The following is a 55,362-nucleotide window of genomic DNA, read 5'->3' as shown; positions in this document are numbered from 1 at the left end:
CAGCGGGGCGGTCAGGTTCAGCGTGCCGGCATGCACCATATCACCGGGACCGGCGGTGCCGGGCAGGCTCTCGCCGGTGATCAGGCTGGTATCCAGATCGGACTGCCCGTCGGTGATCCGCCCGTCCACCGGCACGCGGCTGCCCGCCGCCACCAGCACGATCATGCCGGGGGCGACGCGCTCGACCGGCAGAAGCTTCGTGCCGCCATCCGCCTGCTGTACCGTGACGGCGGTGGCGTTCAGCGCCAGCAGATGTTCCGCCGTGCCGCGCACCTTGCCGCGCGCGCGGGCATCCAGATAGCGGCCGATCAGCAGGAAGAACAGCAGGGTGATGGCACTGTCGAAATAGGCGTGCGGCCCGCCGCGCATGGTTTCCAGCAGGCTGACCCCCGCCGTCAGCACGACGCCGATGGAGATCGGCACATCCATGTTGGTACGCCGGGCGGCAAGTGCTGAGAGGGCGGAACGGAAGAAGGGCTGGCCGGAATAGGCGATGGCGGGCAGGGCGATCAGCGCCGAGACCCAGTGCATCAGGTCGCGCGTTGCCGGCCCCATATCCTGGAAATGGCCGGCCCAGATGGCGACCGACAACAGCATCACATTGCCGGCGGCGAATCCGGCAACCGCCAGCGAGCGCAGCAGCGTGCGTTCGGTCTGCGACTGCGTGTCGGCCAGCCGGGCGGGGTCGAAGGGGGCAACGCGGTAGCCCAGCGCGGTAATCGCCGCGACCAGCGCATTCGCGTCGGCCTCCGCTGCCCGCCATTCCAGGCGCAGCCGGCGCGTCGTCATGTTGAGGCGCGCCGCGACCACGCCGGCATGCCGGGCCAGCACGCTTTCGATCAGCCAGACGCAGGCCGCGCAATGCAGCCCGTCCACCATCAGGTAAAGCCGGTCGATGCCGTCATCGCCGTGCTGGACGAGGGCGGCGTAATCGCGCGCCGGCGCATCTTCCTCCGGCTGCGGTGGGGCGAGGGCGGGGTCGATGCTGCGCCGGGCGTAATAGGTGTCGAGCCCCAGCCCCCGGATGGTGTGATAGGCCGCCTCGCAGCCGTTACAGCAGAATTGCGCCGCAGCCGGAAATCCGTCAGGGATCGGCTGTTCGCAATGCAGGCAGGACTCGGTCATGGCGGACCCGGTGTCGCCTATTCGGCGATCCAGAGCCGTTCCATCTGGATATGGGTGTCGTCACCGTTACGGATCACCAGCCGGGCATTCCAGTTGCCGGCTGCGGGCAGCGTCTCGCGCGCCGCATAGAAGCCGTCGCCGCGTGCCACCAGCGGCACCAGCCGGTCGAGCCCGGCATCGGTCGGGCGGCGCAGTTCCACCACCACGCCCGCACCATTGATCGGGTTGCCCCTGCCGTCCTGCAGGGTGACTTTCAGCTCGCCGCGCGTAGCTTCCAGCGCCGTCCAGCCGAGCGATACCTGCCAGCCACGCGCCTGCTGGGCGGTCTGCCTGTCGATGACGTCGTTATAGGCCAGCCCCTTGCGGTAATGATCGCGGGTTTCAAGCCCCGTCCAGGTCGAGAGCGCGATGCCGATCATGATGGCGTTGACGGCGAACACCACGGCGAAGAAGCCGACGAACAGCCAGGGATACCAGCGTCCGCGCCGGTGCTCTCCAGTGGTGCTCATGCCGTCGGGCAGGCGGTCGGTCATGCTCATTTCGGCCCCAGGAATACAGTGTCGATAGAATAGGACTCACCGGTCGCCGCGTCACGCAGAAGGAAGCTGACCGGCGTGCTCGCCCCCTGCAGCGCCTCGCGCGGCATGCGGACATGGATGCGGTAGCTGCCGACGCTGTCCGGCTTCACGGTCAGGGTGGCAGCCTGGCCGGCCTCCTCCTCATGGCCGACGAGCGACAATTCCGCCTGCGGCAGGGCGGGGATCGTCATCTCGAAGCTGCGGTCGGCGCGTTCCTTGTTCAGGATCTTCAGCGTGTAGCTGTTCTGGATGCGGCCATTGCCAAGCTGCACGAACAGCGGCACGCGGTCGCGCTGCACCGACAGGTCGGCATCGCTGCGGCTCATCAGGCTGGCCAGCATGACGCCGCCGACGATGGCCAGCACGGCGAGATAGATCAGCGTGCGCGGGCGGAAGATGTGCAGCCCGCCGGTGGGCTGGCCCGCCGCGCGGGCGGTCTGGTTCATCTGCGTGTCGAAGGTGATCAGCTCGCCGGGGCGGCCGATCTTCACCATCACCTCGTTGCAGGCGTCGATGCACAGGCCACAGCCGATGCAGTCAAGCTGCTGGCCGTCGCGGATGTCGATTCCGGTCGGGCAGACCTGGACACACTGGTTGCAGTCGATGCAGTCGCCGCGCCCCTCCCAGCTTTCCGTCTTGCGCTTCGGCCCGCGCTGCTCACCGCGCCAGGCCTGATAGGTGACGGTGGTCGAATGCTCGTCCAGCATCGCCGCCTGGAAACGCGGCCAGGGGCACATATAGACGCAGACCTGCTCGCGCACGATGCCGGCCAGCAGATAGGTGGTGGCGGTGAACAGGCCGACGAAGAACAGGATGGTAGGCGAGATGTCGAAGCGCAGGATGTCGCCCATCAGGGTCGGCGCGTCGTTGAAATAGAAAATCCAGGCGCCGCCGGTGGCGACCGCAATCGCCAGCCAGATCAGATGTTTGGTGACTTTTCTTGTGACTTTGTTGAGGGTCAGCGGGCCATTGTCCAGCCGGATGCGCTGGGCGCGGTCGCCCTCCACGAAGCGCTCGACCATCAGGAACAAATCGGTCCACACCGTCTGCGGGCAGGTGAAGCCGCACCAGACCCGGCCCAGCAGCGAGGTGGCGAGGAACAGCCCGACAGCGGCAAGGATCAGCACGCCGGTCAGGTAATAGACTTCCTGCGGCCAGATCTCGAGGAAGAAGAAATACAGCCGGCGACCGGGCATATCGACCAGGATCGCCTGATCCGGCGCGCCGGGCCCGCGGTCCCAGCGCAGCCAGGGGGCCAGGTAATACAGACCCAGAAGCAGCGCCATTACCGCCCACTTCATCCGGCGGAAGCGGCCGACGATCCATTTCGGATAGGCTTTCGGCCGGTTGGCGAACAGCGCCTTGCGCGGCTTTTCCTGTTCCGGCGGATGCGGCAGTTCATGCGTGTCGGCGCTGATATGATGCGTATTCATCAGGCCATGCTCCAGGCGAGGTAGCCGAGCATGCCGGCATTGACCAGCATCAGCAGCGGCAGAACCGGGGTGAGGGGGGCTTGCCAGCGCCGCCAGGCGAGGCCGCCGGCCAGCGCGACGCCGATCAGCGCCGGAACGGTGCCAAGCCCGAAGGTGAGGAGCGCCAGCCCGCCGGCCAGCGGATCGGCCGTGCCGGCGGCGGCGGCAAAGGCGCCATACAGCAAGCCGCAAGGAATGAAGCCAAGCACCAGACCCAGCAGATAGCCGCGCAGCGCGCCGCCGCCCCGCAGCAGGGGCGCGGCGGTACGGCTGACCAAGCCGGACCAGGGAACCGCCACTGCGGGAACCGGCAGCCGCCGGAGGAGGCCGAGCCGCTCCAGCGCCACCGTGAGGAAGAGCAAGGCCGCCAGCGCCAGCAGCAGGGAAGGCAGCCAGCCGAACCAGGAAAGCTGCGCCAGGCTGCCGGTCAGCGCCGCGACGCCAGCGCCCAGCGCGGCATAGGTGGTCAGCCGCCCCAGATGATAGGGCAGCAGCAAGGCACCGGAGATACGGGTGAATTCGCTCATCCGAGCGGCCGGGACCGACTGCGCGCGATCCGCCGCCTGCTGCAGCACGAACGGGCCGCACATGCCGACGCAATGCGCCGCACTGCCCACCAGCCCGGCCAGGAACATGCCGCCGAACAGGCCGCCCTGCGTCGAGACCACACCCGAAACCGCGCTGGCGCAATGGGCATAACCTGCGGCGAGCAGTTCGAGAAGGAGCGGATCGGAGTCCAGAAACATGATATTCTAATATAGCGTGTGCAGGGGATGGGGATACAGCGGCATCATGCGTTGTTGCGCTGCAAAAACTCATTGATCCAGATCAAGGCAGCCGCCGGCCTCCTGACCGATAGTGCGGGAAATCCTGGAGGGGGGACTTTCATGAGCGAAGCGGTTTCTTCTGGAAGTGGCGCGTTGCGGATCACCATCCGGCCAATGGCGCCGGATCGTCCGTGGGCGTGGCTGTCGGCCGGCTGGCGCGATTTCCAGGCGGTGCCGGGCGTGGCCCTGGCCTATGGCGCGCTGTTCGTCGTCGGCAGCTTCCTGCTGACCCTGGGGCTGTGGCTGCTGGGGCTGTTCTATCTGGTGCTGCCGCTGGCCGCCGGCTTCATGCTGGTGGGGCCGGTGCTGGCGGTCGGCCTGTATGAGGTCAGCCGCAAGCTGTCCTACGGCATCCGGCCGACGCTGGGCGACGCGATGACGGCCTGGAAGGCCAATCCGGGGCAGATCATGGGCGTCGGCGTGGTGCTGATGCTGTTGCTGCTGGCCTGGATCAGGCTGGCCTTCCTGATCTTCGCGCTGTTCTTCGGGACCCAGCCGCCGAGCTGGGAGCTGCTGATCTCCAGCACGCTGCTGTCGGCGGAGGGGCTGCCCTTCCTGATCGTCGGCACGCTGGTTGGTGGCGTGCTGGCGGCGCTGACCCTGGCGATCAGCGTGGTGTCGATCCCGCTGCTGCTGGACCGCGACGTGAACGCGGTCACGGCGGTGCTGGCTAGCTTGAAGGCTGTCGCGCGCAACCCGCTGGTGATGATCGGCTGGGGGGCGCTTGTCACCCTGTTCATCGGCGCCGGCATCGCGGTCGCCTATGTCGGGCTTCTTGTCACCTTCCCGCTGATCGGCTTCGCGAGCTGGCATGCCTATCGCGACCTGATCGAGATCGAGGAAGCGTGACCATTTTTTTCAATCGCCAATTCAAACGCACGAATCGCGGGGGTGCATTGCGATGAAGGATCCACTGATGTGGCCGCTGGGCGCGGTCGTCGCCGTGCTGGGGGTGCTGGGGCTGTTCCTGGCCGCCGGCACGCGCGATAGCGCCCTTTATATCTTCGGGCTGGGGCTGCTGGGCTTTGCCTGCCTGTTCGTCTTCGACCTGATGCGGCGCAGCTTCGACGCAGCAAAGAAGCAGCCTGCCGACAAGATTGGGGAAACCGTGCCATGAGCGCTGTCGCCATGAAACCGGCTGATATCAGCCCGGCATATGACGAGGAAGTCGTCCGGCTGTTCGTGATCGCCACCGTGTTCTGGGGCGTCGTTGCCTTCCTGGCGGGCACCTACATTGCCTTCCAGCTGGCCTTTCCGGCCCTCAATCTGGGGATCGAGTTCACCACCTTCGGGCGGCTGCGCCCGCTGCACACCTCGGCGGCGATCTTCGCCTTCGGCGGCAACGCGCTGCTGGGTACTTCCTTCTATGTGGTGCAGCGGACCTGCCGCACCGCCCTGTTCGGCGGGCCGTCGCTGGCGCGCTTCGTGTTCTGGGGCTACCAGTTCTTCATCGTCATGGCGGCGCTGGGCTACGTCATGGGCGTGACCCAGGGCCGGGAATATGCCGAGCCGGAATGGTACGTCGATCTGTGGCTGACGCTGGTCTGGGTCGTCTATCTGGTGATCTTCATGGGCACCGTGCTGACCCGCAAGGAGACGCACATCTATGTGGCCAACTGGTTCTACATGGCCTTCATCATCACCATCGCGGTGCTGCACATCTTCAACAACCTGGCGATGCCGGTCTCGTTCTTCGGGCTGAAGAGCTATTCGGCGGCCTCGGGCGTGCAGGATGCGCTGCTGCAATGGTGGTACGGCCATAACGCGGTCGGCTTCTTCCTGACCGCCGGCTTCCTCGGCATGATGTACTATTTCGTGCCCAAGCGGGCGGAGCGGCCGGTCTATTCCTACCGGCTGTCGATCATCCATTTCTGGGCGCTGATCTTCCTCTACATCTGGGCTGGCCCGCATCACCTGCACTATACGGCGCTGCCGGACTGGGCGCAGACGCTGGGCATGACCTTCTCGATCATGCTGTGGGTGCCGTCTTGGGGCGGCATGGTGAACGGCATCATGACCCTGTCGGGGGCGTGGGACAAATTGCGAACCGACCCGGTGATGCGATTCCTGGTCACCGCCGTCGCCTTCTACGGCATGTCCACCTTCGAGGGGCCGGTGATGTCGATCAAGGCGGTGAACGCGCTGTCGCACTATACCGACTGGACGGTTGGCCATGTGCATTCCGGCGCGCTGGGCTGGGTCGCCTTCATCAGCTTCGGGGCGGTCTATTACCTGGTGCCCAAGTTGTGGAAGCGTGAGGAGCTGTATTCGCTGCGCCTCGTCGGCTGGCATTTCTGGATCGCGACGCTGGGCATCGTGCTCTACATCACCGCGATGTGGGTTTCGGGCATCATGCAGGGTCTGATGTGGCGCGCCTACGATCATCTGGGCTTCCTGCAGTACTCCTTCGTCGAGACCGTGGCGGCCATGCATCCCTTCTATGTGATCCGGGCGCTGGGCGGGGTGCTGTTCCTGCTGGGCGCGCTGATCATGGTCTACAACCTGGTGCGCACGGTGCGCGGCGATACCCGCGCCGAGCTGCCGATTGCCGCCACGCCGCGCAGCGGCGCGCTGCGCCCGGCCGAGTAAGCGAGGATCAGACCAATGGCGAAAACCGCATTGTTCAGCCATGAGCGGCTTGAGAAGAACGGCCTGCTGATGCTGGTCCTCGTGCTGCTGACCATCTCGATCGGCGGCATCGTGGAGATCGTGCCGCTCTACACGATCGAGACCACCATCGAGCGGGTGAAGGGCGTGCGCCCCTATACCCCGCTGGAGCAGGTCGGCCGCAACATCTACATCCGCGAAGGCTGCTATGCCTGCCACAGCCAGCAGATCCGTCCGTTCCGCGACGAGGTCGAGCGCTATGGCCATTACAGCCTGGCGGCGGAGAGCATGTACGACCATCCGTTCCAGTGGGGTTCCAAGCGCACCGGCCCGGATCTGGCGCGTGTCGGCGGCAAATATTCCAACGAATGGCATGTGGTGCACATGATCGATCCGCGCGCCGTGGTGCCGGAATCGGTGATGCCGGCCTATCCGTTCCTGGCGGATAAGCTGATCCGCACCGACGATATCGCCGGCCATCTGGTCGCACTTCGCCGGGTCGGCGTGCCCTATACCGACGAGATGATTGCCGAGGCAAAGGCCGACCTTCTGGCCCAGGCCGACCCGGACGGCGACCATGCTGCCTTGCAGGCGCGCTACCCCAAGGCGGTGGTCGGGGATTTCGACGGCGATCCGAAGCGGCTGACCGAGATGGATGCGCTGGTCGCCTACATGCAGATGCTGGGCACGCTGGTCGATTTCAGCGCCCACGATCTCGACGATCTGCGGCAGTAGGGCGCGATGGAAATCCTTCAGGAAATTGCGGGGTTCCTGCGCGGCTATTGGGGCCTGTGGCTGATGATGCTGTTCGTCGGCCTGGTGCTCTGGACGCTGCGCCCCGGAGGCCGCAGGAAATATGACGAGGCAAGCCAGATCCCGTTGCGTGACGAGAACGGCAACGGCAGCGGGAAGGAGTGAGGCGATGGCGACCAACCGTATCAAGGACCCGGTGACCGATACCGAAACCACAGGCCATGAGTGGGACGGCATCCGCGAGCTGGATAACCCGGCCCCGAAATGGCTGATGTACACCTTCTACGCCACGATCATCTGGGCAATCGGCTACTGGGTGCTCTACCCGGCCTGGCCGAACCTGATGGGCGGCGGCTACACCAAGGGCGTGCTGGGCTATGTGCAGCGCGAGGAGATCAAGGAGCAGATCGCCGCGAAGCGTGCCGACCAGGCGGTCATGCATGACCGTATCGCCAGCGCCTCGCTGCAGGAAATCCGTGGCGATGCCGACCTGCTGTCCTTCGCGCTGGCCGGCGGCCGCGTCGCCTTCGCGGATAATTGCGCGGGCTGCCACGGTGCCGGCGGCTCCGGCAATACCGGCTTCCCGGTGCTGGTCGATGACGAATGGCTGTGGGGCGGCTCGCTGGAGGATATCCAGTACACCATCCTGCACGGCATCCGGAACAGCAGTGCCGATGCGCGCTATTCGGAGATGCCGCGCTTCGGCCGCGACGGCATCCTGAACCGCGAGGAGATCAACGACGTTGCGGAATATGTCCTGTCGCTGAGCGGCCACGGCACCGACAAGGCGGCAGCAGGGCGGGGCGAGGAGATTTTCGTCGCGCAATGCGCTGCCTGCCATGGCGAGAAGGGCGAGGGCATGCGGGAACTGGGCGCGCCGAACCTCGCCGACGATATCTGGCTCTATGGTGGCAGCAAGGCCAAGGTGGTCGAATCGATCACCAATGCCCGCTTCGGTGTCATGCCGGGCTGGGCCGGGCGGCTGGACGAATCGACGATCAAGCAGCTGACCGTTTATGTCCATGCGCTGGGCGGCGGCGAATAGCACAAGGTCGTAGAGGGGGAGAAAAGGCCGGTTCCGGGAAACGGAGCCGGCCTTTTCGTTGTTGGGTTCGCCGGTTCAGTCGGCGGTCCTGGCCGGACAGGTGTTCACGCCGATCAGCGTATAGGCCGGGCACCAGCGCAGCAGGGCGGTCGTCAGCGGCACCAGGCCGAGAAGGCCCCACCAGCGTTCGTTGCCGTCCAGCAGCACCAGCAGCGACAGGATCGCCAGACCGGCGACGATACGGAGAGTGCGGTCGATACCGCCAACATTCTGCGTCATGTTGAACCCCCTTGGCTTTGAATAGCCGGCCGGCCGATCCGGCGGCTGCCTCACATTGTTAATATATATTTGAATATTAACATATAAAAGACCGCAAAGAGGACTTGGACCAAAACGCGTCCGAATGCCGCGCCCTTATGTCTTCTTCGGATCGTCCTTGCCGGCGAGGGTGCCCTCGGCGAGGCCTTCCTCGCGCTCGCGCAGATAATCGTCGGTGGTGCGGGTCAGCGGCCGTGCCTTGCCGGCGAACGGGTTGTTCCCGTTCTCAAACTGCACGATGACGCGGCAATCCTCGCACATCTTGATGCGCTCCAGCGCTGCAGGGTCCTGGAACATCGGGTGGTCCTGCAGCTTGGCGACGATGCGCTCGACCGAGCCCTTGGTGCCGAACGGCTTGCCGCAGCGTACGCACTCGAACGGCTCCTCCTGCTTGATCGGCAGGACGGCGCGCGCCTCGGCGGTGAAGTTAATGCGGGGCTCCAGTGCGATCACCTTTTCCGGGCAGGTCGCCTTGCACAGGCCGCACTGCACGCAGGCATCCTCCTGGAAGCCCAGGAAGGGCCGGTCGGGATCGTCGGTCAAAGCACCGGTCGGGCAGACGCTGACGCAGGACAGGCACAGCGTGCAGCCCTCGGTATCGATCTTCAGGGCGCCGAAGGGCGCGCCGGCGGGCAGCTGGATCATATCGACCGGGGCCGGGGCGGCATCATGCAGATGCCCCAGCGCCAGCGACAGCATGGCGCGCTTGCCGCCCATCGGCAGGAAGTCGCCGGCTTGCGCGGGATCCAGCCCCGGCAACGCATAAAGCTGCGCTTCCAGCGCATCGGGATCATCCTCGACCAGCACCGCGACGCGGCCGCTGTCATAGCCAAGGCCGGCCATGATGGTCTCGGCGAGGCCGGCCTGCTGCGCGAGGCCAGCAAGCTCGCCCTGCTTCTTCGTGGAGACCAGCACCGCGACATGGCTGGCGCCATAGGCCAGCGCGCCGGTCAGCAGGTCGAGACCGGTCTGCATCGCCTCATTCACCGCGAAGGGGATGACATTTGCCGGCAGGCCGCGCCCGAACCGCGCCATCAGCGAGATCAGGTCGGCGCCGTGCCGCTCGTCATGCACCAGGATCACCGGCTTGCGCCCGCCGGCCTCACGGTAGGTGGAGAGCAGGGTGCGCAGCCGCGCCAGCAGCGAGGTGCTGGGCGGCATGGCATAGCTGGCCGCGCCGGTCGGGCAGACGCTGTGACAGGCGCCGCAGCCGCCGCACAGATAGGGATCGATGGCGACCACATCGCCGGCGGAGCTGATGGCCGAGGCCGGACAGGCATCCAGGCAGCGGGTGCAGCCGGTCTTGTGGTTGCGGCCATGCGCGCACAGATCGGCCTGGAAATTCACATAGCGCGGCTTGGTAAATTCGCCGACCAGATCGGTCATCTCGAACAGCGCCTTCTGCACCGCCGCCGGATTGCCGGGGTCGGGGCGGAAATAGCCGTCGCGCCGCTCATGCGACGGGAACAGCGGCGATCCGCCGGTCAGGTCCAGGATCAGGTCGCAGCGCGACGAAGCGCCGTTCTTGCCGGCCTCGAAGGCCAGCGCCGCGCGGGAGGAGGGGATCAGCGGCGCGTAATCGTCCACCACGATCTCGAAGGCGCCGAGATGGCCGGCGGCGCGGGCGATGCTGCCCTTGAAGATCGGGATGTCCATCAGCCGCGGCGGGATGATGTCGCCCGGCTTCGACAGCAGCACCGTGACGTCCAGCCGTCCGGCAAGCTGGCGTGCAGCTTCGATAGCCTGCTCGTCACGGCCATAGATCAGGCACACGCCTTCCGACTTCAGGGTGACGCTGGTGGCATGCTCGATTTCCACCATCGCCTCGGCCAGCAGGGCGGCCATCTTGGGCGTGGTGTTCCGGGCCTGCTCGGCCCAGCCGGCCTGCTCGCGGATATTCACGAAGGAAATGGAGGCGTCGCTGCCATCCTCCTCCATCACCTCGGCGAACAGCGGCGCTTCCTGGGTGCAGGCGACGATGAAGGGATTTCCTTGCGCGGCGGTACGGCGGAAGCTGTCGATCCCGGCGCGGCACAGCTCCTCGTGAACATCGCCGACGGCCTGGCCGCAGGCCGCGTTCAGGGCCTTGCCGTCGAGCGGCATGGTACCCCGGCAGGTGCAGGCGAGAATGCGGCGCTGGGCGTCCGTCATGGGTGTTCCTCGGTCATCGGTCGTTTGCTGTCATTCTTGGTTTTTACAGGCGGATACATCATTCCGCCTTGTTGCGCTATATACTGGTGGTAAGACCAATCGCGGGCAATAGCCACGCGCGCCGTACGCTCGGGAGGAGCGATGAGCAAGGATATCTCGATGCCGATGGGCATCGTCATCGAACGCCACAAATCGGCAAGCCCCTGGCAGGACTGGCGGTTCCAGCCGGTCGCCGTCATTCCCGGTGCGCCGGATGTTGAGGGCTGGACCGAGATGGTTCGGGGCGAGGGCTGGGTGCGCTACCACGCTGCGACGCTGCCGGTCTGGCTGCACCGGACGCAGACACCGGCCTATCTGCACAATCTGTCGATGGAGCAGCCGGTCGTCTATATCGTGCTGCGCCGCGATCCCGATGCGCCGGAGGATTTCGCCTTCCAGCCGCTGCTGGTCACCGTCTCGCCCTACGAGGCGGAGGAGTATCTGATCAGTGGTGACGAGATCGTCGAACCGGTGGCGATGCCGGACGTCGTGATGGGCTGGATGCAGGATTTCATCGACGGCAACCATGTGGAGCAGCCCTTCGTGAAGCGCCAGCGCGACAAGCACAAGGAGAAGCGGCCCGACTCGCCGCTGCCGCTGGATGCCTATGGCAAGCCGATACGGGAAGGGGGGCGTCATGGCTGAGCGCCCGTTCCTGTCGCGCTGGTCGCGGCTGAAGCAGAAGGCCCGCACCCAGGCACCGGGCCAGACGTCGGTGCGGCGTGGTGGTGCTGCGCCGGTAATACAGGACGATCGTGCGGAGGAAACCCGGCAGGCAGCCTTGCCGCCGGAAGCGCCGGCACGGGAACAGTCGGTTCAGCCGGCCCGCCGCGATCAGCAGCCGCAGGAGGCACCGTTCGATGCCGATTCCCTGCCCGATATCGACAGCCTGACGGTCGAGTCGGACTTCACGCAGTTCCTGCGCAAGGAAGTGCCGAAGACCCTGCAGCGCAGGGCGCTGCGCAAGCTCTGGACCTCCGATCCGGTCTTCGCCTGCCTGGACGGGCTGAACGACTATGAGGAGGATTTCACCGACGCCGCAACCGTGATCGAGGGCATGAAAAGCTCCTACCAGGTCGGGCGCGGTTTTCTGACCGACGAGGAACTGGCGGAGAATCACTCCGTCTATACCGCCTCGCGGCAGGCACGGATCGATGCCGAAGAGGCCGAAGCCGCAGAGCGCGATGCAGCGTCTGCCGAGGATGGGAGCGCGGCGGAATCCAATGCGCCTGACACTGATACAGCGCCGGAGCAGGGTGAGCCGGAGAAGGCATCCGAACAGGCTAAGGCCGCCTCGGTGGATGAGGAGGCAGTGCCGGAAGGTGAAGCTGCCGAACAGGAATCCGAAGATAAGAGTGATAATCGTTCTTAATTTAACGTCACCCTTATTATTCAATTAAGATCGATTGTCATTTGCAATCTTCTGTTCCGATATTCCTCAGAACTTGCCACCACCGCTCGCCGGCCTGCCGTTTCTGCTAGACCTTGGAATTTGATTGGCATAGGCTATTGGTAAGACCAATAAGGCACACCCGGCTCGCCACAGATAAACGGGCGGGAAAACAATGGGGTGCCACTTGGATTTGGTGTTGAGGGAGCGAAACGACGCAGATGCCTGACGCGGCTGCGCATATTCAGCATATGATGGCGGAAGAAGACCTTCTGCGGGCCAACTGGTACGGCTTCCTGGCGCGCTTTCTGGCGGCGCCGGCCGATCAGGCCGTGCTGTCCCTTGCCGCCGGTTTCGACAGCCAGGATGACGGCACCGACATGGGCCGCGCGCTTGGCGTCCTGTCGCGCCTCGCGCAGCAGACCACGCCCTCCCAGGCGGAAGAAGAATATTTCAATCTTTTCATTGGTGTGGGACGGGGCGAGCTGATGCCCTACGGCTCCTACTATCTGACTGGGTTCCTGAACGAAAAGCCGCTGGCCCATCTGCGCGGCGACATGGCGCGCCTGGGGATTGCGCGCGCCGAGGACGTGAAGGAGCCGGAGGATCACATCGCCGCGCTGTGCGAGATGATGGCCGGCCTGATAGCCGGCAGTTTCGGCGCGCCGGCACCGCTTGCGGTCCAGAACGAGTTTTTCCAGCGGCATCTGTCCCCCTGGGCTGGCCGCTTCTTCGGCGATCTGGAGCGTGCGCGCCATGCGCGGCTGTATCAGCCGGTCGGGACGATCGGCCGGCTGCTGATCGATATCGAACGCGACGCCTTCGGGATGGAAGCGTGACGGAATCGTAAGCGACTGGCGCAAGCCGGACAGAGTTTTGAACGGGTTGTACGTTTTTTGAGGGTTGAGGAGGACGCATCATGAAGCAGCAAGACAAGCCGGTTTCGGCGCATCGCCGCGACTTCCTGCGCGTCGCCAGTGTCGGTGCCGTGGCAGGTGCTGCCATGGCCGTCGCGGGCGGCAGCGAGGCCGAAGCCGCCGAGGTCAGCGAGACGGTCGGCGACCACAAGGGCTATCGCGAAACCCAGCATGTGAAGACCTTCTACAAGCTGGCCCGCTATTAAGCGCTGGCAGCCAGTAGGGAGCGGGAGAAGACAATGCTCAAGAAAAAATCGGATGCAGTAGCGGCCCGTCCGCGCCTCAGCCAGGCGCTGGCCAGCCTCACCGGCGGCGCCATTGACCGCCGTACCTTCCTGAAGCGCTCCGGCCTCGCGGCTGGCGGCGTGGCGATGGCTGGTGCCTTTACCGGCGGCATGGTGCGCAAGGCACCGGCGGCCAGCCCGGCCTTCGGCGGTGAGATCAAGACCGCCAAGACGGTCTGCACCCACTGCTCGGTGGGCTGCACGGTGATCGCCGAGGTGCAGAACGGCGTGTGGACCGGGCAGGAGCCTGGCTTCGACAGCCCGTTCAACATGGGGTCGCACTGCGCCAAGGGCGCGTCGATCCGCGAGCTGACCCATGGCGAGCGCCGGCTGAAATATCCGGTGAAGCTGGTTGACGGCAAGTGGACCCGCGTGAGCTGGGAGCAGGCGATCGGTGAGATCGGCGACAAGATGCTCCAGATCAGCGAGCAGTCCGGCCCCGATTCGGTCTATTGGCTGGGCTCCGCCAAGCACAGCAACGAGCAGGCCTACCTGATGCGCAAGTTCGCCGCCTTCTGGGGCACGAACAACATCGACCATCAGGCCCGCATCTGCCACTCCACCACGGTCGCCGGTGTCGCGAACACCTGGGGCTATGGTGCGATGACCAACAGCTACAACGACATGATGAACAGCCGCCTGATGTTCTTCATCGGCGGCAACCCGGCGGAAGCCCATCCGGTGTCGTTGCAGCACATCCTGAAGTCGAAGGAGCAGAACGGCGCGCCGCTGATCGTGTGCGACCCGCGCTTCACCCGCACGGCCGCGCATGCCGACGAATTCGTGCGCTTCCGTCCGGGCACCGACGTCGCCCTGATCTGGGGCATCCTCTGGCACATCTTCGAGAATGGCTGGGAGGACAAGGAATACATCGCCAAGCGCGTCTATGGCATGGACAAGGTCCGGCCGGAGGTCGCGAAGTGGACGCCTGAGGAAGTCGAGCGCGTCACCGGCGTTCCCGGCTCGCAGCTGAAGCGCGTCGCGCGCCTGATGGCGACCAACAAGCCCGGCACGCTGGTCTGGTGCATGGGTGGCACGCAGCACACCAACGGCAACAACAACACCCGCGCCTACTGCATCCTGCAGCTGGCGCTGGGCAATGTCGGCGTGGCCGGTGGCGGCACCAACATCTTCCGCGGCCATGACAACGTCCAGGGCGCCACGGATTTCGGCGTGCTGATGGACTCGCTGCCCGGCTATTATGGCCTGGCGACCGGTTCCTGGCAGCACTGGGCCCGCGTCTGGGACGTGGACTACGACTATCTGCTGAAGAAGTTCAAGTCGAAGGAGCTGATGGAGCGGTCCGGCATTCCGGTGTCGCGCTGGTTCGACGGCGTGCTGGAAGACAAGGGCAACATGGACCAGCCGGACAATGTCCGCGCCATGGTGTTCTGGGGCCATGCGCCGAACTCGCAGACCCGCCTGCCGGACATGAAGAAGGCGATGGAGAAGCTGGACCTTCTCGTCGTCATCGATCCGGTGCCGACGGTCTCCGCCGTGCTGCATGACCGCAAGGATGGCTGCTATCTGCTGCCGGCCGCGACGCAGATGGAGACCTATGGCTCCGTCACCGCGTCGAACCGCTCGCTGCAGTGGCGCGAGAAGGTGGTCGATCCGATCTTCGAGGCGAAGACCGATCACGAGATCATGTATCTGTTCGCCAAGAAGTTCGGCTTCGACAAGGAGATGTTCAAGCACATCAAGGTGGACGGCAACGAGCCGAACATCGAGGACATCACCCGCGAATGGAACAAGGGTATGTGGACCATCGGCTATACCGGCCAGTCGCCGGAACGGCTGAAGATGCACATGGAAAACCAGCATACCTTCGACAAGGTCAGCCTGCGCGCCAAGGGCGGCCCGGCCGATGGCGATTTCTACGGCCTGCCCTGGCCGTGCTGGGGCACGCCGGAGATGAAGCATCCGGGCTCGGCCAACCTCTATGATATCTCGCTGCCGGTCGCCGAGGGCGGCATGGGCTTCCGCGCCCGCTATGGCGTGGAACGCAATGGCGAGACGCTGCTGGCCGAAGGCTCCTGGCCGGTCGGCTCGGAGATCGAGGACGGCTATCCCGAGTTCACCATGGCGATGCTGCAGAAGCTTGGCTGGGACAAGGATCTGACCGCTGACGAGATGGCGGCGATCCAGAAGGTCGGCGGCGACAAGATCGGCGGCGTGAACTGGAAGACCGACCTGTCGGGCGGCATCCAGCGCGTTGCCATCAAGCATGGCTGCGCCCCCTACGGCAACGCCAAGGCGCGCTGCGAGGTGTGGAACTTCCCGGACCCGATTCCGCTGCACCGCGAGCCGCTCTACTCGCCGCGCCGCGACCTTGTGGCCGACTACCCGACCTACAAGGACCGCAAGATGCATCGCCTGCCGACGCTCTTCGAGTCGATCCAGAAGAACGACTTCTCGAAGGAGTTCCCGATCATCCTCACCTCCGGCCGTCTGGTCGAATATGAGGGTGGCGGTGACGAGAGCCGGTCGAACCCGTGGCTGGCCGAGCTGCAGCAGGACATGTTCGTCGAGATCAATCCGGTCGATGCCAACAATCTCGGCATCAAGGACGGCCAGATGGTCTGGGTGCACGGTCCGGAAGGCGGCAAGGTGCATGTGATGGCAATGCTGACCGAACGCGTCGGCAAGGGCGTGGCCTTCATGCCCTTCCATTTCGGCGGCAAATTCCAGGGCAAGGATCAGCGGGCGAAATACCCGCAGGGTGCCGATCCGTATGTGCTGGGTGAATCGACCAACACCGCACAGACCTATGGCTATGACTCGGTGACGCAGATGCAGGAAACCAAGACCACGCTCTGCCGCATCGAGCGCGCATAAGAAGGGGAGACGTAAGATATGGCCCGCATGAAATTCCTGTGCGACGCCGAGCGCTGCATCGAATGCAACGCCTGCGTCACCGCCTGCAAGAACGAGCACGAGGTGCCCTGGGGCATCAACCGGCGCCGCGTCGTCACCATCAATGACGGCAAGCCCGGCGAGAAGTCGATCTCTGTGGCCTGCATGCACTGCTCTGACGCGCCGTGCAAGGCGGTCTGCCCGGTCGATTGCTTCGTGACCACGGCCGAGGGCATCGTCCTGCACAACAAGGACACCTGCATCGGCTGCGGCTACTGCTTCTATGCCTGCCCGTTTGGCGCGCCGCAGTATCCGCAGGCCGGCAATTTCGGCACCCGCGGCAAGATGGACAAGTGCACCTTCTGCGCCGGCGGTCCGGAAGAGGCCGCGAATTCCGAGGCGGAGTTCCACAAGTACGGCCGCAACCGTATCGCCGAAGGCAAGCTGCCGCTCTGCGCCGAGATGTGCTCGACCAAGGCGCTGCTGGCCGGTGACGGCGACGTGGTGTCCGACATCTACCGCGAGCGCGTCGTCGCCCGCGGCTTCGGGTCGGGCGCCTGGGGCTGGGGCACCGCCTACGAAGCGAAGGCCGGCGGCTGATACGCCGCTGGCTGTACCGGATGACGGGGCCGTCCGCCTTAGGCTGGCGGTCCCGATATCCCGATCCGGTGGAAGAAGCAGAAGAAGAAGCAAGAGACAGGATGGGGGTCGATCCATGCTCAAGGCACTGATCGGAGCCGGCGAGAACCGGCGCGGCGAGATGAAAAGGGTGTCCGGCCTGATGGCCGTGTCCCTGCTGCTTGTGGCGGGTTTCCTGCTGCAGGGGTGCCGTGAGGAGGAGCAGGGCCGCATCCTGCTGTTCGACAAGGGCAACTATATCGGCAAGGTCGTCGATGGCGAGAAGCTGGACCCCTCGACCGTCGAACAGCTGAACAAGCGTGCCGAAAAGCAGTGGATGTAAGGTCAGGGGAGCGCAAGACATGAACGTCCGGAATTTCATCCCGCGTCTCTTCGCCATCCTGTCGCTGGCCGTGCTGCTGCTGGGCGGCATGCCGGCTGCGGAACGGCTGACGGGCATCGCTGCCGGTGCCCATGCCCAGCAGGCTCCCGCCGATGCCGGCAAGTCCGACGTCTGGCGCGCCATCCGCCAGGGCGAGCAGGGCTATGTCTCGATCCCCGACAAGAAGGCCGGTGTGCTGATCCAGTCGGAAGGCGAGAACTGGCGCGCCTTCCGCAATGGCCCGCTCTCCACCTGGGGCGTGTGGGGCATGGTTGGCATGCTGGGCCTGCTGGCACTGTTCTTCGTGGTGCGCGGGCGCATCCGCATCGAGCATGGCAAGAGCGGCCGGCTGATCGAGCGTTTCAACGGTCTGGAGCGCTTCTCGCACTGGCTGACCGCCGTCAGCTTCATCGCGCTGGGCCTGACCGGCCTGAACATCCTCTATGGCCGCTATGTGCTGCTGCCGGTAATCGGGCCGGAGGCATTCTCCGCCATCAGCCTCGCCGGCAAGTACATCCATAACTACATTTCCTTTGCCTTCATGCTGGGCATCGTTCTGATCCTCGTGCTGTGGATCAAGGACAACATCCCGAGCAAGCTGGACCTCACCTGGTTTGCCCAGGGCGGCGGTATCTTCTCCAAGCACAAGCACCCGCCCGCAAAGAAGTTCAATGCCGGCCAGAAGATCATCTTCTGGGCCGTGGTGCTGGGCGGTATTTCGGTCAGCCTGTCCGGCCTGGCGCTCATGTTCCCGTTCGAGTTCGCCTTCTTCGGCAAGACCTTCGCGGCGCTGAACGTCTTCGGCTTCGGCCTGCCGGAGAACCTGACGATGATGCAGGAGATGCAGCTGTCGCAGCTGTGGCACGCCGTCGTCGCGCTGGTGCTGCTGGTCCTCATCATCGCGCACATCTACATTGGCACGGTCGGCATGGAAGGCGCCTTCGATGCGATGGGCAGCGGTATGGTGGACGAGAATTGGGCAAAGGAGCATCATTCGCTGTGGGTCGATGAGGTGAAGGAAGAAGAGCGCAAGGCCCGTGGGGCCGCGCGTGGCGCACCCGCCCCCGGCGACGATTGACCAGACGACGATTGACCGAAGCTGCCTCTCCGCAGCCCTCCGGAACCGATGGAGTAGTCCCCGTGCCGCGTCTTATCCGCCGAAACTCCCTTGCCGCCGCAGCGGGCCTGGCCCTGTTTTGCCTCGGCGCGATGGCTGCTCCGGCTTCGGCGCAGCTCAGCACGGATGAGGCCGGCAAGAAGCTGGCGGAGATGTACAATGTCCGCGTGCTGGATGTCCGGCTGGCGGAACATGACGGCAAGCCCGTCTATGCCGCCAAGGTGATGCGCACGGGCGAGGGGGCAGGCAATGCCGCCTTTATGGTGACGACGCTGCTGGTTGATCCGATGACCGGTAACCTCATCTCGGCTTTTGAGCATCGCACGACCGGCTATGAGACCTCCGCCACGGATTCCTACGAGGCGCGCCTCGATTCCTCCGGCAGCGAGATGCGCCGCATGACCAACCGGCCCGCCCCGCGCAACTGAGCGGGGAGCCGGGCAGCATGGTCTTTCGCCCTGTCCTCTCGGTCCTGTCTGTCCTGATCCTGGGCCTGTCTGTGCTGGCAGGCGATGCCCGGGCTCAGCTTGCTGGCCATGGCGGCCCGGTCCGGGGCGTTGCCGTCGCCCCCGACGGGCAGCGGGCGGTAACCACCAGCTTCGACTATTCGGTCATCCTCTGGTCGCTCGACCGCGGCGAAGCGAACTCGATCCTGCACGGCCATGAGGCGGCGGTGAACGCCGTGGTCGTCCTGCCGGACGGGCAGCGGGCGGCGACCGCCGGGGATGATGGCAAGCTGATCTTCTGGCGCTTCGGCGTCACGCAGCCGGCCCGGGTGGTGGAAGCCCATGCCGGCCGCATCGTGGCGCTGACCCTCAGCCCGGACGGCAAGGTGATCGCCTCGGCCGGCTGGGACGGCTCTGCGGCGCTGTGGAGCACGGCGGATGGCAGCCTGATCCGCCGGTTCGAGGGGCACCAGAGCAATGTGAACGACGCCGTCTTCTCGCCCGACGGCAAGATGCTCGCCACTGCGGCCTATGACGGGATCATCCGGCTGTGGAACCTGGCCGATGGCCGCCTGCTGCGGGAGATGACGGGCCACGAATTCAGCGTGAATGCGCTGGCCTATCTGCCGGACGGCGCGCTCCTCAGCGGCGGGTCCGACGAGACGGTGCGGCGCTGGAACACCGCAACGGGCGAGGAGACCAGCCGCCGCATCGCCCATAAGGGTCCAATACTCGATATCGCGGTGGCGCCGGATGGCAAGGGCTTCGCCAGCGGCGGCATTGACGGCATGGTGCGGCTGTGGAAGGCCGGCGAGGAAAAGCCGGTCCATGCACTGGCCGGACGCGGCGGGCCGGTCTGGGCGCTGGCCTACACGCCGGACGGCAAGCGCGTGCTGGCGGCGGGCAATGATTCGGTGGTCCGGCTGTGGGATGCGGCCACCGGCCAACCTTTGGGCGACTCGGGGGGCGAACCGGTGGAGACGGCGGCAGCCACCGCCGCCGCACCGCAGGATAAGGGGGCGGCCATTTTCCGGCGCTGCGGGCCATGCCATACGGTGACGGCCGATGGCGGCAACCGCGCCGGGCCGACGCTGCACGGTATCTTCGGCCGTAAGGCCGGCACGGTCGAGGGCTATCCCTATTCGCCGGCACTGCTCGACAGCGACATCGTCTGGACCGCCGAGACCATTGGCGACCTGTTCACGAAAGGCCCGGATGTGGTGACGCCCGGCAGCAAGATGCCGCTGCAGAAGCTGGTGCGTCAGGAGGATCGCGACGCCCTGATCGCCTATCTGCGCCAGGTCACCACGCCATGAGGTGCGATCGGGTGAACAATGCTAAACTGGGTCCAACTAGGCCCGCTACATGAAGGGGGGAGTATCATGAAGGCGTTTCTGGCGAGTGTCATCGCGCTGCTGGTCATCACCATCGGCGCTGGCGTGCTGCTGACCAGCATCAACCCGAATGTCGGCAAGGTCTATCAGTCCTCGCACGGGTCGGTGCGGCTCTAGAACCATGGCCAGGGCCATCGCCTTCGATGCCTATGGCACGCTGTTCGATGTCCATTCGGTGCGCGCGCTCTGCGAGGAGATGTTTCCTGGCAAGGGCGCGGCACTGTCACAGCTCTGGCGGCTGAAACAGCTGGAATATACCTGGCTGCGCAGCCTGATGGGCCGCTATGAGGATTTCTGGGCGGTCACGCGCGATGCGCTGGTCTATGCCCTGAAAAACCAGGGGATCACTCCTGTCGAGGCCGATCTCGACCGGCTGATGGGGGAATATCTGCGGCTCTCCCCGCATGCCGAGGCGGCCGAGGCGCTGAAGCGCCTGAAGGAGATGGGCATCCGCCTCTCCATCGCCTCCAACGGCAGTCCGGCCATGCTGGACGCGGTGGTGCGCAATGCCGGCTTCGACACGTTGCTGGAGGCCGTGATCAGCGTCGATCCGGTGCGGGTCTTCAAGCCGCATGACGCGGCCTACAAGATCGTCACCGATACGCTGGGCCTGCCGGCGAACGAGATCCTGTTCGTCTCCTCCAACGGCTTCGATGTGGCCGGCGCCAGCCATTACGGCTTCGAGAGCGTGTGGATCCAGCGCAGCACCGGCCAGATGGAGGAGCTGGGTGTGCAGCCGCGCCATGCCATCCGCTTCCTCACAGATATCCCGGCGCTGCTCGCCTGATCTTTTAGTATCGCAGAACGAATGGGCAGTCGTGCCGGGACGTTCTGCACAGTGTCCTGCCGTCTTGTCTGAGATGCTTCTCCCAGTTTGAAATCCGGGAGAATAATCATGAGTAAAGCAGAGATGGAGCGGTTTCTGAGCGACCTGGCGAACGATGCTGATCTTGCCGATGCGGTGCGGTCGGCAGTCCGCCAGCCCGCCGATCTGGCAGCGTTCGCCACGCAGCACGGCTATGCGGTCGAGGGGGCGGATATTGAGCAGGTTGTAAACGCCGCGTCAGCAGAAGGGGGCGCACTGTCCGACGAGCAGCTGGAAGCGGTTGCAGGCGGAACCGCAGGGCGCACTGCTTTCGAGATTATCCAACGTTACTTGCTTGACGGCGATATGAGTGGTCGCCCTGCGTAAGCAGTCATCAGCCGCTGAACCACAGCCACAGGCCGGCACCGGCCAGTGACAGCAGCGTCATCGGGATGCCGCAGCGCGCATGTTCGGCGAAGCCCAGCCGCACGCCGGCGCTCTTCGCGCGTTCCACGGTGATGATGTTGGCCAGGCTGCCGACGATCAGCAGATTGCCGGCCAGCGTGGACAGGATGGCAAGGCCATAGAGCGTCTCCGCCGTCAGGTCCGGCCAGACCGAAAGCAGCAGGATCACCGCCGGCACATTGCCGATGGTGTTGCTGCCGAGGATGGCGACTGGCGCCAGTACGGCCAGCCGGTCGGGGTAGAAGCCGCTTGCTGCCAGCAGATCGACGGCGCGGCTCGGCAGGCCGGTCGCGGCCAGCGCCTCGGTCACCACGAACAGGCCGGCGAACAGCACCAGCAGCGGCCAGTCCACCTTGGCGAACAGGGCGCGCGTCTCAAGCCGCCGGCTGACCAGCAACGCGCCACCAATGATCAGCGCGCTGACGGCATGCGGCAGCGGCGTGGCGAACAGCGCCAGCAGGGCGGTTACCGCGACTATTCCTTTCAGCAGATGCGCGCGGTCCAACGGCTGGATTGGGAGCGCCGGGACAGAGGGCGTATCCGCCTCGAACCGGCCGCGCCAGACCAGCCAGATGATCAGGAACACGCTGGCCAGCCCGATCAGCGCCGGGACCGCGCAGGCGGCGAGGAAGGCCCAGAAATCGAGGCCGCCAGTCTGGCCGATCAGGATGTTCTGCGGGTTGCCGATCAGCGTCGCCGCCGATCCGGCATTGGCACCACCGGCAAGACCAATCAGATAGGGCCGGGGGTCGAGGCCGCGCGCCAGCAGCCCGGCGCACAGCAGCGGCGTCATCGCGAACACCACCACATCATTGGCCAGCACCGCCGACAGCAGGCCGGAGGTGGCCACGACGGCACCCAGCAGCCAGACCGGGGAGCGTTCGAGGCCGGCGATGCGCAGCGAACACCAGTCGTAGAAGCCGCTGGCATCGAACTGCGCCGACAGGATCATCAGCCCGAACAGCACGAACAGGGTCGGGAAGTCGATGGCGTCCAGAATGCCGGCGGGCGTCACAGCACCCGTCACCGCTAGTACGATGGCAGCCAGCAGGGCGATGCCCGCACGGTCGATGCTGAGGCCGGGGAAGCGCCCCAGCGCCATGCCGATATAGGTCGCGGCGAAGACCGCCAGGATCAGGCCGACATCGACAGTATCGCTCATGCGGGAACGCCTGAAGGGAAGGATGATCCCTTCTGGACCCTTTTCGCGCCCTTGGCAATCAGCGCTGCGTTTCCTCCGGCGGCGCAGGATCGTCCGGCGGTGATGCCATGGGCGTCGAGGCCATCGGTTCGCCCTCCTCTTCCTCCTCGGCGCGCGGGTCGAGCTGGAACACCGCCGGCGTGCTGCGCGGCACGGCGATGAAGTCGCCCTGCTCCTCGGCCGGTTTCGGCGGGCGGCGGGTCATGCGGTACAGCGCGAAGCCGCCCATGCCGGCATGGACAAGGGCGGTAAAGGCGAACAGCGCGCGGGCATCCGTTGCCTCCATAAGGATCGAGGCGACGAGCGGCCCGACCACCGCGCCGGCGCCGTTCAGCAGCAGCAGGCCGGAGGAGGCCTCGACGAAGTCGCCGGGCTCCATATAGTCGTTGGCGTGCGAGATACACAGCGAATAGACCGGGATCATCAGCGCGCCGAACAGCGCGGAGCCCACCAGCAGGAACTGCTGCGGCATGCCGTACAGCGCGATCAGGATCAGCCCGGACAGGCTGGCCAGGAACACGGTGCCGGCCAGGATGGTGCGGCGGTCATACCGGTCCGACAGCCAGCCGACCGGCCATTGTGCCAGCGCGCCGCCGATCATCACCGCGGCCATGAAGAAGGCCACGCCCGACAGCGGCACGCCGCCGGCCTGGGCGAAGATCGGCCCCATGCCCCAGAAGGCGCCGCTGACCACACCGAAGCCGAAGCAGCCGACCACGCCAAGCGGCGACAGGCGATAGAGACGCCCGATCCTGATCTTCACCGTGCCGATAGGGGCGGGGACGGCGCTGCGGGTCAGGCCGACCGGCACCAGCGCCAGGCAGATCAGGATGGCGCCTAGGCAGAACAGTGGATAATCCTGCGGGTCGCCCAGCGTCAGCAGCAGCAGCCCGCCGGTCGTCGCCGTCAGATCGACGATGCGGTAGATCGAGATGATGGAGCCGCGCAGCTCGTTCGGGCTGCGCTCGTTCAGCCAGCTCTCGATGATCATGTAGAGCCCGGCGAGGCACAGGCCCGTGATGGCGCGCAAGCCGGTCCAGACATAGGGATCGACCGCCAGCGCATGCAGCAGGAAGACCGAGGCGGCGACGGCGGCAAAGACGGAGAAGGCACGGATATGGCCGACCCGGCGCACGATATGCGGGCCCAGCACGCAGCCGGCGATGAAGCCGGCGAAATAGCCAGACATCATCATGCCGATCATTGAGGGCGGAAAGCCTTCCAGATTGCCGCGCACGGCCAGCAAGGTGCCTTGCAGGCCGGAACCCAGCAGCAAGATGCCGACCGAGAGGAGGAGGGCGCTGAGTGTGGTGATTGTCTGTCGCAAGGGTCCGTTCGTCAGGCTGGGGAATTTCTGACGGGCGAGGCCGCCGGCTATCAGGGAAACAGTCTAGAACATTAACGCGGGATATGGCTAAGGTTCCGGACCGATTTTCCTGCCGCGCGGTTCCCGAATGTCCTCGTCTCAACCTGTCGCCCCCCCAATCGCTCCCCGTAACGTCACCATCATCGGTGCCGGTATCGTCGGCATGAGCGCCGCCCTCTACCTGCAGCGCGACGGCCACAAGGTCACGGTCATCGACCCGAAACCGCCGGGGACCGGTACCTCGCTCGGCAATGCCGGGGTCATCGCCACCGGTGGCGTGACGCCGACCGCCATGCCGGGGCTGTGGAAGAAGGTGCCGAAGATGCTGATGGACCCGGCGGGGCCGTTCGCTATCCGCTGGCGGTACCTGCCGCAGATCGCACCCTGGCTGATCCGCTTCCTGCAGGCCGGCGATGCGGGGCGTGTCCGGCAGATTTCGCGTGAGCTTCTGCCCCTGGTCAGCCGGGCGCTGATCGCGCATGAGGAGCTGGTGAAGCTGACCGGGGCGGAGGACATCATCCGCCGTGTCGGCTGGCTAAAGCTCTATGGCAGCGAGGAGGGCTTCGCTGGCACCGCCTTCGACCGCGAGCTGATGACCGGCTGCGGCGTGAATTTCCAGGTGCTGGACAGTGACGAGGTGCGCCAGCTCGAACCGCATCTGCAACGGCGCTTCGCCCGCGGCATCTTCCAGCCCGATGCCGGCTTCGTGTCGCTGCCGCACAAGCTGATCACTGCCTATGCCGAACATTTCCGGCGCAATGGCGGCACCATCCTGCAGGAGACCGTCCGCCGGCTGGAAATCGGGCCAAATGGGCCGGAGAAGGTGGTGACCGACCTCGCCATCCATCCGGTGGACCGGCTGGTGATCGCGGCCGGCGCCTGGTCGAAGGCGCTGGCTTCGGAGGCAGGCGCGCCGGTGCCGCTGGATACGGAGCGCGGCTATCACCTGAACCTGAAGCTGCCGGACGGCACGCCGACGGTCGGGCGGCCAACGCTGATCGCCGACCAGTCCTATGTGCTGGCGCCGATGCAGGAAGGCTTGCGCCTGACCAGCGGCGTGGAGCTGGCGGGGCTGGATGCGCCGGCCGATTTCCGCCGCATCCGCCGCATGCTGGATCTGGCGAAGGAGGTACTGCCCGCCATCGGCCAGGCGGAGGTCACGCGCGAATGGCTGGGCTACCGTCCCTCGACGCCGGATTCGAAACCTGTGGTGGGGCGCTCGCCGCGCTATGCGAACACGGTGCTGGCCTTCGGACACGGCCATATGGGCCTGTCGCTGGGGCCGCTTACAGGGCGCGTGGTGGCTGATCTGGTCGCCGGGCGCGGCTCGGAATTCGACCTTGCGCCCTACCGTCCGGACCGCAGCTTCCGCTGAGGAGTGGATAGGGAGTATTGCGCAGTGTGACTCCTCATTTCCCGTCGTCATTCCCGGCCTTGTGCCGGGAATCCAGGGTTCAGCCCAACTCGACAGATATCCAGCAAGCTGAAGTCTGGACCCCCGCAACAAGTGCGGGGGTGACGGAAAGAGTATAGCGGCAGGCAGGCGTCTCGAAGGGTATCGGGGGCAGGATTCCCTACGGCACCTTGCCCTTGTCGAGCAGGATGGCGGTGTATTGCTGGTAGGTCATGCCCAGCTCGCGGGCGCGGCGCAACCGCATCAGCACCACCTCGCGCGGGGCGGCGAAGGCCTTTTCCTTGGCCTTCTTCCAGCAGGTGACCTGCCAGCCGGTCGACAGTGGCGGGCCGCCATTATGACCGAGGCCGAATGGCGGAAAGCTTGGAATGTCGGGGCGGGGAATGCGGCGGATATAGCGGGGCACAGTGTCGGGGCGCCTTGGTGCCAGCAGGGATGAAGGCGGCCACTATAGAAAGGAGCCGGGGTCTTGCTCCACCCAATAAATCAGCGTGCCTCTATCGTCGGCGTGCCAAGGACGGGACGCAGGCTGATGCCGATCAGCCGTTCGACGGTCCGGCCGATTTCCTTCAAATTCAGCGGCTTCTGGTAGAGTTCGACGACCGCGTTACGCAGCTTCTTCCAGGTCAGGTCGCTGACCGGGTTGCCGGTCACGACGATAATGTGCGGCCGCTTCTCGCAAGCCTGCAGTTCCGCGATCAGCCCTTCCCCGTCCAGCACCGGCATGTCGAGGTCGGTGATGACCAGATCGGCAGGGTCCGACACCAACAGGTCGCGCGCTTCGCGGCCATTGCCGACCACGCTGACGCGGTAGCCGCGCCAGGCGACATAGCGGGTCAGGATTTCCGCCGTGGACGGTTCATCCTCGACGATCAGCACATGCGGGATGCGGGTGGCGTCTTCCCGGACCGGCCGTGCCAGGTGCCGGCGCAGCAGAGCCGCGATGCCCTTCTCGTCGTAATTTTCCAGCACGAAGCAGCCGCTGGCGCCGTGATAATCGGCAATGCGGCTGTCCATCTCCTCCAGCATCGGCACCACCGCCAGGATCGGCAGGGTGGGGGCAAGGCAGCGCAGCACCGGAATGCTGCCGAGATCGATGGCCGTACCCTCGCGGCTGTCGAGGATCACCAGATCGACCCCGCCGCCCTGCAGGCGTGCGGCGGCCTGGCCGATGGTCTCCGCCGTACCGACGCGAAACGACTCATCCGCCGCTTCCAGCATCGCGCGAATCGACACCCGCCGGCTGGCGATGTCGCCGACCAGGAGGATGTTCACGATGCTGTCAGTCATGGCGGGCATAGGATTCTCGGTTATGGACAACGCAAAGGCGCTCTCAATCCGCCGAGGGTACCCGCCAATCCTTTACGAATCCTTAGCCGCCTGAAAATTCTGACGATTATGACTCTTGCAGCGCCGGCCGGTCCGGCGCCAGGTCGGCCGCCGACACGCCGAAGCCCGCAATATCCGCCGGCAGGCCATTGCCGGTAGCCAGGCTCGCCGTAAGCCGGCCCATGGCAGGTGCGGTCTGGATGCCATAGCCGCCCTGACCGGCCAGCCAGAAGAATCCTTTCGTCTCCGGCGCGAAGCCCGCGACCATGGTGCGGTCGGCGACGAAGCTGCGCAGCCCGGCCCAGCGCGAGGCGAGGCGGCGGATCTGGAAGATGGTCGCCTGCTCGATCCGGTCCACGGCGATGGCGATGTCCATCTCGTCCGGCTGCGCATCGCAGGGCGGGGAGTCGATCTCGTCCGCCGGGCTGCCCATCAGCCGGCCGGATTCGGGCCGGAAATACCAGTTCTCCTCGGCATCGACCACGGCGGGCAGGGCATGGACATCCATGCCGTCCGGCGCATCGAAGGTGAAGGCGGTGCGGCGCTTGGGCTGCAATCCCACCTTCGCAACGCCGGCCAGGGCGGCGATCTCGTCCGCCCAGGCGCCTGCCGCGTTCACCACCACGGCGGCGGAGAAGCTGCCGGCGCGGGTCTCGACGCGCCAGCCATCGCCCTCGCGCGCCAGGCCGGTGATTTCCGCATCGGTGACGATCTGTCCGCCGGCGGCACGAATGCCGCGCAGATAGCCCTGATGGATGGCGTTCACATCCATGTCGCGCTCGCCCTCATTATAGAAGCCGGCGACGGCATAGCCCTCGCGCAGAACCGGGGCGTGGCGCAGCACACCGGCGGCGTCCAGCCATTTGACGCCGGGCAGGGTCGCCCGGGTCTCTTCATAGGCCTTTTCCAGAATCGGCATCTGCTCGGCGGTTGCCACGATCATCGCGCCGCGCGGGGTCAGCAGCGGCGCCTCGGTGAATCCTTCCGGCGGGGCCTCGAAGAAGGCGCGGCTGGCGCGGGTCAGCGCGCGGATCGGGGCGTTGCCATAGCCTTCCGCGAACAGTGCCGCCGACCGGCCGGTCGTGTGATAGCCGGGCTGGCTTTCCTTCTCGGCCAGGATGACGCGGCCATGCTTGGCCAGCTCGTAGCCGGCGGACGCGCCGGCGATACCGCCACCGATTACCAGGAAGTCGCAGGTTTCAGTCATTTCAGGAGTACGCCTCGATACGCAGGAGAAGGACAGGCGGGCCGGGCAAGGAACACCCGGCAATAACTGCCGGCCTGCCATTTGTTCGACGCGCCGACCATCGGCCAGCCCCGGCGGAAGGTCAATGGCAATTGCCGGAAACCGGCCATTCGCCTTGGTCCGTGTTCTGAGTGGGATAGCTGGCCCGCCTCTTGCTTCCCTGCCTCCCCAAGAGGTTCGCAAGTGTTTCGCAAGAGAAGGGGAAAGCCATGCAGATCGGAACCGGGACCAGTGGGAGCGGCATGTCCTCCCTGCTGCTGTTCAGGACGCTGCAGCATTCGGGCGACGCGCAGAAGCAGCAGTTCGCCAAGCAGCCGCAGATGCAGCGGGAGATCGATTATTTCCTGGAGAATGCGAAGAAGATCGAATCGCCGGAGGATTTCTTCAAGGACCGCCGCCTGATGCAGGTGGCGCTGGGCGCGTTCGGCCTGGAGCAGGAGCTGAACTACACCGCGCGCATCAAGACGATCATGACCGAGGATCCGGCGGCGAAGGAGTCGCTGGTCAACCGAATGGCCGAGCCGCGCTACAAGCAGATTTCGGAAGCCTTCGATTTCTCCGGCTCGGGCGTGGAGAAGCTGAAGGACGAGAAGTTCCTCAAGGAAATCACCGACAAGTACCTGACCAACCAGTTCGAGAAGAATCTGGGCGGCGGCAACGAGTCGCTGCGCGAAGCCGCCTATTTCCGCCGCAAGGTCGCCGAGGTCGCCGAGGATGGCGATATCTACAAGCTGATGGGCGACAAGGTGCTGCGCTCGGTCATCACCGACACGCTGTGCATCCCCAAGGAGATCGTGAACCAGTCCCTGGAACGCCAGGCAAAGGTCATCGAATCCAAGGTTAAGCCGGAGGATTTCAAGGACCCGGCCTTCGTGGACAAGTTTATCGCCCGCTTCCTGACGCAGAAGGACGCCGAGGCGCAGCTCGCCAACATGGGTGGCGGCTCCTTCGGCTCCTCGGGCCAGATCGCTCTGCAGCTGCTGCAGGGTGGCAATCTCAACATCCTTGTGTGAGGCCGCTATGACCGACCTTTCCGCCATCCGCATCCTTCCGACGGACCCGGAGCATTATATCGGCCTTGGCCGGGAGCAGGAGGCGCGCGGCGATATCGACGACGCCATCGACAGCTACCGCACGGCGATCTTTCACGCGCCGCGCTCGGTGCCGGCACTGACCGCGCTGGGCGACCTGCTGGTGCGGCTCGGCCAGAATGATGCCGCCGTGCGCTGTTACCGGCTGGCGCTGCTGGTCGATCCGACCTGCCGCACCGCCGCCCGCAATGTCGCGCAGCTAAAGACAAGCGGCGAGGTCAGCCTGTATCGCCTCGGCCTCGCGCTGCATCCGATGCCGGAGATGGTCTCCCTCGGGACCGCGCGGGTCATGGATGACGCGGCGCTTGCCGACTGATATGATTCTTCACTAAGGGGCAGCCAACAGGAAAACCGTTTTGAATCCGCAATCTAGCGTATTCGCTGCGGTACTCGGCTGAGGGGGACATGGACATCGAAAAGCAGACTGTTACCGAGGGCGGCATCAGCGCGCCCAGCTTCTATCGCGACTTCCTGGACAAGGAAACCGACTTCAACGACAAGGTCATTCTGGTGACCGGCGGTACGGGGTCTTTTGGCCGTCACTTCGTGAAGCAGGTCATCTCACGCTATACGCCCAAGCGCCTCATCGTCTTCTCGCGCGACGAGATGAAACAGTATGAGATGGCGCAGGAATTCCCCACCGACCGCTATCCCTTCATGCGCTATTTCATCGGCGATGTGCGCAATGCCGAACGGCTGGAAATGGCGATGCGCGGCGTGGATTACGTGATCCATGCGGCGGCGATGAAGCATGTCTCGATTGCCGAGTACAACCCGTTCGAATGTATCCACACCAACGTCATGGGGGCGGAGAATGTGGTGCGCGCCGCCATCGGCGCGGGGGTGAAGCGGGTCATCGCCCTGTCCACCGACAAGGCGGCCAACCCGATCAACCTGTATGGCGCCAGCAAGCTGGCCTCCGACAAGATTTTCATCGCCGCCAACAATCTGGCGGGTGGCAATGGCTGCCGTTTCTCGGTCGTGCGCTATGGCAATGTGGTCGGCTCGCGCGGCAGCGTGGTGACCTTCTTCCAGAAGCTGATCGAGGAAGGGGCGGAGGACCTGCCGATCACCGATCTGCGCATGACGCGCTTCTGGATCACCCTGACGCAGGGCGTGAATTTCGTGCTGTCCTGCCTGCCGCTGATGCGCGGCGGCGAGATTTTCGTGCCGAAGATTCCCAGCATGCTGATGACCGAATTCGCCATCGCGCTGGCCCCGAATCTGAAACACCGGGTGGTGGGCATCCGTCCGGGCGAGAAGATCCATGAAGTGATGATCTCCTCCGACGATTCGCGCACCACTGTCGATCTGGGCGACCGTTACGTCATCCAGCCCTCCTTTGCCTGGTGGTCGCGCCCGTCCGGCTACAAGAATGCGAAGCCGGTTCCGGAGGATTTCGTCTATTCCAGCGACCGCAATGACGAATGGCTGGGCCGCGAGGATCTGGGCTTCTATCTGAAGGACAAGGTAGTGTGACGAAGGATAGCGGGGGCGCCGGGGCGTTCCTGCCCTATGGCCGTCAGCTCATCGAGGAGGACGATATCGCCGCCGTGGCCGCCGTGCTGCGCGGCGATTATCTGACCACCGGGCCGGAGGTTGACCGCTTCGAGGCAGACCTCGCGGCAGTGACGGAAGCACGCCACGCCGTGGCCTGCGCCAATGGCACGGCGGCTCTGCATCTGGCCGCGCTGGCGCTGGGCCTCGGCCCCGGCGACTGGGTGGTGGTGCCGACGGTCACCTTCCTCGCTACCGCCAATGCCGCGCGCTATGTCGGGGCGGAGGTGGTGTTCGCCGATGTCGATCCCGATACCGGGCTGATGACGCAGGCGGCGCTGGAGCAGGCGCTCGCCCGCGTGCCGGCTGAAGGCAAGGCGAAGGCGGTGTTCAACGTGCATCTGGGCGGGCCGGTCGGCGATGTCGAGGGCATCCACGCCGTCGCCCGCCGGCATGGGCTTGCCATCGTCGATGATGCCAGCCACGCGCTGGGCACGCGCTACCGCGATCCGTCGGGGGCGTGGAACGCCGTCGGCTCCGGCGCGCATGCCGACATGACGACCTTCTCCTTCCATCCGGTGAAGACGGTGACGATGGGTGAGGGCGGGGCGGTCACCACCAACGATCCCGGTCTGGCGGTCCGGCTACGGGCCTTCCGCAGCCACGGCATGACCCGCACGCCGGAGGAGTTCACCGAAAAAGGCCTTGCCTTCGATGCGGAGGGCCGCCCGAACCCCTGGTATTACGAGATGCCGGAACCCGGCTTCAATTACCGGGCGACCGATATCCAGTGCGCGCTGGGCCGCAGCCAGCTGGCCAAGCTGCCGCGCTTCGCCGCCACGCGGCTGGCCCTGTCGCGGCGCTATGACGAGTTGCTGGCCGACTGGGCGCCTGTGGTGACGGGCCTGCACAAGCGTGACGGGCTGGAGTCGGCACTGCATCTGCACCCGGTCCTGATCGACTTCCAGCGTGTCGGGCTGGACCGGGCGGCGGTGATGAACCGGTTGCGCGGCAAGGGCATCGGCACGCAGGTTCATTACATCCCGGTGCATCTGCAGCCCTATTACCGGCGGCGCTATGGCGCTGTGTCACTGCCAGGGGCGGATGCCTATTACGCGCGCTGCCTGTCCATGCCGCTGTTCGCCGGCATGGAAGAGGGTGATGTTGACCGCGCGGTCGCGGCGCTGGGTGACGTGCTGGGCCTCGGCAACCGCTAAAAGCGTTCTTTCACGATCTCCGCCGCGCGGTCGAGCATCGGCATCTCCGCTGTGCCGCGCACCGGCGTCACGCTGGGCTGGAACGGGAAGCGGTCAGTGCCGAGAGACAGCCAGCTTGCCCCCAGCAGCAGGGTCGGCACGCCCAGCGCGCCGGCCATCGCCTGGACGGCGGTCGGCGCGGTGATCACCATATCCAGAGCTGTGATCAGTGCTGCGGTTTCGTCCAGATCATTGCGCTGATCGACATCGGTGAAATTCTGGATCGTGACACCGAATTGCCGGGCGGCGGCGGCCAGTTCCTCGGCGCAATCGTCATATTGCAAATTCACGAAGCGCAGGCCCGGCAGTGTAAGGATCGGGCCCCATTCGGCCAGTTCGGTATAGAAGCGTCGCCGGTCGGGCGTGCGCAGGCCACTGCGCCAGCATATGCCGATCTTCGGTTCCGGCCCCAGCTTCTCCAGCCTTTTGCGCCAGCTGTCGATGCGCTGGTCATCCGCCTTCAGATAGCCGCCGGTCGCCGGAAAATCCTCCAGACTTTGCCGCAGGTAAAGCGGCAGGCTGCCGACCGGGCAGGCGTAATCATGCTTCTCGGTCAGCCAGTCATATGTATAGACGATGTTGCCGTCTTCTCCGGTTCTGGTGCTGGCATGGACATGGATACCGGGGAAGGAGCGGCGGAACAGCGGTACCAGACGGGCCTCGACATCAAGGGTTACCTGCTTCGCCTTCGCTGCCACGTCTGGCAGGCAATTGGCGAAGAAGATCTGGTCGCCCAGCCCCTGTTCGCCTGACACCAGGATGGCCTTGCCGGACAGGTCCTCGCCGTGCCAGCGCGGCAGGCCGTGACGGTAATCGATGGCCTGTGCCATGCCGCGTTCGAGGCGGGCCTCATAGCGCTGCCAGCCCTCCTGGATATGGCCGGTGGCCAGCAGGTCGACGGCGTAGTTCAGCTGAAGCTGCCTATTGTCCGGCGCCAGTTCCAGGGCCTTGCGGTGGAGGTTGAGCCCTTTCTCCCCATTGCCGAGGATGCATTGCAGCATGGCGTAATTGCTGAACGGTTCGGGCAGCGAGGGGTCGAGGCGCAGCGACTCCTCATAGAACAGGATCGCATTGTCGATATCGCCGGGTTCGTGGCGTTGCGACAGGGTGGCAGCGATGTTGTGCCAGAGCCGGGCTTCCTGCGGATAGCGGTTGATTGCCTCGCGGACGATGTCGATGGATTCCGCATGCCGGCCCATCTTGCGCAGGACGGAGCCGAGATTGTTGATGACCTCCACCGAGTCCGGATCGATCTGCAGCAGGGTCTGATACAGGGCGACGGCCGACTCCGGCTGCCCGGTCGCCGCCGCGATGTTGGCCGTGCCAAACAGGGCGTTCTTGTCGATGGGATTGGCGGCGAGGATTTCCTGGTAGATATCCAGCGCGGCAACATAATCGCCGGACTTGAAATAGCTGCTGGCCAGCTCGGCCTTTCGCGCGGTCTCGGCCTGTGCGGCAAGGGCGGGGTTCGCGGCATCACCCTTTTGCTGCTGCATCATCATCGAGAAGGAAGGCTTCTTCTTCTCGTCATGCCCCAGCACGGGCGGCGTATCGGTCTCGGGTGCCGTTTCCGGCAGCGCCACACTCCAGGTAAAGGCCTGCTTGCCCTGTTCTCGCAACGCCCTCGGGTCGGCCGCGATGGCGGCCAGCTCGCGCTGTACCTCGGCGAATAGGTTTCGCCACGGCGAATCCGGGTGGCGGCTGAAACACCGCATGCTGGGAAACCAGGGGCGGTTGCGGGTGCCGTGGCGCGTCCAGTCCGCTTCCAGGCTGAAGCGCCAGACCGGCATGCCCAGCGCGCCGGCAATCTCACCCACCGAGGTCGCCGCCGAGATGACCAGATCGATATTGGCCATCAGCGCGGCGGCGCCGTCGATGTCGTTGCGCTGGTCCAGCCCGTCGATATGGGCAAGGTCGATGCCGTGGGCCTTGTTCAGCTCCGCCACTTCCTCGGCACTCGCATCATATTGCAGGCAAATGAAGCGGATGCCGGGGATGGAAAACAGCGGCTTCACATCCTCGATCTCGGCATAGGCAAGGTTGCGGTCGCGGCTGCGCAACTGGCTGCGCCAGCAGAGGCCGACCTTGATGCCGTCGCCCAGGGCATCGATGCGCTTCTTCCAGTACGCCATGCGGGCGGGGTCGGCCCGCAGGTAACCGGGGGTCTTCGGGAAATCGCCGATAGCGTTCCGGTACAGGCCCGGCAGGCTGCCCATCGGGATATGCGCGTCGGCATCGGGCACCGAAGGGGCGAAGGAATCCGAAGGCCGGACGAGCGCCTCCGGGATCGACCGCGCGAACAGCGGAACCAGGCGTGTGTCGCATTCGACGATGACCTTGCGGGCCTGACGGACCAGATCCGGAATGCAGGTGCCGAACATGATCTCGTCGCCGATGCCCTGCTCGCGCCAGACCAGGATCGACTTGTCCTGCGCGTCCTCGCCGGTCCAGCGCGGCTGTTCAAGGCGCCGCAGCGGGCGTCTCTCGCCGAGCGGGAAGCCCAGCTCGTAGAGTTTCCAGCCCGGCTCCAGCTGGCCGACCTGAAGGTCGAGGGTGCCGTAGTTGAAGCGCGGATCGATCAGTTCCGGGGACAGGGCCGAGGCACAGGCATATGCCTGCATGGCCTGCTCGTATTTGCCCTGGCGCCGCAGCGCATTGCCGAAGTTCGAATAGAGCGAGGCCATCGTCGGGTCGATCCGCAGCGCGCGGCGGAAGCAGTCCGTCGCCTCTTCCAGGCGCAGCAGCTTGCTGAGGACGATGCCGAGATTGTTCAGGGCCTGGGTGTAGTTCGGCTGGATATCGATCGCGATCCTGTACTGCTCGACCGCTTCGTCCAGCTTGTCCTGATCGCCAAGGACGGTGCCCAGATTATAGTGCGCCTCCGCATACTGGCGCTTCAGTTCGGCCGCGCGGCGAAAACTGGCGGCCGCCTTGTCCAGATCCTGTTTCAGCTTGTGATAGGTACCGGCGCTGTTGTGCGCTTCCGCATAGCGGGGGTCAGCCTCCAGCGCCTTGGCGACCAGTGCCAGCGCTTCGTCGAGCTGGCCGCGATCCTTGGCGATAAGGCTCAGAAAATGCAGCGCCGTCGCGTTGCGCGGCTGTCTCTCCAGTATCTGAAGATAGATCGCCTCGGCGTCGGTCTCGCGTCCGGCCCTGTGATGGGCGACCGCTGTCTGCAACATCTGCGTCAGCGGCACACCCTTGCTGGAAGCGAGGGGGGCGGTCACGGTGATCTGCTTCTGATTGGCGCGGCGTTGCTTGCGGTTCATCTCTGGCTTGCCGGGGAAAGGGGGCGGACAAGGCGAATCAGCTCACCGGCGGACATACAAGAACACCTCCCGGTTCCCCAGCAGGGTAGTAATAGTGGGGTGCCGATGCCAGACATTATGCCCCGCGCTGCGCCGGCCTGCTTCATTCGATCACCATGTAGGAGGTCAGCGGACTCGACGGATCGCGGCGGATGGCGTAGCGCGACAGGCCCAGCACCTCGCGCACGGCGAGGGTTTCGCCTGGGAATTCGGGCATGTTCAGCTCGTCGAAGGCCAGCACGCTGCCCTTTGTCAGATGCGGCAGGAGCGCCTCCAGGCAGTCGCGCGGCGGCTTGTAGATATCTAAGTCGAAATAGGCCAGCGCGACGATGGTTTCCGGGTGCTCCTGCAGATAGGCGGGCAGGGTTTCGGTGGCGTCGCCCTTGACCAGCCTGTGCTTGGTCTTGTGCGGTATCGGCGCATTCTGGGTATGGAAGCCGAGTATATCCTCCAGCTCACCCATCCAGTTTTCGGCAACGCCGTAATCGCCTGCCTGCACGCGCCCGCCATCCTCCGGGCCGACCGACGGAAAGCCCTCGAAGGTGTCGAAGCCGATCACCATGCGGTTGTAGTTGTAGGGCTCGTGGATGCCGCGCAGCGCCGAGAACAGCGCCATGTTCTGCCCCCAGCGCACGCCGAATTCCATGATCACGCCATGCACCGGCACGATCATCCGGTAGAGCATCTGCATGAAATTGATGCGCGACAGGGTCTGGCGGGTGAGGTAGAGGCCGATATTGTCCAGCAGTTCCTGATCGGGAATCGGTGACGTGCGCAGGCGCCGCACCAGGTCCAGCTTGCGCTCGGATTCGGATTGCGTCGAGCCGACGAGGGTACGGATGGGCTTGTCTTCGGCCATGCTTCGGCTCCTTCGATCATGCTGCGGCACGTCACGACAACAGGCTGTGGCGCACACCCCCACTTTGCGTATATCATGGGGTTAGTCATTACTACACCACAAGATGCGGCGGTTGTGCAGGGGGTTGAGCTCCGGCGCCGCATCCGGCACAGGCGGAAAGGTGCGGCCATGCCTCCCATGATGACCATTGACGGCCGGCCGGTCGGGCCGGGTCATCCGCCCTATATCGTGGCGGAGATGTCGGGCAATCATAATGGCGATATCGGACGCGCACTCGCCATCCTGGACGCGGCGAAGGCGGCCGGCGCCGATTCTGTGAAGCTGCAGACCTACCGCGCCGATACCATCACCATCGACCATGACGGGCCGGATTTCCGCGTCGGCAAGGGGCTGTGGGAAGGCCAGCGCCTGTACGATTTGTACCGGGACGCGCATACGCCGTGGGAATGGCACGAACCGCTGTTCCGGCACGCGCGGGAAATCGGCATCACCATCTTCTCCGCCCCGTTCGATCCCACGGCGGTCGAGCTGCTCGAATCGCTGGATGCGCCGGTTTACAAGATCGCCTCGTCGGAAATCGTCGATATCCCGCTGATCCGGCTCGTGGCGCGGACCGGCAAGCCGCTGATCCTGTCCACCGGCATGGCGACCTTTGAGGAGATTGAGGAGGCGGTGGCCGCCGCGCGCGAGGCCGGGGCGAAGGAGATCGCCGTCCTGCACTGCATCAGCGCCTACCCGACGCCGATTGAGCGCGCGAACCTGTCGAACATTCCCGACCTCGCCGCGCGGCTGGGCACGGTGGTCGGACTGTCCGACCATTCCATGGGCACGCTGGCCTCCACCGTGGCAATCGGGCTTGGTGCATCGCTGATCGAAAAGCATTTCACCCTGGCCCGCGCCGATGGTGGCGTGGACAGCGCCTTCTCACTGGAGCCGGCGGAGCTGGCAACGCTGGTGGCCGATACGCGCGCGGCGCAGGCCGCCCTGGGTACGCCCGTCTATGGCCCGACCGAGGCGGAGCGGGATTCCTTGCGGTTCCGCCGGTCGCTCTATGTCGTGGCCGATCTACGTAAAGGCGAGACGATCACCGAGGCCTCGGTGCGCTCCATCCGCCCGGCGCACGGACTTCTGCCGAAATATCTGGATGCCGTTCTGGGCCGCAAGGCGTCGCGCGACTTGAAGCGCGGCGAGGCGTTCAAGGCCGATATGGTGGAAGGCGGCGTGCCCGGGGTCTAACCAGGGGGCTTTAGCCCCGTCCCATCTCCGCCAGCAGGGAAGGGAAGGCCAACAGGTCTGGGATCGTGTACCGGGCCTCGAAACCCGGCTTTGCCATCACGTTACGGTGACGACCAGTCAGCACCCTGACGGTCTGCGCGCCCAGTGGGTTCAGCCCGACGAAATCCTTGGATGGGTCATCGGCGATATAGACCAGTTCCGGCCAATCCGCCTGTTCCCGCCGCCGGATCAACTCGAAGCAATAGGGCGAGGGCTTGGCGTGCCGGATGCCATAGCGGTGCGTGATGAAGCATTTGCGGAACAGCGGCGCGATGCCGAGTGCCTCCACCTTGTTGGCCTGCACGATCTTGTGCCCGTCGGTGACGAGATAGAGCGGATAGGCCGACAAGGAGGGCAGCAGCGAAGCCGCCTCCGGGAACAGTGACAGCGTCGGTTTGTGGTGGCGGTAGGCCTTCACACAGGCCGCGACCAGCGCCTTGCCGTGCTGCCCATGCGCCGCCAGCCAGCGGTCGAACACCGCGCCACGCCCCTCGCGCACCAGCGTCTCCAGCATCTGCGCCAGCGAGTCCTGTTCGTCCCAGCCGAATTGCTGCTTGCCGAAACGGGCGACGGCGCGGAAGCCGCTCTCGACGAAGCGGCTTTCGTCGTACAGCGTGTCGTCGAGGTCGAAGACCAGGATCATGCCGGCAGGATGAAATGCGTGTCGGCGGGCAGGCGCACCTGCCGCACCTCGCCGGAAATGCGGGCGAAGGGCAGGGCGGCGACATCCTTGCCCGCGGCCTCTGCGAGGCTCCAGTACAGCGAGTCCAGCCCGGCAGCGATGCCGGCGGTGGAGGCGCCGCCGAACCGGCTGTTGCATTCTATGATGTGCGGCTGGCTGGCCCTGTCGATCAGGATCTGCATGACCACCGGCCCGCAGAGCTGCAGCGCTTCCAGCGCCGTACGGGCGGCATCCTCAATGGCGGCATCGCGGAATGTCGTCGTCACCTGCGATTCGCCGTCCACCACCCGGTCGCGGCGACGCAGGACCAGCCCCTTCACCTTGTGGTTTCTGTCGATCCAGGCATCGACGCTGATTTCCGTACCTTCGATGAAGGGCTGGAAGATCGGCGCGGTCAGCCCCTTGGCATGCTCCTGCGCGGAGGCGGCATCGAGGTTCAGGCCGATGGCGCGCGAGCCGGCGCCGAATCTCTCCTTTACGGCGTAGGGAGCGGGGCCGGCATCCTCCAGCCCTTCGAAGGCCGGAATGAAGGGCAGGCCACCCGACTGTCCGAAGCGCGCGAAGGCCAGCTTGTCGAGGCAGCGCCTGACGCTTTCCTCCGGCGAGACCAGTATTGCGATGCCTTCGCGGGCGAAGCGCGCCTTGTGCCGCGCCCAGAACAGCAGTTCGCCATCGCGGGTTGGCAGCACGACGCCGATGCCACGCTCCCTGCAGCCGGCAATCAGCGCCTCCAGTGCCGTATCGTCTGTACGCGGCATGACCCAGAACCCGTCGGCGACATATTGCGCCGGGGCGTCCGGGTCGAGATCGCCGGCCTGCACCTGCATGTCGGGCGACAGTTTTCGTGCGGCGCTGATCGCTGCGCGCAGCAGCGGGATCTTGCGCGCGGCACTGGTCACCAGCAGATGGCGGTTACTGCTCATCCGCCCACCCACCGTCTCCGGCAAGACAGCCCTGCAGGATCGAATCGACCGGCTGCCCGCCGATCCAGACATGCTGGCGCAGCACGCCTTCCCGCCGGAAGCCGTTCTCTTCCAGCATGGCGACGTAATGCGGGCGGATTGCATAGGTCTCGGTGCACAGCCGGTTCAGTCCGAGATCGGCGAAGGCCAGCCTTTTCATCAGGCCGAGGAAGGTACCGAAATAGCGGGCAACGACCTTCTCGTTGCCGATATGAACCGGGTCGAGCAGGAAGGAGACCTCGGCCCGCCGGTGCGCCCAGGCAACATGCACCAGCCCGCCATAGCCGATCAGCCGGTCCTCTTCCCGGTAGCTGACCAGGATGGTGTCCGGCTGCGGGCTGTGGAGCTGCGGCCATATGTGCCGCGCGAAATAGGCCTCCTGCTGCTCCGGCGTGATCGGCGCGGCCTGGCGCAGCACATCGATCTGCGCATTGCGCCACTGTCGGATCGCCTCGATCTCCGCCTTCTGCACCGCACGTACCGACAGGGTGCCGGCTTCCAGCACCGGATGCGGCATGCAGGCATAGGTGACGGGCGGGCTGTGCATCGGCGTCAGTCGCGCGGCGTCAGGAAGGCGGTGATGTTGCGGCCCAGCCCGACCTCGGCCAGCGCGGCATAGAAGCGGTTCACCGCCTCGGCCGGCTGTTCGGCCAGCAGCAGTTCCATCTCCACGCGGGCGCGGTGCGCCGAAGCGCCCTGCGCGCGGTCGCGCACATAGTTGGAGCCGTCATGCATCAGAAACAGGTCGATGGGGAAGTCGCCGATGATCTCCCGGCAGTCCCAGCCGGTGGCGCCGGCGATGTTGTGCAGGCTCTCGCGCGTGAAATAGGCCAGATGGTCGGGCAGGGCGATCCAGAACCGCTCCGGAATATGGCCATCGGCCAGCAACTTTTCCTGATAGGCGGAGCCATCGTTCGGCACGGTGACCGCCAGCACACCGCCGGGGGTGACTAGCCGGCGCAGCCGTTCCAGCAGCCCGACCGGATCGGTCACATGTTCCAGCACGTTGGTCAGCCAGACGAGGTCGTGTTTTTCGCCAGCCTCGATACGCGTATCCAGCAGTCCGAACAGGTCGCCGGCCGTGACGGCGTCCGCCAGATCGGGATTCATCGCCTTGATGCCGGCCAGGCTGTGATCAATCCCCTCGACGTGCCAGCCCGTGCGCCGGAACCAGGCCAGCGCGAAACCCTCGCCGCAGCCGACATCCAGGAAGCGGCCGGGCGTATCCGTGCCGCGCAGTCTTTCCGCCAGGGCCGCGCGCTGGGCGAGCTTCGCGTCGAAGAAGGCGTGCTCCTGCGCAGTGTAGGATTTCCGGTAGTTGCTGCGCTCCTGCTGGTAATAGCTGGCGTAATAGTCGCTCAGCTCCTGGGCGGTCGGCATCGGGTCCGCCTGGAGAAAACCCAGCGGATGGCGCTTGAGGCGGGAATCGTCGATCGTCATGCCCGGTCAGCCCTTATGCAGTTCCAGCAATCGGAAGAGGTGGGTGGCGCGGACCCAGTCATCCTCATTGTCGATATCCTGCACGCGCCAGCGCGGAATGCGCAGCGGAATGGTGTGTGGCGCGAACATCGGCTTGCCGGAACGCCAGGCCTCCGGCGTGCCCCAGTAGAACTGCGCCGCGTCATGCAGCGCCTCCGGCAAATCCTGGGATCGGGTGAGGGCATGTTCGGGGAAGAACATCTCCACCCCGCCTTCGGGCAATTGCCGGAAGGAGCGGAAGATCGGGGCGGGGAAGTCCGTGACGGTGAAGGCATAGGCCCAGTCGCCCGATTGCAGCAGGTCAAGTCCCGCGCGGATATCCTCGGCATGGATGAAGGGGGAGGCGGGGTAGAGGCAGCACACCGCCTCTACTGGCCAGCCCTGCTCCTGCATCCACTCCACGGCATGGGCGACGACCGGCGTGGTGCCGGTATGATCGTCGGCAAGGTCGGTCGGTCGGGTGAACGGCGTTTCCGCCCGCCATTCGCGCGCCACCTGCGCGATCTCGGCATCCTCGGTGGAGACGATGATATGGTCGAACAGGCCGGATTTCTGCGCCGCGATGATGCTCCAGGCGATCATCGGCCGGCCGCAGAAATCCTTGATGTTCTTGCGCGGGATGCGCTTGCTGCCGCCCCGCGCCGGGATCACCGCCACCTTCATCGGCTACCGTCCATGTCCAGCTCCCAATACCGCGCCCCATCCTCAACGGAAGCGGGGCGCGGATGCAAGCTGGATCAGAACTGGATGCGGTTGGTGTAGGCGCCATCCACGACCAGATTGGTGCCGGAGACGAAGCTGGCGGCCGGGCTCGCCAGGAACACGGCGGCGCGGGCCACTTCCTCCGGCGTGCCCATGCGGCCGGCGCGGTTCTTCTTCAGGAAATGCTCGTAGCGCGCCGGATCGTTGATCTTGGTGCGGCCCCATACGCCGCCCTCGAAATAGATCGTGCCGGGGGAAACAGTGTTGGCGCGGATGCCCTTGCCGGCATGCGCCTTGGCAAGGTTTGACATGTAGGCGACGACCGCCGCCTTCACCGTGTTGTAGGAGCGCACGGTATCGGCGGAAATCTCGATGCCCGACACGCTGGAGATGGCGACGATGGCGCCGTTGCCGGCCTTCTCCAGGAAGGGCAGGGCGGCCTCCACCGTGCGCATGGTGCCCATGATGTCCACCTCGACGCTGGCACGCCAGGCGCTCTCCTCATTGCCGCCGCCCATGGCGCTGACATTGGCGACGAGGATATCGATACCGCCCAGCTTCGCCGCCGCATCGGCGATGAAGCCGCGGATGCTGTCGCCATCGCCGACATCGGCGGTACCGCCATAGGCCTTCGCACCGGTGGCGGAGACGGCCTGAACGGCGGCCTTCACCTCATCCTCCTTGCGCGCGCAGAAGGCCACATCGCAGCCCTCGGCGGCCAGAATATCGACGATGGCGCGGCCAATGCCCCGTGTGCCGCCGGTGATAACGGCCTTCTTGCCCTTCAGTCCCAGATCCATGTTCGGTCTTTCTTGTGTGGTGTTTCGGTTTGATGGGCGGAGTGTAGGCAAGCCAGCAGAGATGCGCCATCGGCCCGATGATAGGAGCTGATATGCGGTCCTCTCCGCTCCAAAGGCACTGGCAAGCGCCGGCTCCCTCTGTTCAAATGCCGATCCCTTCCGAAAGACACGCAGGCTTCCCATGAGCAAGCATCACGAACTCTCCTCCAGTCCCGAAACCTGCCACTGGGGCGCGTTCGACGCGAAGATCAGGCCGGTACTGGAAGTGGAGTCCGGCGACCGGGTGACGATCCACACCGTCTCCGGCGCGCCGGAGGTGATGCCCGGCGGCGACCTGAAGGTGCGCCCGGAGCTTAAGGAGATTCACCAGAAGTCGCCGCGTCTGCTGCCTGGCCATATCCTCACCGGCCCGGTGGCGGTGAAGGGGGCAATGCCCGGCGATGTGCTGGAAGTGCGCATCATCGACGTGAAGCTGCGTGACGAATGGGGCTGGAACATCATCCGACCGCTCGGTGGGACGCTGCCGGACGAGTTCCCGGAAACCCGCCTGATGCACATCCGCATGGATCTGGAAAAGATGATGGCGAAGCTTCCCTGGGGCGTCGATCTGCCGCTCGACCCGTTCTTCGGCGTGATGGGCGTCGCCCCGCCGGCGGGCTGGGGCGCGCAGACCTCGATCATCCCGCGCGCCATGGGCGGTAATCTCGACATCAAGGAGCTGCGCCCCGGCGCCACGCTCTATCTGCCGGTGTTCAACGAGGGCGCGCTGTTCTCCTGCGGCGACGGCCATGCCGTGCAGGGCGATGGCGAGGTCTGCATCACCGCCATCGAGACGGCGCTGAGCGGGACTTTCGAGTTCATCGTGCGCAAGGATATGGACCTGAAACTGCCGCAGGCCGAAACATCGCGCCACTACATCACCATCGGCCTCGATCCCGACCTCGACGAGGCGGCGAAGATCGCGCTGCGCGGTATGATCGATCTGATCTGCGCCAAGTCCAACCTCAGCCGCGAGGATGCCTATACCCTGTGCAGCCTGGCCTGCGACCTGCGTGTCAGCCAGCTGGTGAACCAGCACAAGGGCATCCACGCCATGCTGCCGAAGACCGCACTGCATGGCGGGAAGTAGGGGGCGCCAAGCGGCCATATGCTTCGAGACGCCGCCTTCGGCGGCTCCTCAGCATGAGGTCACCAAGCGGCACCGTCGTCATTCCAACCATGACCTCGTCCTGAGGAGCGCGCTTTAGCGCGCGTCTCGAAGGACATCGGGGGGAGGGCTACTACCCCTCACCCAGCTCCGCCTAATTCGCTCCGCTCATAAGGCTGCGCAACCCTCTCCCGCAAGGGGGAGAGGGAATTTAGTGCCGCAGCACCAGCCGGTTGATGCCGTTTAGCGCCCGCCAGACCGGTCTGAAGACGGCCATGAAGCTGTCCCAGTCGGCGTAGCCGGCTTCCTGGCGGATCGCGTCCATCCTGCGCGTGCCGTCGATCAGCCGCAGGATCGCAGGCGCCTGGCGCGGCAGCGGCAAGGTGACCGGCAGCCCGTCGAAGGCGCCCTTGATGCCGCCCTGCTGCTGGACCGCCTTTGCAACAGTCCCCGCCTCCCACTCGATGAAGAGCGGAATCGCCTCGGGTGCGGGCTGTGCCACGGTGCCGGACTCGCGGCTGAGATAGGCGATGTGCAGCTTCATGTTGCCGGCCAGCCGTTCGGCAAGCGCCGCCTGATCTGGCGCCGGCAGCGAAGCCGCCCGCTTGGCCAGCACCGGGTCGGTGAGATAGAGGGACGGGTCGTAGCGCAGCGGCTCGATGAAGCTGGCGATCCGAAGGCCGGCGCCCGCCACCAGCCCGGCCAGTTGCGGCACGGTATAGGCGCGGTCCTGCCGGTGCAGCAGCAGATCCACCAGCTCCGCATCGCCGCGCCGATGGTCGCCGAGGAAGCGGTTGTTGCGGAAGCCGTTGGTGACGGGCAGGGCGGGCAGCAGCTTCTTCGCTAGCGCCACCTGTTCCTTCAATGGCAGGTCGCCGGCCAACTGGCGCAGCGCCGCCTGCAGCGGATAGAGGCCGGCGCGGCCATATTCGCCATAGACCATGATGCCGATGCCACCGCCGGGCGCCAGGGCGCCGGCCAGGCTCGCGAGGCCGGCATCCGGGTCGGGAAGATGGTGCAGCACGCCGCAGCAATCGATGTAGTCGAAGCCGCCAAGGCCCATCGCTGCGAGGTCCAGCAGCGAGCCGGAGAGGAAACTCACATTCGTCAGGCCGCGTACCTTGATCCGCTGCTCCGCGATCCGGCGGGAGGCGGTGGACAGGTCCAGATAGGTGATCTCGGCCTTCACGTCCTTGTCATGAAGCTGCTGGGCCAGCATCACCGTGGCGTCGCCGGTGCCGCCGCCGGCCACCAGCACGCGGAAGGGCTTGCTCCAGTCGCGTTTCCCGCCGAACAGGTAATGGTCGATCTCCAACACCCGGCTGGGCGAGCCGGTGACAAGCCGCGTCGCTTCCTCCGCCGGGTTGCGGCCGGGATAGGGATAGGACTCGTACTGGTCCTGCACCGGGTTGGTCATGCAACATCCTCTCTGCGCCGAACCGGCATAGCGCAGAAGGGGCGGATGGTCGAGACGATAGGCTCTATGAGCGGTCGCAAATCCTTGCCATGCTACCTGTCAACGAAGCGAACAAGCCGGGGGGCAGCATGAACAGTACAGACGCCAAGACTATCGTGATTCGCAAGGCCGACTGGACGGTAGCCTGGGATGCCCGGAAGAACCGGCATGTCTATCGCCGCGGCATCGACATTGCCTTCCGGGGCAATGCGATCCTGCATGTCGGGCCGGATTATGACGGGCCGGCGGACAGCGAGATCGACGGGCGGCAGTCGGTCGTGCTGCCGGGCCTCATCAACATCCATTGCCACCCCTACAACCAGCCGACCTACAAGGGCGTGCGCGAGGAGCTGGGCAATCCGAAGCTCTATATGAGCGCGCTGTATGATCGCACGGCCCTGTTCCAGGACCATGAGGGTGGACCGGAGGCGCCCTGCGCCTATGCGTTGTCGGAGATGCTGCAGTCCGGCGTGACCACCATCGCCGATCTGTCGCCCAGCTATCCGGGGTGGATCGAGTTGCTGGCGAAGAGCGGCGTGCGCGCCTATGTGACGCCGCAGTTCCGTGAGGCGCGCTGGGACGTGCCGACCGGCCATCGGCTGGATTTCGTCTGGGACAAGGCGGCCGGCCAGAAGCAGTTCGAGAAGGCGCTGGCGCTGGTGGACGAGGCGGTGGCGCACCCGTCCGGGCGGCTGTCGGGCATCGTCATGCCGGCGCAGGTCGATACCTGCTCGGCCGAGATGTTCCAGGAGTCGGTGAAGGCGGCGCGCGCCCGCAAGCTGCCGCTGCAGACCCATGCGGCGCAGAGCGTGGTCGAGTTCCATGAGATGACCCGCCGGCATGGGTTGACGCCGATCCAGTGGCTGGATGAGGTAGGGTTCCTGGCGCCCGACGTGACCATCGGTCATGGCATGTTCCTGGACCATCACTCGCTGATCCACTGGGAAAGCCGCAGCGACCTCGGCTTGCTGGCAAAGCGCGGGGCGACCGTGGCGCACTGTCCGACGGTGTTCTCGCGCTATGGCCACACGCTGGAGCATTTCGGCAGCTATCTGGAAGCCGGGGTCAACATGGCTATCGGTACTGATACCCACCCGCATAATCTGTGGGAGGAGATGCGTACCGCCGCCATTCTGGCCCGGGTGAACGCGAAGGATTTCCGCGCCGTCTCCACCGCCGACATGTTCAACGCCGTCACCACCGGCCCGGCGAAGGCGCTGGGGCGAAACGATATCGGAAGTCTGGCGCCGGGCGCCAAGGCCGACATCGTGCTGGTCGATGCCACGCATCCGATCATGCGGCCGCTGCGCGACCCGCTGCGCAGCCTCGTCTATACGGCGGCGGAACGCGCGGTGCGCGATGTCTATGTCGATGGCGTGCTGCGCGTCGAGAACGGGCAGGTGCTGGGCTTCGACTTTGCCGCCGCCGCTGAGGCGGTGGAGCAGGGGCAGCGCCGGGCTGAGGCGACGGTCGCGCAGCGCAACCCGAAAGGTCTGTCGGGCCGCGATATCTCCCCGCTGGCGCTGGAGGAAATGTGAGGGGCGGTCGGCATTTTTGTCTGAAAGGCCGGGTTTGAAGTGCTGGCGTATGGGTTTCCTTCTGCCGTCATTCCCGCACTTGTTGCGGGAATCCAGGCTTCGGCTCACTTCGGCGCCGCCTGAGCAGGCTGCACCTTGGACCCCCGGTACAAGACCGGGGGTGACGGTTAGAATATGAGGTGCCGCCCGCGAATCGCCATTCCAGACTGGGCGATATCGACTAAACTTCTTGATTGCGAGCCAGTCGCAATTAAATTAGAATGCATCTAGTTTGCGACTGTGCCGCAATGGAGGCGGTCATGAAGGACGACAAGAAGAACAAGCTGGCGGGAATCGTGTGGCGGTCGGTCACGCTCGGCATGCTGGTGACGGCGGTGGCCGGGCTGCTGCTGTCGCTGAGCCACGAACCGGCGGTCATCGCCTAGCCCTTGCAGGCGGGAAGGGCTTGTGCGAAGGGATGACGGACCCGTCGCCCGTATCCGGATAGCGCAATGCCCCAATCCGCCGATTTCAGTTCCGTCATTCCCGTCATCCTGTCCGGCGGCAGCGGCTCGCGGCTGTGGCCGGTGTCGCGTCTCAGCTACCCCAAGCAGTTCCTGCCGCTGCTGGGCGACAGCAGCCTGATCCAGGATACCGTTCTGCGCACCGCGCCGGCCCAGGGCTTCGGCGCGCCGATGATTGTCTGCGCGGAGGATCACCGCTTCATCGTTGCCGAACATATGCGCCAGCTCGATATCGAGCCGGCGGCCATCCTGCTGGAGCCGAAGGGGCGCAACACCGCGCCGGCGCTGGCCGCCGCCGCGCTGGTCGCGCGCGAAAAGTCGCCTGATTCCATCCTGCTGGTGCTGCCGGCGGACCATCATATCGCCGACCCGGCGGGGCTTCGTGCCGCCGTGGCGGCGGGCCTGCCGCTGGCGCGGGCCGGCAAGCTGGTCACTTTCGGCATGGTGCCGGACGCGCCGGAGACCGGCTATGGCTATGTGAAGCCGGGCGAATCTCTGGGGACGGGTGTGCAGGCCGTCGAACGCTTCGTCGAGAAGCCGGACCGTGCCACCGCCGAACATTTCGTTGCCGAAGGCTATCTTTGGAATTCCGGCATGTTCCTGCTGTCCGCCGAGGCCTGTCTGGCGGAGATCGCGCGCCACGCGCCGGAGGTGCTGAAGGCGGCGGAGGAGTCTGTCGCCACGGCGACCAGCGACCTGTCCTTCCGGCGGCTGGGCGCGGCATTCGCCGAGGCGCCCTCGATCTCCATCGACTATGCGGTGATGGAGCGCACGGACCATGCCGCCGTGGTGCCGGCGGATATCGGCTGGGCCGATCTCGGCTCCTGGTCCTCGCTCTGGCAGGTTGGCGAGAAGAATGCAGACGGCAATGTGCTGCAGGGCGACGCCTGGACTATCGGCACGAAGAACAGCCTGGTGCGCGGCGAGGGCATCGCGACCGTGACGGTCGGCGTCGAGAATCTGATCGTGGTCGCCACCGAGGATGCGGTGCTGGTGGTCTCCAAGGATGCCGTGCAGCAGGTGAAGGATGCGGTGGAGCTGCTCAAGGCCGAAGGCAGGGACGAGGCCAGCACGCACCGCCAGATATATCGCCCCTGGGGCTATTACCAGACGCTGCATGCCGGCGACCGCTTCCAGGTGAAGCGGCTGACCGTGAAGCCGGGCGGCAAACTGTCACTGCAGAAGCACTTCCACCGCGCCGAGCACTGGGTGGTGGTGAACGGCACCGCGCTGGTCACGCGCGGTGATGAACAGATGCTGCTGCAGGAGAATGAGTCGGTCTATCTGCCGCTGGGCTGCGTGCACCGGCTGGAAAATCCCGGGAAGGTACCGCTGAACCTGATCGAGGTGCAGTCGGGCGCCTATCTCGGCGAGGACGATATCGTGCGCATCGAGGATGCCTTCGGCCGCGCCTGACCTTGCCTGTCCATAGGGCTGGCCTTATGTCAGCCATGTCGAATCATCGTTTCTTTATATATGTTTAGGCCTGTCATCGTAGTCGTCGGGGTGGTATCGCTAAGGATACCAAGTTGCTCAATTCTCAACCGGGGGCGGGATGACGGGCCGGGACGATGATGCTTCGGACAGGGCACAGGCAAGGCAGGCAAATGACAATCGAAGTTCGGAGATAATCGTCAGCGGTTCAGCCGATAATCGGGTAACCCTCTCCGTCACGGGGGACCTGCTCTTCATCACGGTCGAGAACGAGGCGGGGTTGAGCGATGTCCGCGCCTGCCTTCAGGAAGCGCTGTCGCGCGGCATGGTCCGCACCAACATGCTGACGCTCGTCGATGCCACACGGTTTCATGGCATCGTCGAGTGGGAGGTGCTGTACGACATCGTTAAGCTGGCGCCATGGGGCAGCGCGCCGCCACCCGAATCCCGCGTCGCCTATGTCGCGCGGGACGGCTTTTTTTTCCAGCTCGTGAAGATCGCCGCCAGCATCTTTCCGAGAGCCAACCACCGCCTGTTCACGGACCGGCTGGAGGCGCTGGAGTGGCTGCGGGAGGCTCAGCTCTCGGCCTGACGCTCCGGCACCTTGTAGGTCGCCCAGTCGGATGCCTTATCGTCCGGCTTTGGCAGGCCTTTCACGGTCTTGTCGCGCTGCTCGTGCAGATAGGCCTTGGCAATGAAATTGGCGGTGATCGGCGCCGTGATGAACAGGAACAGCGTGATCGCCAGCTCATGCACCGACACCGTGCCATGGGCCATCAGGTTATAGAGCATGGAGGCGACCAGGATGCCGCCGACGCCCAGCGTCGTCGCCTTGGTCGGAGCATGCAGCCTGGTCATCACGTCGGGCAGCTTCAGCAGGCCGAAGGAACCCACCAGCGAGAAGAAGCCGGCGATGACGATGAAGGCGGAGAGCAGCAGCTCGAGAATGAAATCCATGATGCTCCCCTTACTCGATCACGTCGCCGCGCAGCAGGAACTTGCAGTAGGCTACGGTGGAGATGAAGCCCACCATGGCGAACAGGATCGCCGCCTCGAACAGGATGGAAGTGTCGCTCATCAGGCTGTACAGCACGATCAGCGCGATGGCGTTGATGGTCATGGTATCCAGCGCCAGGATGCGGTCCGGGGTCGTCGGCCCGGTGGCGAGGCGCCACAGATTCATCAGCAGTGCCAGGCCGATGCAGGCGAAACAGAAGGCGATGGCATAGAAGATCATTCGAAAATCTCCTTCAGGCGGGCCTCGTAGCGCTTCTTGATATCGGCAATGGCTGCCGGCGCATCCTCAATGTTCAGTCCGTGCACCAGCAGGCTGCGGCCATCGGCCGACAGGTCGCAGGACACGGTGCCTGGCGTCATGGTGATGGTGCCGGCCAGCAGGGTGATCGCCTCCGGCGTGCGGATATCAAGCGGGATCGAGATGAAATCCGGCTTCAGGTCGGCATTGCGCTTGAACAGGATCAGCCCCGCAACCTGGACGTTGGCGACGACGATGTCCCACAGCACCAGGAAGAAATAGGCAAAGGCCTTCGGGTAGCTGGCAATGCGCGGCGCGCCGGGCCACAGCCGGCTGGTCAGCAGCGTGATGCCGATGCCCAGGATAACGCCCAGCACAAGTCCGCCGACCGAGAAGTCGTTCAGCAGAACCATCCAGAGCAGGGTGAGGATAAGGACCATGATCGGGTGCGGAAGATAACGCTGCATCAGTATCCTCCCTTCCTCAACGCGACGCCAGCGCGTCGGCGCCCAGCACGGCGGCGATATAGTCCGTCGGCGCCATCAGCTGCCGTGCCGTTTCGTCCAGATAGCCGGAAACCGGCCCGGCGAAGGCGGACAGCAGCGCCGTCATCGCCAGCACGCCGATGGTGGCGACCAGCGGCAGGACCGGCTGCGGACCGGAGGTGGCTTCGGGCACATCCCCGCCGCGCTTCCAGAACACCAGGCTGCCGGCACGGGCGAAGGCGACGATGGACAGGAAGGAGGTGACGAGGATCAGCGTCCAGATCCAGCCCATCGCCCCGCTGTCGCGCGCGGCGTCCAGGATCAGCAGCTTGCCCAGGAAGCCGCTCAGCGGCGGCAGGCCGGCCATGGCGATGGCGGCAGCCATGAACAGCGACGAGGTCAGGCCGATCCCGGCGAAGCTGCTACCCGGCGCCACCGCATCGCTGCCGCGCCGGATCGATATCTGCTCGACCAGCAGGAACAGGCCGGCGGCGATGAAGGTCGAATGCAGCATGTAATACATGCCGGCCGACAGCGCTTCTGCCGTGAACAGGCTGAAGCCGGTCAGCAGCGTGCCCATTGAGCCGACGACGCCGAAGGCGACCAGCCAGCGCAGCTGCCGTGCGGCCAGCATGCCGACCATGCCGATCACCATCGTGACCAGCGCGGCGGGCAGCAGCCAGGGGCCGGCAACGAAGGCCGCGGGGCCGGCATCTGCACCGAAGATCAGCGTGTAGAAGCGCAGGATCGAATAGGCGCCGACCTTGGTCATGATTGCGAACAGGGCGGCCACCGGGGCGGAGCTGGCGGCATAGGTGCCGGGCAGCCAGAAATGCAGCGGCACCAGTGCGGCCTTGATGCCGAACACCAGCAGCAGCAGCAGCGCGCCGGCCTGCAGCAGCCCCTGATCGCCCGCCGCCACCTGCGGCACCTTCACCGCAAGGTCGGCCATGTTCAGCGTGCCGGTGACGCCATAGATCATGGTGACCGCGATCAGGAACAGCGCGGAGCCGGTCAGGTTGGTGATGACGTAGTGCGTGCCGGCCTTGAGACGTTCGCCGCCGCTGCCATGCACCATCAGCCCGTAGGAGGCGATCAGCAGCACCTCGTAGAACACGAACAGGTTGAACACGTCGCCGGTCAGGAAGGCGCCGTTCACCCCCATCAGCTGGAACTGGAACAGCGCATGGAAATGCCGGCCGCGCTTGTCCCAGCCGCCAAGGGCGTAGAGCAGCACGAACAGCGCCAGCGCGGATGTCAGCAGCAGCATCATCGCCGACAGCCGGTCCAGCACCAGCACGATGCCGAACGGGGCCGGCCAGTTGCCCAGCAGATAGGCTTCCGCCGGGGTCTGCGTCGCGGCCACGGTCAGCGCCACGGCGACGGCGAACTGCGCGGCTGTAGAGGCCAGGGCGACGGTACGCTCCAGCGCCTGGTCCTTGTTCAGGCCCAGCAGCAGCAGGCTGGCGGCGATGGCCGGAAGGATGACCGGCAGAATGATCCAGTGACTCATCGCCCGGCCCCTTCCCGGTTATCGCTGTCGCCATCGACATGGTCGCTGTCGATTTCCAGATAGGCGCGCAGCACCAGCACCACGACCATCGCCGTCATGCCGAAGGCGATGACGATGGCGGTCAGCACCAGCGCCTGCGGCAGCGGGTCGGTGTACTGCGCCAGCTTCAGGGCCAGGATCGGCGGCTTTTCGGTCTCCAGCCGGCCCATGGCGAAGATGAAGGCGTTCACCGCATAGGACAGGAAGGTTAGCCCGACGATGACCGGGAAGGTGCGGGCGCGCAGCAGCAGATAGACGCCCGCTGCCGTCATCACGCCAATGCCGGATGCCATGAGGAATTCCATGTCAGCTCTCCTGACCGGCTGGTTTTGCCGCCGTGCCGTCGCGTGACGGGTCGAGGTCCATCGGCTCCTGCGAGACGGTCAGATGCTCCGCCTTCATGCCGATACGCGACAGGTTCGCCAGCGCCAGCATCACCGCACCGACCACGGTCAGGAACACGCCGATATCGAAAAGCATCGCGGTTGCCAGCTCGAAGGTGCCGACCAGCGGCAGGGTGAAATAGCCGTAGTCGCTGGTCAGGAACGGCCGCCCGGCCAGCCAGGCGCCGACGCCGGTCAGCGCGGCGAACAGCACGCCGAGGCCAATCGTCATGTGATAGTCGATGCGGATGCGCTGTGCTGCCCAGCCAAGGCCGCTGGCCATGTACTGCATGACCAGCGCGATGGCGACGATCAGGCCGGCGATGAAGCCGCCGCCCGGCTCGTTATGGCCGCGCAGGAAGATATAGACGCCGACCATCAGCGCCAGCGGCAGCATGACGCGCGACACCACGACCATCATCAGCGGGTGCCGGTCGGCGGCGCGCGCGGTCTCGAACTGCCAGTTCATCAGCTTGCGCCGGCATTCGCCATGCATCGCGCTGTCGAGCAGGGCGAAGATCACAAGCGCGGCGATGCCCAGCACGATGATCTCGCCGAATGTATCGAAGCCGCGGAAATCGACCAGGATCACGTTCACCACATTGGTGCCGCCGCCGCCGGTCTTGGAATTCTCCAGATGGTAGCTGGAGATGGTCTCGAAATCGCGGGTCATTACCGCCCAGACAGCACCACCGACACCCAGCCCGGCCAGCCCGGCGAGGATGCCGTCGCGCGTCTTGCGCGGCATGCTGCTTTCGACCGGCGTTGCCTTCGGCAGGAAGTTCAGCGCCAGCAGCATCAGGATGACCGTCACCACCTCGACGGAGATCTGCGTCAGCGCAAGGTCGGGGGCGGACAGATACAGGAAGCCCAGCGAGACGATGAGGCCGACCACGCTGACCAGCATCAGCGCGAACAGGCGCTGGCGGTGCATCGTCACCGCGCCGATGCTGGCGGCGATCAGCAGCAGCCAGGCAATGATGGCAAGCGGCGGAGCAGGCAGGGTCGGTCGGCCGCCCGGCGCGTTCGTGGTGCCGAAATAGCCGCCATAGCCGATCACCAGCGCCGCGCCCACCAGCCAGGCGAGGTAGCGCTGCAGCGAGCCGTTCTGCAGCCCGTCCGTGAAGCGGCTTGCGAGGCTCACCAGTGCTGCGATACAGGCCTCGAAGATCGTTTTGGCTTCAGGGCGCGGCACCGATTCGCGGATCGCCTTGGCCGTGGCGTGGCGCCACAGCAGCAGCGCGCCGCCGGCCACCGCGATCACGCTCATGAACAGGGCCGGGGTGAGGCCGTGCCAGATTGCCAGCTTGTAGTCCGGCGCCGGCGCGCCGATCACGGCGGCGGAGACGGTGGCGACCAGCGGCCCGGCGATCACCGCCGGCAACAGGCCGATCAGCACCACCAGCACCGCCAGCAAGGCGGGCGGCGCCCACATCAGGAAGGGCGGATCGTGCGGATGATGCGGATAGTCATGGCGCTGCTCGCCCAGGAAGACATGCGCGATGTAGCGGAAAGAATAAGCGACGGAGAACAGCGCGCCGATCGTCGCCAGCACGGGCACGATCCAGTCATTGCCCAGCCAGACGGTCAGCCCGGCCTGTTCCAGCATCATCTCCTTCGACAGGAAGCCGTTCAGCAGCGGCAGGCCGGCCATCGAGGCGGCGGTCACCATGGCGATGGTGCCGGTGATCGGCATCAGGAACAGCAAGCCGCCCAGCCGCTTGATGTCGCGCGTGCCGGCCTCGTGATCGACGATGCCGGCGGTCATGAACAGCGCAGCCTTGAAGGTCGCGTGGTTCAGGATATGGAACACCGCCGTCATCGCGCCCATCGGCGTGCCGAAGCCCAGCAGCATGGTGATCAGCCCCAGATGGCTGACCGTGGAGAAGGCCAGCAGGCCCTTAAGGTCATCCTTGAACAGGGCGATCCACGCCGCGATCACCATGGTCGCAAGGCCGGCGGTGGTCACCAGGTAGAACCATTCCTCGGTGCCCGACAGCACCGGCCACAGCCGCGCCATCAGGAAGATGCCGGCCTTCACCATGGTGGCGCTGTGCAGATAGGCACTGACCGGCGTCGGCGCCGCCATCGCGTGCGGCAGCCAGAAATGGAACGGGAACTGCGCCGACTTGGTGAAGCAGCCGCCCAGGATCAGCAGCAATGCCGGCAGGTACAGTGGCGACTGCCGGATGACGTCGCCATTCTGCAGGATCACGGTCAGGTCGTAGGAGCCGGCGATATGGCCCAGGATCAGCATGCCGGCAATCAGCGACAGGCCGCCGGCGCCGGTGACGGCCAGCGCCATGCGGGCACCCTGGCGACCTTCCGGCAGGTGGTTCCAGTAGCCGATCAGCAGGAAGGAGGACAGGCTCGTCAGTTCCCAGAACACCAGCAGAAGCAGGATGTTGTCGGACAGCACGATGCCGACCATGGCGCCCTGGAACAGCAGCAGATAGGCCATGAAGCGGCCCATCGGGTCGTCCTTCGACAGGTAGGCGCGGGCATAGATGATGATCAGCGCGCCGATGCCCAGGATCAGCCCGGCGAAGAACAGTCCCAGCCCGTCCACGAAGAAGTTCACGTTGAGGCCCAGCGCCGGCAGCCATTCGAACCGCGCGGTCACCACCTCGCCGCGAAAGACGGCGGGGGCGTGCGTCAGCAGCAGGGTGAGGCTGGTCAGCGTGGTGGCGAGCGCGGCGATGCTGCAGGCATTGCGGCCCGCTCGTATCGACAGCGCAGCGAAAATGGCGCCGATAAACGGCAGCAAAACGATCAGAAGGAGGCTCATCGGTATCCCTTGCGTCTCCCTGCGACGTATGCCCTGTCCGGATGGGACTGTGTGAGGCTTACTTATTGGTGCGCGGCGCGGTGAACCCGCTCTTGTGCCGTTCTTGTTGGCGCGAGGCTGGCGAAATAAAGCGAAAAACCAAATCGCTGTCCAGCAAAGTCGGTCAGGGTGGTTACCGATTTTCGCCATCCGATCCGACGCCAGCGGGGTGCAGACCGGCCATGCGGCGGTTCGGCTTGGCGCTTTCTGTCAGCATCGCTAACATTTCGCACCATTCGCGGAAATCAAGCCAAGCAGGGAGCCTCGGGACCATGGACATTGCATTCTGGCCGGCGAAGAAGCAGGCGGCAGCCATCAAGAACAAGAAGATCAGCGCTCTCGAACTGCTGGATCACTGCCTGGCGCGGGTCGAAAAGCATGATGGCGACATCAATGCCGTGGTGGTGAAGGATGTCGAGGGTGCGCGCAAGCGCGCGAAGGAGGCTGACAAGGCGCTGGCCAAGGGCTCTGTCTGGGGGCCGCTGCACGGCGTGCCGATGACGATCAAGGAATCCTTCGATGTGGTCGGCATGCCCACCACCTGGGGCCTGCCGGAGCTGAAGGACAATTTCCCCAAGCAGGACGCGCTGTCGGTCACCCGCCTGAAGCAGGCCGGCGTGACGCTCTACGGCAAGTCCAACGTGCCGCTGTTGCTGTCCGACTGGCAGAGCTTCAACGAAGTCTATGGCACCACCAACAATCCCTGGGATCTGCCGCGCACGCCGG

General features: G+C 65.4%; 56 protein-coding genes and 1 pseudogene (1 of these 57 only partly in view). 31 read left to right on the top strand and 26 right to left on the bottom strand.

Features of this window, described 5'->3' with window-relative positions:
* The 4 genes and pseudogenes from MK313_RS07400 to MK313_RS07385 all read right to left on the bottom strand — a co-directional run.
* Positions 1–1,125: pseudogene (locus MK313_RS07400) on the bottom strand (heavy metal translocating P-type ATPase); it reaches 1,230 nt to the left of the window's first position.
* A gap of 17 nt (positions 1,126–1,142) precedes the next feature.
* Positions 1,143–1,664, bottom strand: coding sequence for a FixH family protein (locus MK313_RS07395; RefSeq protein WP_287780674.1), 522 nt, complete (start codon positions 1,662–1,664; stop codon positions 1,143–1,145).
* Positions 1,661–3,136, bottom strand: a complete 1,476-nt coding sequence (gene ccoG, locus MK313_RS07390; RefSeq protein ID WP_287780673.1) for a cytochrome c oxidase accessory protein CcoG — start codon at positions 3,134–3,136, stop codon at positions 1,661–1,663. The genes MK313_RS07395 and ccoG overlap by 4 nt, the downstream gene beginning before the upstream one ends.
* A complete protein-coding gene (locus MK313_RS07385; RefSeq protein WP_287780672.1) occupies positions 3,136–3,921 on the bottom strand; it encodes a sulfite exporter TauE/SafE family protein in 786 nt (261 codons plus the stop codon). The genes ccoG and MK313_RS07385 overlap by 1 nt, the downstream gene beginning before the upstream one ends.
* Before the next feature lie 141 nt (positions 3,922–4,062).
* Between MK313_RS07385 and MK313_RS07380 the strand changes: the two genes are divergently transcribed.
* The 6 genes from MK313_RS07380 to ccoP are packed head-to-tail and all read left to right on the top strand — an operon-like array spanning position 4,063 to position 8,407.
* Positions 4,063–4,851: a DUF2189 domain-containing protein gene (locus tag MK313_RS07380; protein WP_287780671.1), complete on the top strand. Its 789-nt coding sequence runs from the start codon at positions 4,063–4,065 to the stop codon at positions 4,849–4,851.
* A 52-nt stretch (positions 4,852–4,903) separates the two neighbouring features.
* On the top strand, positions 4,904–5,119 hold the full coding sequence (locus MK313_RS07375; protein ID WP_121217124.1) for a hypothetical protein: 216 nt from the start codon (positions 4,904–4,906) through the stop codon (positions 5,117–5,119).
* Positions 5,116–6,591 carry a cytochrome-c oxidase, cbb3-type subunit I gene (gene ccoN, locus MK313_RS07370; protein WP_008942641.1) on the top strand — a complete coding sequence of 492 codons (1,476 nt, stop codon included), beginning with the start codon at positions 5,116–5,118 and terminating at the stop codon, positions 6,589–6,591. Before MK313_RS07375 ends, ccoN begins: the two co-directional genes overlap by 4 nt.
* Positions 6,592–6,606: 15 nt before the next feature.
* Positions 6,607–7,344, top strand: a complete 738-nt coding sequence (gene ccoO / locus MK313_RS07365; protein WP_121217126.1) for a cytochrome-c oxidase, cbb3-type subunit II — start codon at positions 6,607–6,609, stop codon at positions 7,342–7,344.
* A 6-nt stretch (positions 7,345–7,350) separates the two neighbouring features.
* The gene (locus MK313_RS07360; protein WP_008942639.1) at positions 7,351–7,527 is read left to right on the top strand and encodes a cbb3-type cytochrome oxidase subunit 3; all 177 of its coding nucleotides are present in this window, start codon (positions 7,351–7,353) and stop codon (positions 7,525–7,527) included.
* A gap of 4 nt (positions 7,528–7,531) precedes the next feature.
* Positions 7,532–8,407, top strand: coding sequence for a cytochrome-c oxidase, cbb3-type subunit III (gene ccoP, locus MK313_RS07355; RefSeq protein WP_287780670.1), 876 nt, complete (start codon positions 7,532–7,534; stop codon positions 8,405–8,407).
* A 75-nt stretch (positions 8,408–8,482) separates the two neighbouring features.
* On the opposite strand, the gene MK313_RS07350 is transcribed toward ccoP, so the two are convergent.
* Complete coding sequence (locus MK313_RS07350) at positions 8,483–8,686, bottom strand: DUF2892 domain-containing protein (protein WP_008942637.1); 204 nt, start codon at positions 8,684–8,686, stop codon at positions 8,483–8,485.
* Between the two features lie 135 nt (positions 8,687–8,821).
* Positions 8,822–10,876 carry a 4Fe-4S binding protein gene (locus tag MK313_RS07345; RefSeq protein ID WP_287780669.1) on the bottom strand — a complete coding sequence of 685 codons (2,055 nt, stop codon included), beginning with the start codon at positions 10,874–10,876 and terminating at the stop codon, positions 8,822–8,824.
* 141 nt (positions 10,877–11,017) lie between these two features.
* Here MK313_RS07345 and MK313_RS07340 point away from each other — a divergent pair, with 141 nt between their 5' ends.
* From MK313_RS07340 to MK313_RS07280, 13 genes are all read left to right on the top strand, one after another.
* On the top strand, positions 11,018–11,560 hold the full coding sequence (locus MK313_RS07340) for a DUF3305 domain-containing protein (RefSeq protein WP_287780668.1): 543 nt from the start codon (positions 11,018–11,020) through the stop codon (positions 11,558–11,560).
* Positions 11,553–12,287: a DUF3306 domain-containing protein gene (locus MK313_RS07335; RefSeq protein ID WP_287780667.1), complete on the top strand. Its 735-nt coding sequence runs from the start codon at positions 11,553–11,555 to the stop codon at positions 12,285–12,287. Before MK313_RS07340 ends, MK313_RS07335 begins: the two co-directional genes overlap by 8 nt.
* Positions 12,288–12,526: 239 nt before the next feature.
* On the top strand, positions 12,527–13,144 hold the full coding sequence (locus tag MK313_RS07330) for a molecular chaperone (protein WP_287780666.1): 618 nt from the start codon (positions 12,527–12,529) through the stop codon (positions 13,142–13,144).
* An 80-nt stretch (positions 13,145–13,224) separates the two neighbouring features.
* Entirely contained in the window at positions 13,225–13,428 is a 204-nt protein-coding gene (locus MK313_RS07325; protein ID WP_008942632.1) for a twin-arginine translocation signal domain-containing protein, read from the top strand.
* A 33-nt stretch (positions 13,429–13,461) separates the two neighbouring features.
* Complete coding sequence (locus tag MK313_RS07320) at positions 13,462–16,344, top strand: formate dehydrogenase subunit alpha (RefSeq protein WP_121217140.1); 2,883 nt, start codon at positions 13,462–13,464, stop codon at positions 16,342–16,344.
* A gap of 18 nt (positions 16,345–16,362) precedes the next feature.
* Positions 16,363–16,962 carry a formate dehydrogenase FDH3 subunit beta gene (fdh3B, locus tag MK313_RS07315; protein WP_008942630.1) on the top strand — a complete coding sequence of 200 codons (600 nt, stop codon included), beginning with the start codon at positions 16,363–16,365 and terminating at the stop codon, positions 16,960–16,962.
* A 115-nt stretch (positions 16,963–17,077) separates the two neighbouring features.
* Positions 17,078–17,323 carry a hypothetical protein gene (locus MK313_RS07310; RefSeq protein WP_008942629.1) on the top strand — a complete coding sequence of 82 codons (246 nt, stop codon included), beginning with the start codon at positions 17,078–17,080 and terminating at the stop codon, positions 17,321–17,323.
* A 19-nt stretch (positions 17,324–17,342) separates the two neighbouring features.
* Complete coding sequence (locus MK313_RS07305; RefSeq protein WP_287780665.1) at positions 17,343–18,440, top strand: formate dehydrogenase subunit gamma; 1,098 nt, start codon at positions 17,343–17,345, stop codon at positions 18,438–18,440.
* A 62-nt stretch (positions 18,441–18,502) separates the two neighbouring features.
* The gene (locus MK313_RS07300) at positions 18,503–18,907 is read left to right on the top strand and encodes a PepSY domain-containing protein (RefSeq protein WP_287780664.1); all 405 of its coding nucleotides are present in this window, start codon (positions 18,503–18,505) and stop codon (positions 18,905–18,907) included.
* 17 nt (positions 18,908–18,924) lie between these two features.
* Complete coding sequence (locus MK313_RS07295; protein ID WP_287780663.1) at positions 18,925–20,241, top strand: c-type cytochrome; 1,317 nt, start codon at positions 18,925–18,927, stop codon at positions 20,239–20,241.
* 66 nt (positions 20,242–20,307) lie between these two features.
* Positions 20,308–20,436: a hypothetical protein gene (locus tag MK313_RS07290; protein ID WP_272943343.1), complete on the top strand. Its 129-nt coding sequence runs from the start codon at positions 20,308–20,310 to the stop codon at positions 20,434–20,436.
* A gap of 4 nt (positions 20,437–20,440) precedes the next feature.
* Positions 20,441–21,106, top strand: coding sequence for a haloacid dehalogenase type II (locus MK313_RS07285; RefSeq protein WP_287780662.1), 666 nt, complete (start codon positions 20,441–20,443; stop codon positions 21,104–21,106).
* A 108-nt stretch (positions 21,107–21,214) separates the two neighbouring features.
* Positions 21,215–21,511, top strand: a complete 297-nt coding sequence (locus MK313_RS07280) for a Nif11-like leader peptide family RiPP precursor (RefSeq protein ID WP_287780661.1) — start codon at positions 21,215–21,217, stop codon at positions 21,509–21,511.
* Between the two features lie 7 nt (positions 21,512–21,518).
* Here MK313_RS07280 and MK313_RS07275 read toward each other — a convergent pair whose 3' ends face one another.
* Positions 21,519–22,751 (bottom strand): anion transporter, encoded by a 1,233-nt coding sequence (locus MK313_RS07275; RefSeq protein ID WP_287780660.1) that lies wholly within the window; start codon positions 22,749–22,751, stop codon positions 21,519–21,521.
* A gap of 58 nt (positions 22,752–22,809) precedes the next feature.
* On the bottom strand, positions 22,810–24,117 hold the full coding sequence (locus MK313_RS07270) for an MFS transporter (protein WP_287780659.1): 1,308 nt from the start codon (positions 24,115–24,117) through the stop codon (positions 22,810–22,812).
* 127 nt (positions 24,118–24,244) lie between these two features.
* Here MK313_RS07270 and MK313_RS07265 point away from each other — a divergent pair, with 127 nt between their 5' ends.
* On the top strand, positions 24,245–25,531 hold the full coding sequence (locus tag MK313_RS07265) for an NAD(P)/FAD-dependent oxidoreductase (RefSeq protein WP_287780658.1): 1,287 nt from the start codon (positions 24,245–24,247) through the stop codon (positions 25,529–25,531).
* Between the two features lie 199 nt (positions 25,532–25,730).
* Here the strand turns inward: MK313_RS07265 and MK313_RS07260 are convergent, their stop codons facing one another.
* The 3 genes from MK313_RS07260 to MK313_RS07250 form a co-directional block, all read right to left on the bottom strand.
* Positions 25,731–25,976 (bottom strand): hypothetical protein, encoded by a 246-nt coding sequence (locus MK313_RS07260; protein WP_287780657.1) that lies wholly within the window; start codon positions 25,974–25,976, stop codon positions 25,731–25,733.
* Between the two features lie 80 nt (positions 25,977–26,056).
* Positions 26,057–26,860, bottom strand: coding sequence for a response regulator (locus MK313_RS07255; RefSeq protein WP_287780656.1), 804 nt, complete (start codon positions 26,858–26,860; stop codon positions 26,057–26,059).
* Between the two features lie 106 nt (positions 26,861–26,966).
* Positions 26,967–28,106 carry an NAD(P)/FAD-dependent oxidoreductase gene (locus MK313_RS07250; protein WP_287780655.1) on the bottom strand — a complete coding sequence of 380 codons (1,140 nt, stop codon included), beginning with the start codon at positions 28,104–28,106 and terminating at the stop codon, positions 26,967–26,969.
* 248 nt (positions 28,107–28,354) lie between these two features.
* Between MK313_RS07250 and MK313_RS07245 the strand changes: the two genes are divergently transcribed.
* The 4 genes from MK313_RS07245 to pseC all read left to right on the top strand — a co-directional run bounded on the left by MK313_RS07245 (position 28,355) and on the right by pseC (position 31,950).
* Complete coding sequence (locus MK313_RS07245) at positions 28,355–29,158, top strand: DUF1217 domain-containing protein (protein ID WP_287780654.1); 804 nt, start codon at positions 28,355–28,357, stop codon at positions 29,156–29,158.
* A 7-nt stretch (positions 29,159–29,165) separates the two neighbouring features.
* On the top strand, positions 29,166–29,552 hold the full coding sequence (locus tag MK313_RS07240) for a tetratricopeptide repeat protein (protein WP_008945840.1): 387 nt from the start codon (positions 29,166–29,168) through the stop codon (positions 29,550–29,552).
* An 89-nt stretch (positions 29,553–29,641) separates the two neighbouring features.
* Entirely contained in the window at positions 29,642–30,715 is a 1,074-nt protein-coding gene (gene pseB, locus MK313_RS07235; protein WP_008945839.1) for a UDP-N-acetylglucosamine 4,6-dehydratase (inverting), read from the top strand.
* On the top strand, positions 30,712–31,950 hold the full coding sequence (pseC, locus tag MK313_RS07230) for a UDP-4-amino-4,6-dideoxy-N-acetyl-beta-L-altrosamine transaminase (protein WP_287780653.1): 1,239 nt from the start codon (positions 30,712–30,714) through the stop codon (positions 31,948–31,950). Before pseB ends, pseC begins: the two co-directional genes overlap by 4 nt.
* On the opposite strand, the gene MK313_RS07225 is transcribed toward pseC, so the two are convergent.
* Both MK313_RS07225 and MK313_RS07220 read right to left on the bottom strand, forming a co-directional pair.
* Positions 31,947–35,258, bottom strand: coding sequence for a tetratricopeptide repeat protein (locus MK313_RS07225; protein WP_287780652.1), 3,312 nt, complete (start codon positions 35,256–35,258; stop codon positions 31,947–31,949). The genes pseC and MK313_RS07225 overlap by 4 nt on opposite strands.
* Positions 35,259–35,400: 142 nt before the next feature.
* Positions 35,401–36,156, bottom strand: coding sequence for a TylF/MycF/NovP-related O-methyltransferase (locus MK313_RS07220; RefSeq protein WP_287780651.1), 756 nt, complete (start codon positions 36,154–36,156; stop codon positions 35,401–35,403).
* 168 nt (positions 36,157–36,324) lie between these two features.
* Between MK313_RS07220 and pseI the strand changes: the two genes are divergently transcribed.
* Positions 36,325–37,392 (top strand): pseudaminic acid synthase, encoded by a 1,068-nt coding sequence (gene pseI, locus MK313_RS07215; protein WP_322098630.1) that lies wholly within the window; start codon positions 36,325–36,327, stop codon positions 37,390–37,392.
* A gap of 10 nt (positions 37,393–37,402) precedes the next feature.
* Here pseI and MK313_RS07210 read toward each other — a convergent pair whose 3' ends face one another.
* The 6 genes from MK313_RS07210 to MK313_RS07185 all read right to left on the bottom strand — a co-directional run bounded on the left by MK313_RS07210 (position 37,403) and on the right by MK313_RS07185 (position 42,056).
* On the bottom strand, positions 37,403–38,074 hold the full coding sequence (locus MK313_RS07210) for an HAD family hydrolase (protein WP_287780650.1): 672 nt from the start codon (positions 38,072–38,074) through the stop codon (positions 37,403–37,405).
* Positions 38,071–39,036 carry an ATP-grasp domain-containing protein gene (locus tag MK313_RS07205; RefSeq protein ID WP_287780649.1) on the bottom strand — a complete coding sequence of 322 codons (966 nt, stop codon included), beginning with the start codon at positions 39,034–39,036 and terminating at the stop codon, positions 38,071–38,073. Before MK313_RS07205 ends, MK313_RS07210 begins: the two co-directional genes overlap by 4 nt.
* On the bottom strand, positions 39,026–39,622 hold the full coding sequence (locus MK313_RS07200) for a GNAT family N-acetyltransferase (protein ID WP_287780648.1): 597 nt from the start codon (positions 39,620–39,622) through the stop codon (positions 39,026–39,028). Before MK313_RS07200 ends, MK313_RS07205 begins: the two co-directional genes overlap by 11 nt.
* A gap of 5 nt (positions 39,623–39,627) precedes the next feature.
* On the bottom strand, positions 39,628–40,515 hold the full coding sequence (locus MK313_RS07195) for a class I SAM-dependent methyltransferase (RefSeq protein WP_287780647.1): 888 nt from the start codon (positions 40,513–40,515) through the stop codon (positions 39,628–39,630).
* 6 nt (positions 40,516–40,521) lie between these two features.
* Positions 40,522–41,217, bottom strand: coding sequence for a pseudaminic acid cytidylyltransferase (gene pseF, locus MK313_RS07190; protein WP_121217180.1), 696 nt, complete (start codon positions 41,215–41,217; stop codon positions 40,522–40,524).
* A gap of 74 nt (positions 41,218–41,291) precedes the next feature.
* Positions 41,292–42,056, bottom strand: coding sequence for an SDR family NAD(P)-dependent oxidoreductase (locus tag MK313_RS07185; RefSeq protein WP_008945829.1), 765 nt, complete (start codon positions 42,054–42,056; stop codon positions 41,292–41,294).
* A gap of 181 nt (positions 42,057–42,237) precedes the next feature.
* Here MK313_RS07185 and MK313_RS07180 point away from each other — a divergent pair, with 181 nt between their 5' ends.
* Positions 42,238–43,185, top strand: a complete 948-nt coding sequence (locus tag MK313_RS07180; RefSeq protein ID WP_287780646.1) for an acetamidase/formamidase family protein — start codon at positions 42,238–42,240, stop codon at positions 43,183–43,185.
* A 229-nt stretch (positions 43,186–43,414) separates the two neighbouring features.
* Here MK313_RS07180 and MK313_RS07175 read toward each other — a convergent pair whose 3' ends face one another.
* Complete coding sequence (locus MK313_RS07175; RefSeq protein ID WP_287780645.1) at positions 43,415–44,620, bottom strand: class I SAM-dependent methyltransferase; 1,206 nt, start codon at positions 44,618–44,620, stop codon at positions 43,415–43,417.
* 128 nt (positions 44,621–44,748) lie between these two features.
* Here MK313_RS07175 and MK313_RS07170 point away from each other — a divergent pair, with 128 nt between their 5' ends.
* From MK313_RS07170 to MK313_RS07155, 4 genes are all read left to right on the top strand, one after another.
* On the top strand, positions 44,749–46,197 hold the full coding sequence (locus MK313_RS07170; RefSeq protein WP_287780644.1) for an amidohydrolase family protein: 1,449 nt from the start codon (positions 44,749–44,751) through the stop codon (positions 46,195–46,197).
* Positions 46,198–46,496: 299 nt separating this feature from the next.
* Positions 46,497–46,622, top strand: coding sequence for a hypothetical protein (locus tag MK313_RS07165; protein WP_287780643.1), 126 nt, complete (start codon positions 46,497–46,499; stop codon positions 46,620–46,622).
* A 66-nt stretch (positions 46,623–46,688) separates the two neighbouring features.
* Positions 46,689–48,116, top strand: a complete 1,428-nt coding sequence (locus tag MK313_RS07160) for a mannose-1-phosphate guanylyltransferase/mannose-6-phosphate isomerase (protein ID WP_287780642.1) — start codon at positions 46,689–46,691, stop codon at positions 48,114–48,116.
* 139 nt (positions 48,117–48,255) lie between these two features.
* Positions 48,256–48,726 carry an STAS/SEC14 domain-containing protein gene (locus tag MK313_RS07155; RefSeq protein ID WP_416054112.1) on the top strand — a complete coding sequence of 157 codons (471 nt, stop codon included), beginning with the start codon at positions 48,256–48,258 and terminating at the stop codon, positions 48,724–48,726.
* Here the strand turns inward: MK313_RS07155 and MK313_RS07150 are convergent.
* The 6 genes from MK313_RS07150 to MK313_RS07125 are packed head-to-tail and all read right to left on the bottom strand — an operon-like array spanning position 48,711 to position 54,597.
* On the bottom strand, positions 48,711–49,091 hold the full coding sequence (locus tag MK313_RS07150; protein WP_287780640.1) for a Na+/H+ antiporter subunit G: 381 nt from the start codon (positions 49,089–49,091) through the stop codon (positions 48,711–48,713). The genes MK313_RS07155 and MK313_RS07150 overlap by 16 nt on opposite strands.
* A 10-nt stretch (positions 49,092–49,101) precedes the next feature.
* Positions 49,102–49,371, bottom strand: a complete 270-nt coding sequence (locus MK313_RS07145) for a K+/H+ antiporter subunit F (RefSeq protein ID WP_121217194.1) — start codon at positions 49,369–49,371, stop codon at positions 49,102–49,104.
* Complete coding sequence (locus MK313_RS07140; RefSeq protein WP_287780639.1) at positions 49,368–49,856, bottom strand: Na+/H+ antiporter subunit E; 489 nt, start codon at positions 49,854–49,856, stop codon at positions 49,368–49,370. Before MK313_RS07140 ends, MK313_RS07145 begins: the two co-directional genes overlap by 4 nt.
* 16 nt (positions 49,857–49,872) lie before the next feature.
* Positions 49,873–51,387, bottom strand: coding sequence for a monovalent cation/H+ antiporter subunit D (locus MK313_RS07135; protein ID WP_287780638.1), 1,515 nt, complete (start codon positions 51,385–51,387; stop codon positions 49,873–49,875).
* Positions 51,384–51,731: a Na+/H+ antiporter subunit C gene (locus MK313_RS07130; protein ID WP_287780637.1), complete on the bottom strand. Its 348-nt coding sequence runs from the start codon at positions 51,729–51,731 to the stop codon at positions 51,384–51,386. Before MK313_RS07130 ends, MK313_RS07135 begins: the two co-directional genes overlap by 4 nt.
* Before the next feature lies 1 nt (position 51,732).
* Complete coding sequence (locus tag MK313_RS07125; RefSeq protein WP_287780636.1) at positions 51,733–54,597, bottom strand: monovalent cation/H+ antiporter subunit A; 2,865 nt, start codon at positions 54,595–54,597, stop codon at positions 51,733–51,735.
* Between the two features lie 311 nt (positions 54,598–54,908).
* Between MK313_RS07125 and MK313_RS07120 the strand changes: the two genes are divergently transcribed.
* Positions 54,909–55,362, top strand: a 454-nt coding sequence (locus tag MK313_RS07120; protein WP_287780635.1) for an amidase family protein, incomplete at its 3' end; no start/stop codon positions are given.

It is taken from the genome of Oceanibaculum sp. (assembly GCF_022449305.1).
Classification (GTDB): domain Bacteria; phylum Pseudomonadota; class Alphaproteobacteria; order Oceanibaculales; family Oceanibaculaceae; genus Oceanibaculum; species Oceanibaculum indicum.
This window is presented reverse-complemented; position numbering and strand designations above follow the sequence as displayed.

Excerpts from the sequence above, each read along its gene's own strand:
- MK313_RS07180 (WP_287780646.1), top strand. The coding sequence starts at position 42,238 with ATGAGCAAGCATCACGAACTCTCCTCCAGTCCCGAAACCTGCCACTGG.
- MK313_RS07210 (WP_287780650.1), bottom strand. The coding sequence starts at position 38,074 with ATGATCCTGGTCTTCGACCTCGACGACACGCTGTACGACGAAAGCCGC.
- MK313_RS07250 (WP_287780655.1), bottom strand. The coding sequence starts at position 28,106 with ATGACTGAAACCTGCGACTTCCTGGTAATCGGTGGCGGTATCGCCGGC.
- MK313_RS07265 (WP_287780658.1), top strand. The coding sequence starts at position 24,245 with ATGTCCTCGTCTCAACCTGTCGCCCCCCCAATCGCTCCCCGTAACGTC.
- MK313_RS07280 (WP_287780661.1), top strand. The coding sequence starts at position 21,215 with ATGAGTAAAGCAGAGATGGAGCGGTTTCTGAGCGACCTGGCGAACGAT.
- MK313_RS07205 (WP_287780649.1), bottom strand. The coding sequence starts at position 39,036 with ATGAGCAGTAACCGCCATCTGCTGGTGACCAGTGCCGCGCGCAAGATC.
- pseI (WP_322098630.1), top strand. The coding sequence starts at position 36,325 with ATGCCTCCCATGATGACCATTGACGGCCGGCCGGTCGGGCCGGGTCAT.
- ccoG (WP_287780673.1), bottom strand. The coding sequence starts at position 3,136 with ATGAATACGCATCATATCAGCGCCGACACGCATGAACTGCCGCATCCG.
- MK313_RS07200 (WP_287780648.1), bottom strand. The coding sequence starts at position 39,622 with ATGCACAGCCCGCCCGTCACCTATGCCTGCATGCCGCATCCGGTGCTG.
- MK313_RS07275 (WP_287780660.1), bottom strand. The coding sequence starts at position 22,751 with ATGAGCGATACTGTCGATGTCGGCCTGATCCTGGCGGTCTTCGCCGCG.
- MK313_RS07255 (WP_287780656.1), bottom strand. The coding sequence starts at position 26,860 with ATGACTGACAGCATCGTGAACATCCTCCTGGTCGGCGACATCGCCAGC.
- MK313_RS07130 (WP_287780637.1), bottom strand. The coding sequence starts at position 51,731 with ATGGAATTCCTCATGGCATCCGGCATTGGCGTGATGACGGCAGCGGGC.
- MK313_RS07350 (WP_008942637.1), bottom strand. The coding sequence starts at position 8,686 with ATGACGCAGAATGTTGGCGGTATCGACCGCACTCTCCGTATCGTCGCC.
- MK313_RS07175 (WP_287780645.1), bottom strand. The coding sequence starts at position 44,620 with ATGACCAACCCGGTGCAGGACCAGTACGAGTCCTATCCCTATCCCGGC.
- MK313_RS07325 (WP_008942632.1), top strand. The coding sequence starts at position 13,225 with ATGAAGCAGCAAGACAAGCCGGTTTCGGCGCATCGCCGCGACTTCCTG.
- MK313_RS07245 (WP_287780654.1), top strand. The coding sequence starts at position 28,355 with ATGCAGATCGGAACCGGGACCAGTGGGAGCGGCATGTCCTCCCTGCTG.
- MK313_RS07240 (WP_008945840.1), top strand. The coding sequence starts at position 29,166 with ATGACCGACCTTTCCGCCATCCGCATCCTTCCGACGGACCCGGAGCAT.
- MK313_RS07320 (WP_121217140.1), top strand. The coding sequence starts at position 13,462 with ATGCTCAAGAAAAAATCGGATGCAGTAGCGGCCCGTCCGCGCCTCAGC.
- MK313_RS07305 (WP_287780665.1), top strand. The coding sequence starts at position 17,343 with ATGAACGTCCGGAATTTCATCCCGCGTCTCTTCGCCATCCTGTCGCTG.
- MK313_RS07195 (WP_287780647.1), bottom strand. The coding sequence starts at position 40,515 with ATGACGATCGACGATTCCCGCCTCAAGCGCCATCCGCTGGGTTTTCTC.
- MK313_RS07285 (WP_287780662.1), top strand. The coding sequence starts at position 20,441 with ATGGCCAGGGCCATCGCCTTCGATGCCTATGGCACGCTGTTCGATGTC.
- MK313_RS07135 (WP_287780638.1), bottom strand. The coding sequence starts at position 51,387 with ATGAGTCACTGGATCATTCTGCCGGTCATCCTTCCGGCCATCGCCGCC.
- pseF (WP_121217180.1), bottom strand. The coding sequence starts at position 41,217 with ATGAAGGTGGCGGTGATCCCGGCGCGGGGCGGCAGCAAGCGCATCCCG.
- MK313_RS07330 (WP_287780666.1), top strand. The coding sequence starts at position 12,527 with ATGCCTGACGCGGCTGCGCATATTCAGCATATGATGGCGGAAGAAGAC.
- MK313_RS07380 (WP_287780671.1), top strand. The coding sequence starts at position 4,063 with ATGAGCGAAGCGGTTTCTTCTGGAAGTGGCGCGTTGCGGATCACCATC.
- MK313_RS07185 (WP_008945829.1), bottom strand. The coding sequence starts at position 42,056 with ATGGATCTGGGACTGAAGGGCAAGAAGGCCGTTATCACCGGCGGCACA.
- MK313_RS07220 (WP_287780651.1), bottom strand. The coding sequence starts at position 36,156 with ATGGCCGAAGACAAGCCCATCCGTACCCTCGTCGGCTCGACGCAATCC.
- ccoN (WP_008942641.1), top strand. The coding sequence starts at position 5,116 with ATGAGCGCTGTCGCCATGAAACCGGCTGATATCAGCCCGGCATATGAC.
- MK313_RS07155 (WP_416054112.1), top strand. The coding sequence starts at position 48,256 with ATGACGGGCCGGGACGATGATGCTTCGGACAGGGCACAGGCAAGGCAG.
- MK313_RS07375 (WP_121217124.1), top strand. The coding sequence starts at position 4,904 with ATGAAGGATCCACTGATGTGGCCGCTGGGCGCGGTCGTCGCCGTGCTG.
- MK313_RS07345 (WP_287780669.1), bottom strand. The coding sequence starts at position 10,876 with ATGACGGACGCCCAGCGCCGCATTCTCGCCTGCACCTGCCGGGGTACC.
- MK313_RS07335 (WP_287780667.1), top strand. The coding sequence starts at position 11,553 with ATGGCTGAGCGCCCGTTCCTGTCGCGCTGGTCGCGGCTGAAGCAGAAG.
- MK313_RS07150 (WP_287780640.1), bottom strand. The coding sequence starts at position 49,091 with ATGGATTTCATTCTCGAGCTGCTGCTCTCCGCCTTCATCGTCATCGCC.
- MK313_RS07125 (WP_287780636.1), bottom strand. The coding sequence starts at position 54,597 with ATGAGCCTCCTTCTGATCGTTTTGCTGCCGTTTATCGGCGCCATTTTC.
- MK313_RS07170 (WP_287780644.1), top strand. The coding sequence starts at position 44,749 with ATGAACAGTACAGACGCCAAGACTATCGTGATTCGCAAGGCCGACTGG.
- MK313_RS07140 (WP_287780639.1), bottom strand. The coding sequence starts at position 49,856 with ATGCAGCGTTATCTTCCGCACCCGATCATGGTCCTTATCCTCACCCTG.
- fdh3B (WP_008942630.1), top strand. The coding sequence starts at position 16,363 with ATGGCCCGCATGAAATTCCTGTGCGACGCCGAGCGCTGCATCGAATGC.
- MK313_RS07340 (WP_287780668.1), top strand. The coding sequence starts at position 11,018 with ATGAGCAAGGATATCTCGATGCCGATGGGCATCGTCATCGAACGCCAC.
- MK313_RS07165 (WP_287780643.1), top strand. The coding sequence starts at position 46,497 with ATGAAGGACGACAAGAAGAACAAGCTGGCGGGAATCGTGTGGCGGTCG.
- MK313_RS07360 (WP_008942639.1), top strand. The coding sequence starts at position 7,351 with ATGGAAATCCTTCAGGAAATTGCGGGGTTCCTGCGCGGCTATTGGGGC.
- ccoO (WP_121217126.1), top strand. The coding sequence starts at position 6,607 with ATGGCGAAAACCGCATTGTTCAGCCATGAGCGGCTTGAGAAGAACGGC.
- pseB (WP_008945839.1), top strand. The coding sequence starts at position 29,642 with ATGGACATCGAAAAGCAGACTGTTACCGAGGGCGGCATCAGCGCGCCC.
- MK313_RS07160 (WP_287780642.1), top strand. The coding sequence starts at position 46,689 with ATGCCCCAATCCGCCGATTTCAGTTCCGTCATTCCCGTCATCCTGTCC.
- MK313_RS07295 (WP_287780663.1), top strand. The coding sequence starts at position 18,925 with ATGGTCTTTCGCCCTGTCCTCTCGGTCCTGTCTGTCCTGATCCTGGGC.
- MK313_RS07225 (WP_287780652.1), bottom strand. The coding sequence starts at position 35,258 with ATGAACCGCAAGCAACGCCGCGCCAATCAGAAGCAGATCACCGTGACC.
- MK313_RS07290 (WP_272943343.1), top strand. The coding sequence starts at position 20,308 with ATGAAGGCGTTTCTGGCGAGTGTCATCGCGCTGCTGGTCATCACCATC.
- MK313_RS07310 (WP_008942629.1), top strand. The coding sequence starts at position 17,078 with ATGCTCAAGGCACTGATCGGAGCCGGCGAGAACCGGCGCGGCGAGATG.
- ccoP (WP_287780670.1), top strand. The coding sequence starts at position 7,532 with ATGGCGACCAACCGTATCAAGGACCCGGTGACCGATACCGAAACCACA.
- MK313_RS07145 (WP_121217194.1), bottom strand. The coding sequence starts at position 49,371 with ATGATCTTCTATGCCATCGCCTTCTGTTTCGCCTGCATCGGCCTGGCA.
- MK313_RS07385 (WP_287780672.1), bottom strand. The coding sequence starts at position 3,921 with ATGTTTCTGGACTCCGATCCGCTCCTTCTCGAACTGCTCGCCGCAGGT.
- MK313_RS07395 (WP_287780674.1), bottom strand. The coding sequence starts at position 1,664 with ATGAGCATGACCGACCGCCTGCCCGACGGCATGAGCACCACTGGAGAG.